The sequence below is a fragment of the Rhizobium sp. ERR 942 genome (assembly GCF_007828395.1).
Lineage (GTDB): Bacteria > Pseudomonadota > Alphaproteobacteria > Rhizobiales > Rhizobiaceae > Rhizobium > Rhizobium dioscoreae.
This window is the reverse complement of record NZ_VIUA01000003.1, coordinates 730,676-787,239: the sequence shown is the minus strand read 5'-3', so window position 1 is coordinate 787,239 and position 56,564 is coordinate 730,676. Positions and strand designations below refer to the sequence as shown.

56 protein-coding genes (2 of these 56 running past the window's edge) are annotated in these 56,564 nt (G+C 59.1%); 15 read left to right on the top strand and 41 right to left on the bottom strand.

The genetic code is table 11. From position 1 onward, the window contains the following. Positions 1-445, top strand: partial view of a bifunctional 2-C-methyl-D-erythritol 4-phosphate cytidylyltransferase/2-C-methyl-D-erythritol 2,4-cyclodiphosphate synthase gene (locus FBZ97_RS16500; protein WP_113333798.1) — the final stretch only. 776 nt of this gene lie to the left of the window's left edge; only the last 445 of its 1,221 coding nucleotides appear in the window; its start codon lies beyond the left edge, outside the window; the stop codon is at positions 443-445. Further along, complete coding sequence (locus FBZ97_RS16495; protein WP_113333797.1) at positions 442-939, top strand: CinA family protein; 498 nt, start codon at positions 442-444, stop codon at positions 937-939. The genes FBZ97_RS16500 and FBZ97_RS16495 overlap by 4 nt, the downstream gene beginning before the upstream one ends. Positions 940-951: 12 nt before the next feature. Here the strand turns inward: FBZ97_RS16495 and FBZ97_RS16490 are convergent, their stop codons facing one another. From FBZ97_RS16490 to FBZ97_RS16420, 15 genes are all read right to left on the bottom strand, one after another. Next, a complete protein-coding gene (locus FBZ97_RS16490) occupies positions 952-1,398 on the bottom strand; it encodes a type II toxin-antitoxin system RatA family toxin (RefSeq protein ID WP_113333733.1) in 447 nt (148 codons plus the stop codon). 9 nt (positions 1,399-1,407) lie between these two features. Beyond that, positions 1,408-2,001 carry an AAA family ATPase gene (locus tag FBZ97_RS16485; RefSeq protein ID WP_113333732.1) on the bottom strand — a complete coding sequence of 198 codons (594 nt, stop codon included), beginning with the start codon at positions 1,999-2,001 and terminating at the stop codon, positions 1,408-1,410. After that, positions 2,001-2,606: an AAA family ATPase gene (locus tag FBZ97_RS16480; protein WP_145320149.1), complete on the bottom strand. Its 606-nt coding sequence runs from the start codon at positions 2,604-2,606 to the stop codon at positions 2,001-2,003. Before FBZ97_RS16480 ends, FBZ97_RS16485 begins: the two co-directional genes overlap by 1 nt. A 156-nt stretch (positions 2,607-2,762) precedes the next feature. Next, entirely contained in the window at positions 2,763-3,734 is a 972-nt protein-coding gene (gene lipA / locus FBZ97_RS16475; RefSeq protein WP_113333730.1) for a lipoyl synthase, read from the bottom strand. A gap of 36 nt (positions 3,735-3,770) precedes the next feature. Then, entirely contained in the window at positions 3,771-4,019 is a 249-nt protein-coding gene (locus FBZ97_RS16470; protein ID WP_145320151.1) for a GlsB/YeaQ/YmgE family stress response membrane protein, read from the bottom strand. 68 nt (positions 4,020-4,087) lie between these two features. Further along, entirely contained in the window at positions 4,088-4,342 is a 255-nt protein-coding gene (locus FBZ97_RS16465; protein WP_145320153.1) for a GlsB/YeaQ/YmgE family stress response membrane protein, read from the bottom strand. A 55-nt stretch (positions 4,343-4,397) separates the two neighbouring features. Beyond that, positions 4,398-5,843, bottom strand: coding sequence for a dihydrolipoyl dehydrogenase (gene lpdA, locus FBZ97_RS16460; RefSeq protein WP_113333727.1), 1,446 nt, complete (start codon positions 5,841-5,843; stop codon positions 4,398-4,400). Positions 5,844-5,895: 52 nt separating this feature from the next. Further along, positions 5,896-6,537, bottom strand: a complete 642-nt coding sequence (locus tag FBZ97_RS16455) for an SGNH/GDSL hydrolase family protein (protein ID WP_069612108.1) — start codon at positions 6,535-6,537, stop codon at positions 5,896-5,898. Positions 6,538-6,560: 23 nt separating this feature from the next. Continuing rightward, entirely contained in the window at positions 6,561-7,922 is a 1,362-nt protein-coding gene (locus FBZ97_RS16450) for a pyruvate dehydrogenase complex dihydrolipoamide acetyltransferase (protein ID WP_145320155.1), read from the bottom strand. 15 nt (positions 7,923-7,937) lie between these two features. After that, positions 7,938-9,323, bottom strand: a complete 1,386-nt coding sequence (locus FBZ97_RS16445; RefSeq protein ID WP_145320157.1) for a pyruvate dehydrogenase complex E1 component subunit beta — start codon at positions 9,321-9,323, stop codon at positions 7,938-7,940. 16 nt (positions 9,324-9,339) lie between these two features. Beyond that, positions 9,340-10,383 carry a pyruvate dehydrogenase (acetyl-transferring) E1 component subunit alpha gene (gene pdhA, locus FBZ97_RS16440; protein ID WP_113333724.1) on the bottom strand — a complete coding sequence of 348 codons (1,044 nt, stop codon included), beginning with the start codon at positions 10,381-10,383 and terminating at the stop codon, positions 9,340-9,342. 157 nt (positions 10,384-10,540) lie between these two features. Continuing rightward, positions 10,541-10,852: a septum formation initiator family protein gene (locus FBZ97_RS16435; RefSeq protein ID WP_113333723.1), complete on the bottom strand. Its 312-nt coding sequence runs from the start codon at positions 10,850-10,852 to the stop codon at positions 10,541-10,543. Positions 10,853-11,069: 217 nt separating this feature from the next. Next, positions 11,070-12,344 (bottom strand): phosphopyruvate hydratase, encoded by a 1,275-nt coding sequence (eno, locus tag FBZ97_RS16430; protein ID WP_095434816.1) that lies wholly within the window; start codon positions 12,342-12,344, stop codon positions 11,070-11,072. Positions 12,345-12,492: 148 nt separating this feature from the next. Further along, positions 12,493-13,332 carry a 3-deoxy-8-phosphooctulonate synthase gene (gene kdsA, locus FBZ97_RS16425; protein ID WP_145320159.1) on the bottom strand — a complete coding sequence of 280 codons (840 nt, stop codon included), beginning with the start codon at positions 13,330-13,332 and terminating at the stop codon, positions 12,493-12,495. Then, the gene (locus tag FBZ97_RS16420; RefSeq protein ID WP_145320161.1) at positions 13,329-14,216 is read right to left on the bottom strand and encodes a VOC family protein; all 888 of its coding nucleotides are present in this window, start codon (positions 14,214-14,216) and stop codon (positions 13,329-13,331) included. Before FBZ97_RS16420 ends, kdsA begins: the two co-directional genes overlap by 4 nt. Positions 14,217-14,634: 418 nt before the next feature. On the opposite strand from FBZ97_RS16420, the gene lexA reads away from it, so the two are divergent. Then, positions 14,635-15,357: a transcriptional repressor LexA gene (gene lexA, locus FBZ97_RS16415; RefSeq protein WP_112338327.1), complete on the top strand. Its 723-nt coding sequence runs from the start codon at positions 14,635-14,637 to the stop codon at positions 15,355-15,357. Here the strand turns inward: lexA and FBZ97_RS16410 are convergent. Next, entirely contained in the window at positions 15,338-17,815 is a 2,478-nt protein-coding gene (locus FBZ97_RS16410; RefSeq protein WP_246661776.1) for a ComEC/Rec2 family competence protein, read from the bottom strand. The genes lexA and FBZ97_RS16410 overlap by 20 nt on opposite strands. Positions 17,816-18,096: 281 nt before the next feature. Between FBZ97_RS16410 and gltA the strand changes: the two genes are divergently transcribed. Further along, positions 18,097-19,386 carry a citrate synthase gene (gltA, locus tag FBZ97_RS16405; RefSeq protein ID WP_015339806.1) on the top strand — a complete coding sequence of 430 codons (1,290 nt, stop codon included), beginning with the start codon at positions 18,097-18,099 and terminating at the stop codon, positions 19,384-19,386. Between the two features lie 27 nt (positions 19,387-19,413). Here gltA and lpxB read toward each other — a convergent pair whose 3' ends face one another. The 18 genes from lpxB to FBZ97_RS16315 all read right to left on the bottom strand — a co-directional run bounded on the left by lpxB (position 19,414) and on the right by FBZ97_RS16315 (position 39,145). Further along, positions 19,414-20,595, bottom strand: coding sequence for a lipid-A-disaccharide synthase (lpxB, locus tag FBZ97_RS16400; RefSeq protein WP_145320163.1), 1,182 nt, complete (start codon positions 20,593-20,595; stop codon positions 19,414-19,416). Continuing rightward, positions 20,592-21,473 carry an LpxI family protein gene (locus tag FBZ97_RS16395; protein WP_145320165.1) on the bottom strand — a complete coding sequence of 294 codons (882 nt, stop codon included), beginning with the start codon at positions 21,471-21,473 and terminating at the stop codon, positions 20,592-20,594. Before FBZ97_RS16395 ends, lpxB begins: the two co-directional genes overlap by 4 nt. Before the next feature lie 2 nt (positions 21,474-21,475). Then, positions 21,476-22,291 carry an acyl-ACP--UDP-N-acetylglucosamine O-acyltransferase gene (gene lpxA, locus FBZ97_RS16390; RefSeq protein WP_113352589.1) on the bottom strand — a complete coding sequence of 272 codons (816 nt, stop codon included), beginning with the start codon at positions 22,289-22,291 and terminating at the stop codon, positions 21,476-21,478. Beyond that, positions 22,288-22,761: a 3-hydroxyacyl-ACP dehydratase FabZ gene (fabZ, locus tag FBZ97_RS16385; protein WP_069612095.1), complete on the bottom strand. Its 474-nt coding sequence runs from the start codon at positions 22,759-22,761 to the stop codon at positions 22,288-22,290. Before fabZ ends, lpxA begins: the two co-directional genes overlap by 4 nt. Beyond that, positions 22,754-23,821, bottom strand: a complete 1,068-nt coding sequence (lpxD, locus tag FBZ97_RS16380; protein ID WP_145320167.1) for a UDP-3-O-(3-hydroxymyristoyl)glucosamine N-acyltransferase — start codon at positions 23,819-23,821, stop codon at positions 22,754-22,756. Before lpxD ends, fabZ begins: the two co-directional genes overlap by 8 nt. A 51-nt stretch (positions 23,822-23,872) precedes the next feature. Beyond that, positions 23,873-26,206, bottom strand: a complete 2,334-nt coding sequence (gene bamA / locus FBZ97_RS16375; RefSeq protein WP_113352591.1) for an outer membrane protein assembly factor BamA — start codon at positions 26,204-26,206, stop codon at positions 23,873-23,875. 197 nt (positions 26,207-26,403) lie between these two features. Beyond that, complete coding sequence (rseP, locus tag FBZ97_RS16370; protein ID WP_145320170.1) at positions 26,404-28,077, bottom strand: RIP metalloprotease RseP; 1,674 nt, start codon at positions 28,075-28,077, stop codon at positions 26,404-26,406. A 125-nt stretch (positions 28,078-28,202) separates the two neighbouring features. Further along, on the bottom strand, positions 28,203-29,036 hold the full coding sequence (locus FBZ97_RS16365; RefSeq protein WP_145320172.1) for a phosphatidate cytidylyltransferase: 834 nt from the start codon (positions 29,034-29,036) through the stop codon (positions 28,203-28,205). Then, a complete protein-coding gene (locus FBZ97_RS16360; RefSeq protein ID WP_281406125.1) occupies positions 29,036-29,824 on the bottom strand; it encodes an isoprenyl transferase in 789 nt (262 codons plus the stop codon). The genes FBZ97_RS16365 and FBZ97_RS16360 overlap by 1 nt, the downstream gene beginning before the upstream one ends. 67 nt (positions 29,825-29,891) lie before the next feature. After that, positions 29,892-30,452, bottom strand: coding sequence for a ribosome recycling factor (frr, locus tag FBZ97_RS16355; protein WP_095434804.1), 561 nt, complete (start codon positions 30,450-30,452; stop codon positions 29,892-29,894). Positions 30,453-30,508: 56 nt separating this feature from the next. Then, complete coding sequence (gene pyrH, locus FBZ97_RS16350; RefSeq protein ID WP_069612088.1) at positions 30,509-31,228, bottom strand: UMP kinase; 720 nt, start codon at positions 31,226-31,228, stop codon at positions 30,509-30,511. A 238-nt stretch (positions 31,229-31,466) separates the two neighbouring features. Then, entirely contained in the window at positions 31,467-32,393 is a 927-nt protein-coding gene (gene tsf / locus FBZ97_RS16345; RefSeq protein ID WP_069612087.1) for a translation elongation factor Ts, read from the bottom strand. Positions 32,394-32,665: 272 nt separating this feature from the next. Then, a complete protein-coding gene (rpsB, locus tag FBZ97_RS16340) occupies positions 32,666-33,433 on the bottom strand; it encodes a 30S ribosomal protein S2 (protein WP_047633284.1) in 768 nt (255 codons plus the stop codon). A 189-nt stretch (positions 33,434-33,622) separates the two neighbouring features. Further along, the gene (locus FBZ97_RS16335) at positions 33,623-34,729 is read right to left on the bottom strand and encodes a substrate-binding domain-containing protein (RefSeq protein ID WP_145320176.1); all 1,107 of its coding nucleotides are present in this window, start codon (positions 34,727-34,729) and stop codon (positions 33,623-33,625) included. Further along, complete coding sequence (locus FBZ97_RS16330; RefSeq protein ID WP_113352596.1) at positions 34,729-35,346, bottom strand: 5-bromo-4-chloroindolyl phosphate hydrolysis family protein; 618 nt, start codon at positions 35,344-35,346, stop codon at positions 34,729-34,731. The genes FBZ97_RS16335 and FBZ97_RS16330 overlap by 1 nt, the downstream gene beginning before the upstream one ends. A gap of 109 nt (positions 35,347-35,455) precedes the next feature. Beyond that, positions 35,456-37,030: a substrate-binding domain-containing protein gene (locus FBZ97_RS16325; protein ID WP_145320178.1), complete on the bottom strand. Its 1,575-nt coding sequence runs from the start codon at positions 37,028-37,030 to the stop codon at positions 35,456-35,458. Positions 37,031-37,034: 4 nt separating this feature from the next. Further along, positions 37,035-38,114: a toxic anion resistance protein gene (locus FBZ97_RS16320; protein ID WP_113352598.1), complete on the bottom strand. Its 1,080-nt coding sequence runs from the start codon at positions 38,112-38,114 to the stop codon at positions 37,035-37,037. A 203-nt stretch (positions 38,115-38,317) separates the two neighbouring features. Then, complete coding sequence (locus FBZ97_RS16315) at positions 38,318-39,145, bottom strand: cell envelope integrity EipB family protein (RefSeq protein WP_145320180.1); 828 nt, start codon at positions 39,143-39,145, stop codon at positions 38,318-38,320. Positions 39,146-39,280: 135 nt separating this feature from the next. On the opposite strand from FBZ97_RS16315, the gene FBZ97_RS16310 reads away from it, so the two are divergent. The 4 genes from FBZ97_RS16310 to FBZ97_RS16295 all read left to right on the top strand — a co-directional run bounded on the left by FBZ97_RS16310 (position 39,281) and on the right by FBZ97_RS16295 (position 42,248). Then, on the top strand, positions 39,281-39,748 hold the full coding sequence (locus FBZ97_RS16310; protein ID WP_092715564.1) for a RidA family protein: 468 nt from the start codon (positions 39,281-39,283) through the stop codon (positions 39,746-39,748). Further along, positions 39,748-40,467, top strand: coding sequence for a glycerophosphodiester phosphodiesterase (locus tag FBZ97_RS16305; protein WP_145320182.1), 720 nt, complete (start codon positions 39,748-39,750; stop codon positions 40,465-40,467). Before FBZ97_RS16310 ends, FBZ97_RS16305 begins: the two co-directional genes overlap by 1 nt. A gap of 123 nt (positions 40,468-40,590) precedes the next feature. Further along, the gene (locus tag FBZ97_RS16300; protein ID WP_113333707.1) at positions 40,591-41,778 is read left to right on the top strand and encodes a GNAT family N-acetyltransferase; all 1,188 of its coding nucleotides are present in this window, start codon (positions 40,591-40,593) and stop codon (positions 41,776-41,778) included. A gap of 41 nt (positions 41,779-41,819) precedes the next feature. Next, positions 41,820-42,248, top strand: coding sequence for an HIT family protein (locus FBZ97_RS16295; RefSeq protein WP_113389594.1), 429 nt, complete (start codon positions 41,820-41,822; stop codon positions 42,246-42,248). A gap of 108 nt (positions 42,249-42,356) precedes the next feature. Here FBZ97_RS16295 and clpA read toward each other — a convergent pair whose 3' ends face one another. The 5 genes from clpA to cysE form a co-directional block, all read right to left on the bottom strand. Beyond that, positions 42,357-44,891 carry an ATP-dependent Clp protease ATP-binding subunit ClpA gene (gene clpA, locus FBZ97_RS16290; RefSeq protein ID WP_145320184.1) on the bottom strand — a complete coding sequence of 845 codons (2,535 nt, stop codon included), beginning with the start codon at positions 44,889-44,891 and terminating at the stop codon, positions 42,357-42,359. A 10-nt stretch (positions 44,892-44,901) separates the two neighbouring features. Further along, entirely contained in the window at positions 44,902-45,255 is a 354-nt protein-coding gene (gene clpS, locus FBZ97_RS16285) for an ATP-dependent Clp protease adapter ClpS (protein ID WP_069612294.1), read from the bottom strand. Between the two features lie 286 nt (positions 45,256-45,541). Further along, complete coding sequence (locus FBZ97_RS16280; protein ID WP_145320186.1) at positions 45,542-45,907, bottom strand: phasin family protein; 366 nt, start codon at positions 45,905-45,907, stop codon at positions 45,542-45,544. Positions 45,908-46,259: 352 nt separating this feature from the next. After that, complete coding sequence (locus FBZ97_RS16275; protein WP_015339784.1) at positions 46,260-46,463, bottom strand: DUF3126 family protein; 204 nt, start codon at positions 46,461-46,463, stop codon at positions 46,260-46,262. Positions 46,464-46,587: 124 nt separating this feature from the next. Beyond that, positions 46,588-47,451 (bottom strand): serine O-acetyltransferase, encoded by an 864-nt coding sequence (cysE, locus tag FBZ97_RS16270; RefSeq protein ID WP_113333704.1) that lies wholly within the window; start codon positions 47,449-47,451, stop codon positions 46,588-46,590. Between the two features lie 76 nt (positions 47,452-47,527). Here cysE and FBZ97_RS16265 point away from each other — a divergent pair, with 76 nt between their 5' ends. After that, positions 47,528-48,328 carry an enoyl-CoA hydratase-related protein gene (locus FBZ97_RS16265; protein ID WP_145320188.1) on the top strand — a complete coding sequence of 267 codons (801 nt, stop codon included), beginning with the start codon at positions 47,528-47,530 and terminating at the stop codon, positions 48,326-48,328. A 1-nt stretch (position 48,329) separates the two neighbouring features. On the opposite strand, the gene FBZ97_RS16260 is transcribed toward FBZ97_RS16265, so the two are convergent. Continuing rightward, positions 48,330-49,115 (bottom strand): alpha/beta hydrolase, encoded by a 786-nt coding sequence (locus FBZ97_RS16260; protein WP_113352603.1) that lies wholly within the window; start codon positions 49,113-49,115, stop codon positions 48,330-48,332. Positions 49,116-49,316: 201 nt separating this feature from the next. Between FBZ97_RS16260 and FBZ97_RS16255 the strand changes: the two genes are divergently transcribed. Both FBZ97_RS16255 and FBZ97_RS16250 read left to right on the top strand, forming a co-directional pair. Next, positions 49,317-49,562, top strand: coding sequence for a zinc-finger domain-containing protein (locus FBZ97_RS16255; RefSeq protein ID WP_047454665.1), 246 nt, complete (start codon positions 49,317-49,319; stop codon positions 49,560-49,562). 29 nt (positions 49,563-49,591) lie between these two features. Next, complete coding sequence (locus FBZ97_RS16250) at positions 49,592-50,755, top strand: FAD-dependent monooxygenase (protein ID WP_145320190.1); 1,164 nt, start codon at positions 49,592-49,594, stop codon at positions 50,753-50,755. Here the strand turns inward: FBZ97_RS16250 and FBZ97_RS16245 are convergent, their stop codons facing one another. Next, entirely contained in the window at positions 50,756-51,946 is a 1,191-nt protein-coding gene (locus FBZ97_RS16245) for a cystathionine beta-lyase (protein ID WP_145320192.1), read from the bottom strand. Positions 51,947-52,318: 372 nt separating this feature from the next. Here FBZ97_RS16245 and FBZ97_RS16240 point away from each other — a divergent pair, with 372 nt between their 5' ends. The 4 genes from FBZ97_RS16240 to FBZ97_RS16225 all read left to right on the top strand — a co-directional run. Beyond that, on the top strand, positions 52,319-53,344 hold the full coding sequence (locus FBZ97_RS16240) for an amino acid ABC transporter substrate-binding protein (RefSeq protein WP_113389589.1): 1,026 nt from the start codon (positions 52,319-52,321) through the stop codon (positions 53,342-53,344). Between the two features lie 94 nt (positions 53,345-53,438). Further along, positions 53,439-54,632 carry an amino acid ABC transporter permease gene (locus tag FBZ97_RS16235; protein WP_069612068.1) on the top strand — a complete coding sequence of 398 codons (1,194 nt, stop codon included), beginning with the start codon at positions 53,439-53,441 and terminating at the stop codon, positions 54,630-54,632. 1 nt (position 54,633) lies between these two features. Next, positions 54,634-55,788, top strand: a complete 1,155-nt coding sequence (locus FBZ97_RS16230) for an amino acid ABC transporter permease (RefSeq protein WP_113333698.1) — start codon at positions 54,634-54,636, stop codon at positions 55,786-55,788. Between the two features lie 19 nt (positions 55,789-55,807). Further along, on the top strand, positions 55,808-56,564 hold the 5' portion of the coding sequence (locus tag FBZ97_RS16225; protein WP_095434785.1) for an amino acid ABC transporter ATP-binding protein. Its footprint extends 17 nt past the window's final position; 757 of the gene's 774 nt are visible here — the first part of the coding sequence; it begins with the start codon at positions 55,808-55,810; its stop codon lies beyond the right edge, outside the window.

The following is a 56,564-nucleotide window of genomic DNA, read 5'->3' as shown; positions in this document are numbered from 1 at the left end:
CGGCGATGGCGTTACCCTCTGTGGCGTGTTCATTCCGCATGACCAGAAGCTGAAGGGGCATTCGGACGCTGATGTTGCCCTGCACGCGCTGACGGACGCGCTTCTTGCCACCTGCGGCGCCGGCGATATTGGCGATCATTTTCCGCCCTCCGATCCGCAATGGAAGGGTGCACCGTCGCGCATCTTCATCGAGCACGCGGCAAAGATCGTGCGCGAACGCGGCGGCACTATCATGAATGCGGATGTCTCGCTGATCGCCGAGGCGCCGAAGGTCGGGCCGCATCGTGACGTCATGCGCGCCAAGCTTTCCGAATTCCTCGGCATCAGCATCGATCGGTGTTCGGTCAAGGCAACGACAAACGAGAAGATCGGCTTCGTCGGCCGCCGCGAAGGCATCGCCGCCATTGCGACAGCCACCGTCGTCTATCGCGGAGGCAAGGCATAATGCACTTTCCCGATGAGATTATCGCGCTTGCGCAAAAGATCGTGGCTGACTTCACCGCAAAAGGCTGGATGGTCGCAACGGCAGAATCCTGCACCGGCGGGTTAATTGCTGGCGCTCTCACCGAGATTCCAGGTTCGTCCGCCGTGGTCGATCGCGGCTTCGTCACATACACCAATACCGCCAAGGTGGAGATGCTCGGCGTTCAGGAGCAGACGCTGGCGCAATTCGGTGCGGTGTCGAAGGAAACGGCGCTGCAGATGGTGCATGGCGCCCTCTTCCGCTCTCGAGCCGATTTTGCCGTGGCGGTCACGGGTATCGCCGGTCCCGGCGGCGGCTCCGCGGAAAAGCCCGTCGGGCTCGTTCATCTGGCCGCCAAGGGGCGAAGCGGCAGGATCATCCATCGTGAAATGCGCTACAGCGACATCGGCCGCGACAAGGTTCGGCTCGCCACGTTACGGACGGCATTGGAGATGCTTGTCACGCTCGCTCAATGAGCGGGAGCGGCTTCAAGCATAGATTTTGTTCGCGCGCGTCTCAAAGGCATCCGTGAACATGCGGAAGGCCCGATCGAACATCGATCCCATCAAAGCACCGAGAATACGGCTCTTGAACTCGTAGTCGATGAAGAAGTCGATGACGCTGCCGCCATTCTCCGCCGGCTGAAAGCGCCAGCGATTGTCGAGATACTTGAACGGTCCATCGATGTATTTCACGTCGATCGCGCGATCCGCTTTGTTCAGCAGCACCTGTGTGGTGAACGTCTCGCGGATGGCCTTATACCCGACCGTCATATCGGCAACGAGCAAGGTCTTACCGTCCCGTTCCTTGCGGCTGCGAACCGTGAGCGCGTCACAAAGCGGCAGGAATTCCGGATAACGCTCCACATCGGCGACGAGGTCGAACATCTGGTCGGGCGAATGCGGAACGGGGCGATGGGTTTCGAACTGAGGCATGAGCCGCAATTAAGCAGGACGACAGAGAAGATCAAGAAGCTGACGCATTTCACCACGGGATTTCAGCTGTAAAACCGGCACATTGGGGCCGTGCTCGGCAAGCCCGGCAAGGACTCTAGGCGTGAATTTTTCCTCAAATGTCCAAATAAAGCGCAGAAACTCCCAATCGACTTTCTCGATGCAGCCCGGTGCCATTTCCGGGCGCGTGCGGCCCATCCACTTGATCCAGCGAGAAATAGCACCCCAGATGCATAGTAAGCGAGGCATCCGCACCCATATGACCAAATCAGTACGCGGCAGGCGTATGTCGAATGTCGACGGATTGGTCCCGTCCATGATCCATCGTTCGCCCTGCACCTTGGCGACGATGATGGCGCGCTGCTCTTCCCTGTCGCGCTGAACCCAGCCCGGTAGCCACAAAACGTCGCGATCGATCGACACATAAGTAAGACCGAATCGAGTGGCTATCTGCTGCGAGAGGGTCGACTTTCCGCCGCCGGAGCAGCCCATAACAAGGATTCGGTTCGCCCTGCGGATATGATCGGCTGCTTCAGTGAGATCGTACACTTCGCTATGCAACGCAGGATTCATCACTTGATCCATCACACAGCCTCACAGATCTTGCTTCGAAAGCGTGACAGCAATTCCTCACCGTCGCTGTAGGATTTCAACGTCACAACAGGCACATGGCTGCCGCACCGTGCCAGCATCTCCTGAAACTGCGGTGCTTCTTCTCGCTCGAACGTCCAGATATAACGAAGGAATTTCCAATCCAGCCGCTCGGGGCATCCGGGCGCCATCTCGGGCCGCGACCGGCCGCGGTAGCGCAGCCAGCGCGAAATGACTCCGCGGAGTGCCATGTATCGCGGTGGGCGTCGCCATATGACGAGGTCGGTGCGCGGCAGCCGCAAGGGCAAGGTTCCGGGGCTGTTGCCGTCCATGATCCAGCGCGGTCCGGCAACCGCCTGTTCGATCAGCGCGATGGCTTCCGGGCGCGGGCGCGATTTCCAGCCGGGCAGCCAGAAGATATCGCGATCCATCGAAACATAGGTCAACCCACGCAGCGACGCGATGGCCTGCGCGAGCGTGCTCTTGCCTGTGCCGGAACAGCCAATGATGAGAATACGATCTGCTTTTTCGACGATGCGTGCCGCCTCATCGATATCGACGGCACGGACGAGCGCATGCGGCGCGACGATCTGCTCCACGGTCCAGCTCCATAATCGAATCGAAAGCGCCGATACCGGTGACAAACGGCGGCGTGTTCCCTAGGCCGCGTCAATGACAAAGAGATGACAGCGCGAACAAAAACCGCAGCACAATCGCCGCGGTTCTTTCGAATGCCAAAATGAATCTTGTTCGGTTTATTCGGCGGCCAGCAGCAGCTTCTTTTCGCGAGCAGCGCGCAGCCGCTCGAAATCGTCACCAGCATGATGGGACGAGCGCGTCAGCGGGCTGGAAGCGACCATCAGGAAGCCCTTGCTGTAGGCCACTGTCTCATAGGACTTGAACTCTTCCGGCGTGACGAAGCTCATGACCTGATGATGCTTGCGCGTCGGCTGCAGATACTGGCCGATGGTCAGGAAGTCAACGTCAGCGGTGCGCAGATCGTCCATCAGCTGCAGCACTTCATTCCGCTCCTCGCCGAGACCGACCATGATGCCGGACTTGGTGAACATGGTGGGGTCTAGTTCCTTGACCCGCTGCAGGAGGCGGACGGAGTGGAAGTAGCGCGCGCCGGGGCGAACCGTCAGGTAATTGCCGGGCACAGTTTCCAGATTGTGGTTGAAGACGTCCGGCTTGGCGGCGACGACGCGCTCCAAAGCGCCCGGCTTCTTCAAAAAGTCCGGCGTCAGGATCTCGATCGTCGTCGACGGCGAAGCCGCACGGATCGCCCAGATGACTTTCTCGAAATGCTCGGCGCCGCCATCTTCCAGATCGTCGCGGTCGACCGAGGTGATGACGACGTGGCTGAGGCCCATCTGCTTGACAGCCTTGGCGACGTTTTCCGGCTCGGCCATATCGAGCGCGTTCGGCTTGCCGGTCGCGACATTGCAGAAGGCGCAGGCGCGCGTGCAGATCTCACCCATGATCATGAAGGTGGCGTGCTTCTTGTCCCAGCACTCGCCGATATTCGGGCAACCGGCCTCCTCGCAGACCGTGACGAGCTTGTGCTCCTTCACGATCGAACGGGTTTCGGCATAGCCCTTCGATGTCGGCGCCTTCACGCGGATCCAGTCCGGCTTGCGCATGACTTCCGTATCCGGCCGATGCGCCTTTTCCGGGTGTCGCACGCGCTTTGCGTCCGGGTTGATCGTATCGAGAATCGTGACCATGGAACGTCTACTTTCCGCCGCTTGAAATGCGGCCCTTCATCGCCGAGCGAATTTGGCGAGGAATATCAGAATGCATGCACCGATGAAACCGGTGATGAAAAAGCCGAGCCGGCCGCCGGGAACGCCGACATGCAGGGCCACCATCAGCGCCGCAGCCACGACCGAACCGGCAATGCCGAGAATGATGTTCAGGATGATGCCATAACGCGCATCCATCAGCTTGCCCGCGAGCCAGCCCGCAAGACCGCCGATGATGATCAGACCCAGCCAACCCATGCTTTCCATCAAACCCTCGTTTCAAGTGCCCTTCAGGACAATCCCGCTGAACACCTCGTGCCTCTCACTGAGATGCCCTAGACGATCAATCTCGCCAACAGCACCACGATGATCGCGCCGACCGTGGCATGGATGATCTCCACCACAAGCGCATTTTCAATGCCGAGCGATATCCCGAAATAATGGAACAGGAAACCGCCCACGAAAGCGCCGATCACGCCGCTCACCAGACAACTGATGAGCCCGCCTCCTCCAACGATCAGGCTCGCGAGGAAACCCGCGACCAGCCCGATGAGAAGAAAGACGATCCAACCTTCCGCCGTGATAGACATGTTGATTTCCTTTCCTGTTTTCCACCCCCTGGATAAAGGGCATGGCAGGAAATTATCAAGCGTTCAGCACCCGGCCATAGGCATCCAGCACGGCTTCCTTCATCGTTTCCGAAACGGTCGGATGCGGGAAGATCGTGTGCATCAGCTCTTCTTCCGTCGTCTCGAGGTTCATGGCGACCACGAAGCCCTGAATGAGTTCGGTCACTTCTGCACCGACCATATGCGCACCAAGCAGTTCGCCGGTCTTCTTGTCGAAGATGACCTTGCAGAGGCCCTGATCTTCGCCGAGAGCGATCGCCTTGCCGTTGGCAACGAAGGAGAAGCGGCCGACGCGGATATCGCGGCCAAGTTCCTTGGCCTTGGCTTCGGTCAGGCCGACGGAAGCAACCTGCGGCTGGCAATAGGTGCAGCCCGGCACCTTGCTCTTGTCGGTCGGGTGAACATTCGGCAAGCCGGCGATCTTCTCAATGCAGACGACGCCCTCGTGCTCGGCCTTGTGGGCGAGCATCGGCGGGCCGGCAACGTCGCCGATGGCATAGATGCCGGGAACGTTGGTCTGGCCGTAGCCGTCGATGACGACGCAGCCACGGTCGGTCTTCACACCGAGCGCCTCGAGGCCGAGGTTCTCGATGTTACCCTGTACGCCAACCGCGGAGATCATCCGGTCGGCAACGATCTGCTGAACCTTGCCGTCCTCGGTTTCGACATGGGCGGTAATGCTATTCGCGGCCTTCTCGACCTTCGTGACCTTCGCCTTGGTGAAGATCTTCAGGCCGCGCTTTTCCAGCTGCTTGCGGGCAATGCCGGAAATTTCCGCATCCTCGACCGGCATGATTGTCGGCATGACTTCGACGACGGTGACGTCGACGCCCATGGAGCGATAGAAGCTCGCGAATTCGATGCCGATCGCGCCCGAGCCCATGACAAGCAGCGACTTCGGCAGGAAATCCGGCTTCAACGCTTCGAAATAGGTCCAGATCAGCTTGCCATCGGGCTCGATGCCGGGCAGCGCGCGCGGACGGGCGCCGGTCGCGACGATGATGTGCTTGGCGGTGTAGGTGCCCTCGCCCTTGACGTTCTTCGGCACCGGATGCTGCGGCTCGACGACCGGCTTGGTCGACTTGCCGACGACGATTTCGCCGGGCTTGGTGATCTTGGCTTCGCCCCAGATCACATCGACCTTGTTCTTCTTCATCAGGAAGCCGACGCCGGTGTTCAAGCGGGCGGAAACGCCGCGCGACCGGGCGACGACTGCCTTCACATCCGCACTCACCTTGCCTTCGAGAACAAGGCCGTAATCTTTCAGATGGTTGGAATGATCGAGAATTTCGGCCGAACGGAGCAGCGCCTTTGTCGGAATGCAGCCCCAGTTCAAGCAGATGCCGCCCAGGTGCTCACGCTCGACGATCGCGGTCTTCAGGCCAAGCTGGCCGGCGCGCACGGCGGCGACATAACCGCCCGGACCGGAGCCGATGATAATGACGTCGTAATTCTCAGCCATGTGTTTCCTGCCTTAATCGTGGCGGCGGATCGGAGCCGGCGCCTTAAATCTATTAGAGACCGAGCATCATCCGCACGATCGGCTCGAGGCCGCGACCGAGCGCCCGGGTGTTTTCCGCATCGAGATGAACGCCATCGAGCGGCGTGGTGACGGCGACCGTATTGGCATCGAAAAAGCCGCAACCCAGTTCATCTGCCAGGTCGCTGTAGAGCGTCGGCAGCTTGCTCGATTCCTTGACCGCGCCGAGAAAGCTGGCCGCAAAGGCAGCATTGGCTGTCTCGGTGATCGCCGGCGGGGCGACGATGAGGATATCGGGCACCTCGTAGTCGAACCCCCAGGCGTGATTGCGCACCAGTTGGACCAAGCGGCTGATGCCCTGCAGAGCGGCAAAGGCCGAACCGGCGACAACCGGCTTCATGTCGTTGGTTCCGAGCATGATGATGACGAGATCGAGCGGATTGTGGGTCTGCAGGATCGTCGGCAGGATTCTCGCGCCATTGCGGTCGCAATCGGCGAGATGATCGTCGAACGCCGTCGTGCGGCCGTTCAATCCTTCCGGGATCACGCGCACCTGGTTGCCGAGCGCCTTTTGCAGCACGCTCGGCCACCGATCTTCATAGGCATGACGGCCAACCGTTTCGGCACTGTAGCCCCATGTCAGCGAGTCGCCGTAACACAGAACAGTCTTGGTCATTCATGCCTCCGTGTCATCAAGGCTCAGACGAGCATCCCCATCGGATTTTCGATGTAGCCCTTGAAGGCTGCCAGGAGCTCGGCGCCGAGCGCACCGTCGACGGCGCGGTGGTCGGTCGACAGCGTGACGGTCATCACGTTGGCAATTACCATCTCGCCCTTCTTGACGATGACGCGCTGCTCGCCCGCGCCGACGGCCAGGATGGTCGCATGCGGCGGGTTGACGACGGCGGCGAAGTTCTTGACGCCCATCATGCCCATGTTCGACACGGCAGTCGTACCACCCTGATACTCCTCAGGCTTCAGCTTGCGCTCCTTGGCTCGCTTGCCGTAGTCCTTCATCTCGTTGGAGATGGTCGAGAGCGTCTTCTGCTCGGCGCTGCGGATGATCGGCGTGATCAGGCCGCCAGGAATGGAGACGGCAACGCCGACATCGGCATGCTTGTGCTTGACCATGGCGCTATCGGTCCAGGAGACGTTGGCGTCCGGAACATCGCGCAATGCCAGCGCCAGGGCCTTGATGACCATGTCGTTGACCGAGAGCTTGTAGGCCGGAACGCCGTCCTTCGACTTCGGAGCGGAATCGTTGAGCTGCGTGCGGAGCGCCAGCAGCGCGTCGAGTTCGCAATCGACCGAGACATAGAAGTGCGGGATCGTCTGCTTGGATTCCTGCAGGCGCTTGGCGATGGTCTTGCGCATGCCGTCATGCGGCACGAGCTCGTAGGAACCCTGCTCGAACAGCTTGAGGACGGCGTCGTCGGACATGCCCTTCGGCGCTGCCGGAGCGGCTGCTGCTGCCGGCTGTGCGGCCGGTGCAGCGGCGGGAGCAGCCTTGGCGGCGCCGCCGGAAACCGCAGCTTCGATATCCTTCTTGACGACGCGGCCATGCGGGCCAGAGCCGGAAACGGCCGCTACGTCGATGCCTGCTTCCTTGGCAAGGCGGCGGGCGAGCGGCGAAGCGAAGGTGCGGTGACCGTCGTTTGCCGCCGGAGCCGATGCAGCGGGTGCCGGGGCGGGTGCGGCAGGAGCAGAAACGCTTGCCGAAGCCGGGGCCGCAGCAGGTGCTGCTTCCGCCTTCGGAGCTTCCTTCGCGGCCGGAGCAGCAGCGGCACCAGCGCCGGACGCTGCAGCAGCGACATCTTCGCCATCGGCGGCAAGCACAGCGATCAGGGCGTTTACCTTCACGCCTTCGGTGCCGGCAGGAACGACGATCTTGGCGACGGTGCCCTCATCGACAGCCTCGACTTCCATCGTTGCCTTGTCAGTCTCGATCTCGGCGATGACATCGCCGGACTTGATCTTGTCGCCTTCCATGACCAGCCACTTGGCGAGGTTGCCCTCTTCCATGGTCGGCGAGAGGGCAGGCATGGTGATGTTGATAGGCATCGATGAGCCCTCCCCTTATTTGTAGCAAACGGCCTTCACCGCATCGACCACTTCGGCGACGCTCGGAAGCGCCAGCTTTTCGAGGTTGGCGGCGTATGGCATGGGTACGTCCTTGCCAGCGATCGTCAGGATCGGCGCATCGAGATAATCGAAAGCCTGCTGCATGACGCGGGTGGCGATTTCCGTGCCGACGGAGGACTGCGGATAGCCTTCCTCGACGGTGACCAGGCGGCCGGTCTTCTTGACCGATTCGATGATCGTCGGAAGATCCATCGGGCGTATGGTGCGCAGATCGATGAGTTCGACATCGATGCCCTGGGCTTCCAGCTCGGCAACGGCCTTGGTGGCATAGGTCATGCCGATGCCGAAGGAGACGACGGTAACATCCTTGCCCGGACGGTGGATGCGGGCCTTGCCGATCGGCAGTACGAAATTATCCAGCTTCGGCACATCGAAATGCTGACCGTAGAGAATTTCGTTTTCAAGGAAGATGACCGGGTTCGGATCGCGGATGGCAGCCTTGAGCAGGCCTTTGGCGTCGGCTGCCGTGTAGGGCATGACGACCTTAAGGCCCGGAATGTGGCTATACCAAGCGGCATAATCCTGGCTGTGCTGAGCGCCGACGCGGGCAGCAGCACCGTTCGGACCGCGGAAGACGATCGGAGCGCCCATCTGGCCACCGGACATGTAGAGCGTCTTGGCGGCGGAGTTGATGATCTGGTCGATCGCCTGCATGGCGAAGTTGAAGGTCATGAACTCGACGATCGGGCGGAGGCCGGCCATCGCAGCACCGACACCGATACCGGCAAAGCCGTGCTCGGTGATCGGGGTGTCGATCACACGGCGTGCGCCGAATTCCTGAAGCAGACCCTGGGTCACCTTGTAGGCGCCCTGATATTCGGCGACTTCTTCACCCATGACGAAGACGTCCGGGTTGGCGCGCATTTCTTCGGCCATGGCATCGCGCAGCGCTTCACGCACCGTCATCGACACCATTTCGGTGCCGGCCGGAATTTCCGGGTCAGCAGGAGCAGCGGTCTTCGGCTGAGCCGGAACCGGTGCAGCAGCCGGTGCCGGCGCAGCAGCGGCAGGCGCCTCGGTCTTTGCCGGTTCGGCGGCAGGTGCAGCCTTGGCGGACGAAATGGCGTCAGCGGATTCGCCGTCCTGCAAGAGGATGGCGATCTTGGTGTTGACCTTGACGCCTTCGGTGCCGGCGTCGATCAGCAGCTTGCCGATCGTGCCTTCGTCGACGGCTTCCACTTCCATGGTGGCCTTGTCGGTTTCGATTTCGGCAATGACGTCACCGGAAACGACCTTGTCGCCTTCCTTCTTGAGCCATTTCGAAAGGGTACCCTCTTCCATCGTCGGAGAAAGGGCGGGCATGAGAATGTCGATGGGCATAGTGTCCCTCCCCGATTTAGAGCAGAATGTCGGTGTAGAGCTCGGATGCATCCGGCTCTGGATCGTTCTGGGCGAAATCGGCGCTGTCGGCGACGATGTCGCGGACATCCTTGTCGATATCCTTCAGATCGTCTTCGGTTGCCCAGCCCTTTTCGAGCAGGCGGATACGGACCTGCTCGATCGGGTCGTGCTCGGAGCGCATCTTCTGCACTTCATCCTTGGAGCGGTACTTCGCCGGGTCGGACATGGAGTGACCGCGGTAGCGGTAGGTCAACATTTCCAGAATGATCGGGCCTTTGCCGGAGCGGCAATGCGCAACGGCTTCGTCAGCCGCAGCCTTGACGGCGCGAACGTCCATGCCGTCGACCTGGATGCCGGGAATGCCAAAGGAGGCGCCGCGCTTGGAGAAATCGGCCTGCGCGGTGGCGCGAGCCGTCGAGGTGCCCATGGCGTAGCGGTTGTTTTCGATCACGAAGATCACGGGCAGCTTCCAGAGCTGCGCCATGTTGAAGCTTTCGTAGACCTGGCCCTGGTTGGCGGCGCCGTCACCGAAATAGGCGACGCTGACATTGTCATTGCCGCGGTACCAATTGGCAAAGCCGAGACCGGTGCCAAGCGAAACCTGGGCGCCGACGATGCCGTGGCCGCCGTAGAAATTCTTTTCCTTGGAGAACATGTGCATGGAGCCGCCTTTCCCTCGGGAATAGCCGCCCTGGCGTCCGGTGAGCTCGGCCATGACGCCACGGGCGCTCATGCCGGTCGCCAGCATATGGCCGTGGTCGCGATAGCCGGTGATGACCTGATCACCATCCTTCAGCGCCATCTGCATGCCGACAACGACAGCTTCCTGGCCGATGTAAAGGTGACAGAAGCCGCCGATGAAGCCCATGCCGTAAAGCTGACCGGCCTTCTCTTCAAAGCGGCGGATCAGGAGCATCTCACGATAAGCCTTGAGCTCCGCATCACGATCGAAATCTGCGATCGGGCCGCCATTGGTTTCCTTGGCAGGCCTTGATGCTGTCTTACGGCTGGAAACGGTCGCGTTTTTTCGCGGCGCCATTCAACCCTCCCTGTGTGAGTAGCCTCGTTTTATGGTGAGGCGTAACATAGGGAAGATTGCCCGCCACAGCAATGCTATAATTGCATGGCTCATATTCTTCGCAAGTCATTGATATAACTTACAAAAACGCGATTAACCGAAATTCGGTTAATTATGGCTATTTGTTGAAGATGACGATCTCGTTCGCTTTGGAATAGGTCAACTGATAGCGTGCATACTGATCGAGCATATCCTTATCCAGAGAGCCGTCACTCAACAGCGCGACCTCCTTTTCAAGGTGTTCGCGCTTGGCGACGAGATCAGCCAATTCCTTGGCGCGGTCGAGGCGGCGCTGCTCGAAAACTTCGGTCGCCTTCAGGCCGTAATCACCATGAATGCAATGATAACCGAAGTAGCTCACGAAAGCGATGGTGATGGCGGGAAGGATGAGACGGCCGAACCTTCTCTTCTTATGATACTTTGTCCACATACTCGCTCGTCACGCTCTGGCTTTACGCGATCTCCCAAAGCCAATGCGCTTCGAACAAGATCACATCAAATCAAACACCTAGAGCTAATTTAACCCGCAGAGATTAACCGTCCGTTGACTCTAACAGTCGGGACCAACAAAAAACCGCGCCCGAAGGCGCGGTTCAATCCAAGTAATAATTTTGCCGTGGATCCGGATGGATCCGACAGGTCAGATATCAGCCACGAAGGATGGAGCGGCCGGCATATTTTGCCTGTGGGCCGAGCGCTTCCTCGATGCGGATGAGCTGGTTGTACTTGGCAAGACGGTCGGAACGCGACAGCGAGCCGGTCTTGATCTGGCCGCAGTTGGTGGCAACGGCGAGATCGGCGATCGTGGAATCTTCCGTTTCGCCCGAGCGGTGCGACATGACGGCGGTGTAGTTGGCCTTGTGTGCGGTTTCGACGGCGTCGAGAGTTTCGGTCAGCGAGCCGATCTGGTTGACCTTGACGAGGATCGAGTTGGCAACGCCCATGCGGATACCGTCGCGCAGGCGAGCGGAGTTGGTGACGAACAGGTCGTCGCCGACGAGCTGGGTCTTCTTGCCGATCAGGTCAGTCAGGGTCTTCCAGCCTTCCCAGTCGTCTTCAGCCATGCCGTCTTCGATCGAAACAATCGGGTACTTGGCTGCGAGTTCTGCGAGGTATTCAGCCATGGCGCCGGATTCCAGCGTGCGGCCTTCGCCTTCGAGAACGTACTTGCCGTCCTTGAAGAATTCGGTCGAGGCGCAATCAAGGCCGAGAGCGATTTCGTCGCCCGGCTTGTAGCCGGCCTTTTCGATTGATTTCATGATGAAGTCGAGAGCTGCCGGCGCGCTGGAAAGGCCGGGTGCGAAACCGCCTTCGTCACCGACGTTGGTGTTATGGCCCTGCGATGCCAGTTCCTTCTTAAGCACATGGAAAACTTCCGAACCCATGCGGACAGCTTCGCGGATCGAGTCAGCGCCGATCGGCAGGATCATGAATTCCTGGAAGTCGATCGGGTTATCGGCATGGGCGCCGCCGTTGATGATGTTCATCATCGGAACCGGCAGCAGGCGGGCATGAGCGCCGCCGACATAGCGGTAGAGCGGCAGGTTGGCGCTCTGGGCAGCAGCCTTGGCGACGGCCAGCGAGACGCCGAGGATAGCGTTTGCACCAAGGCGCGACTTGTTCGGCGTGCCGTCAAGCTCGATCATGATGTTGTCGAGCTGGATCTGGTTTTCGGCGTCCATGCCGCCGATGGCGTCGAAGATTTCCGAATTGACGGCTTCGACGGCCTTCTCGACACCCTTGCCATGGTAGCGCTTGCCGCCGTCGCGAAGCTCGACGGCTTCATGCGCGCCGGTCGACGCGCCCGACGGAACCGCCGCGCGGCCCAAGCTGCCATCTTCGAGGTAGACATCGACCTCGACAGTCGGATTGCCACGGCTGTCGAGTATCTCGCGGGCGATAATGTCGGTGATTGCGGTCATGATAGCTTCCTGCTCGCTGGTTTATAAATCGATTTAAATCGTCTTAATCGAAGGCGCGGAAATTACAATGGCGATCCGCGCCGCGATTTGGCACTCCTGCAGGCCCGTAACGTAAATTCATGTCAGCCTGTTGAATGCCGGCTACGTTTCAAGCCTTGGCGATGGCGTCGAAGGCCAGCAGCTTCTCCAGAAGCCGTGGCATATCCTTCAAATAGACCATGTTTGGGCCGTCGGACGGTGCATTGTCGGGATCCTCATGCGTCTCCACGAAGAGACCGGCAACGCCGACGGCGACGGCCGCGCGCGCCAGCGTCTCGACGAAGCGGCGGTCGCCGCCGGTCGAACCGCCCTGCCCACCAGGCTGCTGCACGGAATGGGTCGCATCGAAGATGACGGGCGCGCCCATCGCCGCCATGATCGGCAGCGAGCGCATATCCGAGACCAGCGTGTTGTAGCCGAAGGAGGCACCGCGCTCGCAGAGAAGAATATTCGGGTTGCCGCTGTCGTTCAGCTTGGCAAGCACGTTCTTCATGTCCCACGGCGCCAAGAACTGGCCTTTCTTGACGTTGACCGCGCGGCCGGTCTTGGCGGCTGCAACCAAAAGATCGGTCTGGCGCGACAGGAAAGCAGGGATCTGCAGGATATCGACCGTCTTGGAAACGATGGCGCACTGCTCTTCCGTATGGATATCGGTCAGAACCGGAAAGCCATATTCCTTCTTCAGGTCTTCAAAGACTTCCAGCGCCTTTTCCAGGCCGATGCCACGCTTGCCCGACAGCGATGTGCGGTTCGCCTTGTCGAAGGAGGACTTGTAGACAAGGCCGATGCCCAGCTTGCCGCAGAGTTCCTTCAGGACGCCGGCAACCATGAACGCATGGTCGCGGCTTTCCATCTGGCAGGGGCCGGCAATCAGCGACAGCTTTGCAGTATTGGAAAAGAGGACCTTGGAGGCACCCTCGCCGACGGTGACTTCCGAATTCGTGCTCATATTATCTCCTCAAAGGCGAACAATGCGCCCTGACCGGGTGCCAACCTCGCCAATAGACGATTGTTCTTACGCGTATAGGTGACGCCGTTAGCAGTGAAATGCGACGATGTCACGGAAAGATCGCGCGTTTTGAAAAGGATTGCACGTGCTCTGAGCCCCGGATCATTCGTGCGAACAGGTAGATCATAGAATGCCTCCATTCCTTCCGGCGTCAAAATCTCCAGATCGGCATTGGCGGCCTTGATCGTCAGGCCAAAGGAATGCTCCATAATGCGCGGGCCACCGACAAGCTCCTCGAAGAAGCCGCGATAGGCCGCCGGCTTCGGCGCGCAAAGCGCTACCCGCGCGATACCAGTCACGCCGTTTTCGTGACGCTCGAGCACACTGCGGTCAGCCGGCAGCGGATTGATGCGCTGACAGCAGAAAGCGAGAAAATCCGGCGCGCGCAGATCGGCGGCGAAGGCAAGACGAAAACCGGCCGTGGTTTCCGTTCCATCCGGCATCTTCATGGGACGGGAGAAATCCAGCATCTGCCCCGCCGAAATCGCAGCTGCTTTGAAGCGCTCGTCATCCGCCACCGCGTCATCCGTACCGAATACCACGGCCGAAAAGCCATTTTCGCCGACCCGGAAGCGATAAGCCTGGTCACGAGCAACGAAAACGTTGCCATCCAAGATGCTCTTTTCGCACTGCTCCATCGATGCCACGCCCAGAGGCTCTAAATAGGTTTTATCGGCAAGGAAGACGCAAGCATTCTGCGTGCCAAAGGGATGGCGCGCATCTGGAGCCACTGTAAAACCGAGCTTGCCGAGGCGCTCGCGTGCCAGAGCGATATCGACGGTCGGCAGCACGAGATGATCCAGCGGATGCGGAGACGAAATCATGGCTTCTCCTGTTTGCTTGCCGAAGCAGATTTGCGCCCATCCCCCGCGCAATTCAAGATGGAAGCATGGAACACCCGGAGCACACGACATGGATCGAAGGCAATCTCGCAAACGTGATTGCTGATTCTCTGCCATGGCTGGCTCATGCAGCCGCGCGGCACGTTCATCCAAATGCTCGGCGCACGGGCTGACGACAAAGTCTCGGAAGCGAGTAGAGCGGCATTTCTCTTATTTTTCTGCAGGTTAACGGAGACACAGCGCGCCGATGTTCGGAGCCGATCCATTCGCAAATGGTAATTATTTAACTGACCTCACAAGGCTTTACCGAAATTTAAGTACTTGCGGAACACATATGGAACATATAGTGTCCGTTCTGGATTTGTTTCACAGCTTTTCTTGATTCTGGGGTTCCAAGACGATGTTGACGCGCAAGCAGCAGGAACTGCTTCTCTTCATTCACGAACGCATGAAGGAATCCGGGGTTCCGCCATCTTTCGACGAGATGAAGGATGCACTGGATCTGGCATCGAAATCCGGTATTCATCGCCTGATTACGGCACTGGAGGAGCGGGGCTTTATCCGCCGGCTGCCGAACCGGGCCAGAGCGCTCGAAGTCATCAAGCTTCCCGACGCCTATAATCCGAGCCTGCAGCAGCGCCGCGGCTTTTCTCCGAGCGTTATCGAGGGCAGCCTCGGAAAGCCGCAGCCCGTTGCCCCGCCCGCTCCGTCGAAGGTGGCAAATGACGATCACAATGGCTCGGCGTCGGTGCCCGTGATGGGCCGCATCGCTGCCGGTGTTCCGATCTCGGCCATCCAGAACAATACGCACGACATTACCGTTCCCGCCGACATGCTCGGATCCGGCGAACATTATGCGCTTGAAGTTCGAGGGGATTCGATGATCGATGCCGGAATTTTCGACGGCGATACCGTCATCATCCGCAATTCGACGACGGCCAATCCCGGCGATATCGTCGTTGCACTCGTCGACGACGAAGAAGCGACACTGAAGCGCTTCCGCCGCAAGGGTGCCTCCATCGCGCTGGAAGCCGCAAACCCGGCCTATGAAACCCGCATCTTCGGGCCGGACCGCGTCAAAGTTCAGGGCAAGCTCGTTGGCCTTATTCGTCGCTATCACTAACCGGTGAATTGTCGACGACGGGTGACGCTGGCGCAATTGGCGCGTCGAATTTGCCAGTGCGCCAATCATAGGTTCGATGCCTGGTCCATGGACGCTGCGGGTTCTCGAATGCGGCTGAGATAATGGGCCTGTCTGCGGTAAGTATCATTTCGATGGAGCCGGTTTTGCGCAATGTCGCACCGGTTATGAGCATCGCTCCGGAACGGCAGTGGTTCAGCCGCATTCGGATTGGCGTTACGACGATATTCGCCATATTGCAGGCTGAGGGTAGATAGGCTGCGTTCTCGATCGTAACCAGTATCGCGCCGTTTTCGAGGATGGCTGCGCACCATGCTCCTTTCTGGCAGGCGAAACTGCCCTGCATGGTACGGTCCAAGGCCTCCTCCATTGCGGTGCGGACCGCCCTCTGTTCTTCACTGTTCAATCGCTTATAACGATCTGCCTTGCCGATTTGTGGAAGTCGGCTGTCAGCCGAGAGCATGGTCGGAGGCTGATGTTCCGCCGCAACCAGTGCCTTTTGCCATTGTTCGAAAATGAAGGCCTGCGGTTTCTCACGATTGGTCGCGAGTATATCGTCCTGGCGCAACGCGACCAGAACGCCATCTTCGGAGATCATCAGGTCGGGTTTCGGTACGCCAGATCCGAATGCCGCCAAGCCCATGGACAAGAGCGATAATAGCAGGCCCAGATGGCGAAGCCGGGTCCGCAATATGCTCATGATCAGGAAGCCGATAATGAATGTGGGCATCAGCCAGGTCGGCTGGCGACCGAAGGTAATGTCACCTCCCCAACCAGCTACGGTTCTTGCGATCATGATAACGAGTTCCAGTCCCTCTCCGGTGACTTTCCAGAAAGGCCCGTCGAGACCGAGCGGCATGAGCAGCATCGCCGCCATGCCGAATGGCATGACGATAAAGGAGACGATGGGCATAGCAGCGAGATTGGCGGCGAGCCCATATGTCGCCAACCGGTGAAAATGCTCGATCGAGAAGATAGCCGTCGACGCGCCGCCGATGAACGAGGTCGACGTCACGCCTGCGAAGAAGCGCATGACGAACAATAGCGGACTTAATAGACGGACGCGCGGCAAAATGTTTTCGCGATGTCGCCGCCGCTTCCATAGCGAATAGCCCGACACCAGCGCCAGCGTTGCGGCATAAGACATCTGGAAGCTCGGGCCGAGCACTTGCGACGGCGACAGTACGAGAATGACAATGGCAGAAAGTGCGACGTTGCGCAGACTGATGGATGGTCGATCAAAAAGCACGGCCGCGAGCATGATCGCCATCATGATGAAGGCACGCTCGGCGGATACACCGAAGCCGGAGATGAGATAATAGGCCGTTACGGTGAGAAGCGCGCCGAGGGCTGCGAACTTCTTGGTCGGCCAGGCCTGCGCGACGCCGGGAAACAGGCTGAACAAGTAGCGTAGGCCGATGTAGAAAATGCCGGCCGACAACGCCATGTTCAGACCGGAAATTGCAATGATATGGGTCAGGCCGGCAATTCTCAGCGCTTCCGTCGTATTCTTGGAGATTGCGCGTCTCTCATCGGTGACAAGCGCCGCGGCAAAGGCGCCGGTATCTCCCGGCAAGGTTTGCCTGATCCTGTCGCCTATGCTGTTACGCAACCCGGCGAGCCAAATATCGGCCATATCCATCAGAGCACCGGCGGCGTTATCACCGGCCGGAGACAATAATTTCGGCGTTCCGTAGGCAAAGCCGTTCGCACCGATACCATTGAAATAGGAACTGAAGGCGAAATCGTTGAGGCCAAGCAAGGCCGGTCCGGCCGGCGGCGTCAACCGCGCCCTACCCTGGATGCGATCACCGAGATCGAACGGCTCCGCCTGCTTGCGCACGAAGATCGTAACCCGCTGCGGCGCGCGGCGAATGGAAGGTTTTTCCGTTGCCTCGACGCGAACGACGTAGCGCCAGCGTCCATTGTCATAGGATTCCCGTCGTTCGATCTGACCGGTCACGGTCGTGGTCACGGCCGAATCGAGCATGACGGTAGAAACCCGCCAGCTCTCGCATTGCGCCAGCGCCATGCCCAGGCAAAGGAGCATGCCTGCAAAAAGCAGATGGCGAAACAGCCTGCCTGCCTCCCGCATGAGCGCAAAGCCACAGGTAAAGACCAACAGGCCTGCAAGAACAGCCTGTGGAGGCGGATCGCTGCCAGCCTTGAACCAGAAAATTGCACCAAGGCCGATATAGATCGGCGCAAGCAGGACCGCGCGACCATGGGCCGCCTCCTCTTCGATCAATCCGAAGGTGCCAAGCCGAATGCGGCTTGATACCCGCAATAGCCGGGATGTCAGCCGCGTCTGGTCCTGCGTCCGTTCCCGTCGCTGCACTTCGGCGGGCAAGATATTCGTGGCAACAACAGGGCGAGGCTGCGAGAGCGCAGCAACGTCCCCACCCTCTTTCCGCTGCTCGGATGCCTCCAAATTAGGCACTCGCCGCCGTCCCCACGCAAAACTACAGCTTTTGCGCGATTTTTGCCGTTAGCAGGCGATGAATTCAACCAAAATCGACGCAAACAGGGCTCAATTGGGCCGGTTTCGCCGCCTAGCATAATTAGAGGCGCTTCTGCAGTGCCCAAAAGTTGATACTGCATTGCACAATTCAGCGTTAGGATAACTTGGCATTAGGCTCGGGATCATATAGCTAGTCGGTAGTCGCTTAACCTTTTGGCGCTTTTTATGGCGTCAATCCCGCCAAATCTTGGAGGATCAGCATGACGGAACAAAGCGCGAAACTAACTTGGGGTGAAAAGACGGTGGACCTGCCGGTCAAGACCGGAACCATCGGCCCGAGTGTCATTGATATTGGTGCCCTTTATAAGAACACCTCCACTTTCACTTACGATCCTGGTTTCACCTCCACCGCGTCGTGCGAGTCGAGCATTACCTACATCGATGGCGACGAAGGCGTTCTGCTGCACCGCGGCTATCCGATCGATCAGCTGGCCGAACACGGCGATTTCCTCGAAGTCTGCTACCTGCTTCTCTACGGTGAACTGCCGACGGCAGCGCAGAAGAAGGACTTCGACTATCGCGTGACCCACCATACGATGGTGCACGAGCAGATGTCGCGCTTCTTCACCGGCTTCCGCCGCGACGCGCATCCGATGGCCGTCATGTGCGGCTGTGTCGGCGCGCTTTCCGCCTTCTATCACGACTCCACCGATATCACCGATCCGCATCAGCGTATGGTCGCAAGCCTGCGCATGATCGCCAAGATGCCGACGCTCGCCGCCATGGCCTACAAGTACCATATCGGCCAGCCCTTCGTTTATCCAAAGAACGACCTCGACTACGCGTCGAACTTCCTGCGTATGTGCTTTGCGGTTCCGTGCGAAGAATACGTCGTCAATCCGGTGCTGGCCCGCGCCATGGACCGCATCTTCATTCTGCATGCCGATCACGAGCAGAATGCTTCCACATCTACGGTTCGTCTGGCAGGCTCTTCCGGCGCCAATCCGTTTGCCTGTATCGCTGCAGGCATCGCCTGCCTCTGGGGACCGGCTCACGGCGGTGCCAACGAAGCGGCCTTGAACATGCTGAACGAAATCGGCACGGTCGACCGCATTCCGGAATTCATCGCCCGCGCCAAGGACAAGAACGATCCGTTCCGCCTGATGGGTTTCGGCCACCGCGTCTACAAGAACTACGACCCACGCGCCAAGATCATGCAGAAGACGGCGCACGAGGTTCTCGGCGAGCTCGGCATCAAGGACGATCCGCTGCTCGACATCGCGATCGAACTGGAGCGTATCGCTCTGACCGATGAATATTTCATCGAAAAGAAGCTGTATCCGAACGTCGACTTCTATTCCGGCATCACGCTGAAGGCTCTCGGCTTCCCCACGACCATGTTCACCGTTCTGTTCGCTCTTGCCCGCACCGTCGGCTGGATCGCTCAGTGGAACGAAATGATCGAGGATCCGCATCAGCGCATCGGCCGTCCGCGCCAGCTCTACACCGGCGCTCCGCTGCGCGAATATGTGCCTGTTTCCAAGCGCTAAGCTTCGGTATTGAAACAAAAAAACCGGTCAGAGATGACCGGTTTTTTTATGGGCTAGAACGTCCAGAACAATCTGCGCAGCCTTGTCGCCAGGCGGCTCCTTCGTCTGCATCCGTTCCCAGACCAGATCGTAGCCAGCAAGCATCGCCGCACGCTCCGGTGTGTCGCTCGACAGGCGCTCCATATAACGAGCCAGCATGCCCGGCCGCAGAACATCGTTGATGAGCTCAGGCAGAACGGCATAGTCGGCGATGAGATTTGGCAAGGCGGCTGTCCAGATCTTGATGCGCGACAGCACGAATTTCGCCAGCCATTCCGTCTTATAGGTCGAGACTACGGGAACGCCCGCCAGCCCAAGCTCCAGGATCACCGTTCCGGAGGCTGCCATGGCGGCATCCGCCTTGGCAAAGGCACTCCATTTGGCATCTTGGCCGACGAGTATATCCGGCTTGACCTGCCAATTGGCGGTCAAAGAGCGAACCACCGCCTCCTGCCGCGGCACGGTCGGCAGCAGAAAACGAACATTATCATTTCTCCGGCTAAGTTCTTCGGTAGCCCGCTCAAAAACCGGAAGGAGTTGCCGGATCTCCGATGCACGCGATCCGGGCAAAAGCAGGATCGTCTTCGCCACATCGGCACCGGCCAGACCGCGCAAGGCGCGCTGACGTCGCGTCTCCACAAGATTGGCATCGACCGTCAGGCGGTGGCCGACATAAGTGGTTACCGGACCGCCCAGGCGCTTCATGGCAGCAGGCTCGAACGGCAAGACGGCCAGCACATGGTCGACATAGGCAAGCATCTGCTGTGCGCGATATTCTTTCCACGCCCAGACGCTGGGGCAGACGTAATCGATAACAGGCAGATCGGGTAACGCCTTGCGCACCCGCTTGGCAACGCGATGCGTGAAATCGGGGCTGTCGATGATCACGAGCACGTCCGGCTTTGCAGCAATAACCGCATCCGCCGTCTGCCGGATGCGGGCCAGCAGCTTCGGCAACCGTTTGATGACCTGAATGAAGCCCATGATCGAGAGCTCGGAATAATCGAAGAGCGAGCGCAGGCCGTGCGCCTCTAGCGCCTCGCCGCCGACACCCACCAGCTCGACCGGACCATCATGGCGTCGCTTCAGGGCCGCGACGAGATCGCCGCCCAGCAGATCGCCGGAAACTTCTCCAGCAACGACGGCAAGCTTTAAAGACGCTGAGCTCACATGAAGCCCTCCGTACTCAGTCCGCGATCGATGCCGCAGACGAAAATACCGGCCTCGTCCGCGGCGGCGATCACCGTTTGCCGGTCGAGGATCAAGGCCCTGCCGGCTTCGACTGCGACGCCGGCTAGGCCAGCCTTCTTGGCATTCGATACCGTAGAAACGCCGATCGATGGCAAATCGGCCCGAATATCCTGCTGCGGCTTGCAGAGCTTGACGAGCACGCCGCGCCGGCGTGTCGAGATGCGTCCTGCTGCGCGCAGTTCGGCAACTCGCTCGATCATCTTATCAGTACCCTCGGCGCCTTCGAGCGCAACAACGCGGCCGCCGACGCTGACCGCGCCCTGCCCGACATCCAGGAGTCCCAGTGCATCCGCCGCCTTTGCGCCTTGAGCGATATCGCGCAGATCCTCTTCCACCGGCGAGATTTTTCCAAGCGGGCCGGTCGTCGCCAAGAGATCCGGTGCGATTTCATGCGCACCCACGACGCGAACTCCGCCAGCTTCGATCAGGCGAATGACCATCTGCAGGACGGCATTGTCGCCGCCCGAAAGAAGCGTGCGAATGGTGGAGGGCAATTCCTTGATGACGCGCCAAGTGGGATGCACCTGCCGCCACGAAGGGCGTCGTGCGACACCGCCCGACATGACGACACGATCGACGCCATGTCGGCGGAACATCGCCTCGAGGCCAGCAAAATTGCCGACGCCGAGATTGGCGTGATCAAAGGCAGACCAATCGCGATCGGCCTCGTCGGTCAAAGCGATGATAACGGGATTTTCACCGGCCTGGCGGGCGGCGTCGGCGACGTAAACCGGCAAAAGCCCGCTGCCTGCGATGATCGCCAGTCTGCCCTTGCCGTTTTCGCTGGCCGAAACCACCCTCAGCTCTTGCCGCGATTCGGCGATGAAAGCGCGCGATCGCTATCGGCAGCAATGAAATCGAGAATTTCCATCACTTCCTTGCAATCGGCATATTCCTCGCGGATAGCCGCTGCATTGTCGCGGATGGAACCTTCGCCTTCGAAGATGCTCTTGTAGGCGCGGCGAACGCGGTGGATGACGGCACGATCAATCCCTGCGCGGCTCATCCCGACGACATTCAATCCTGACAACACGCCTGGATTGCCGTTCAACATGCCGTAAGGGATGACATCGTAGCTGGCGGCCGTAAGACCACCAATGAAGGCCTGGCGGCCGATACGGGTGAACTGGTGCACCGCGCAGCCGCCGCCAAGAATGGCGCGATCTTCGATGGTGACATGTCCGGCCAACATGACGTTATTCGACATGATGACATTGTTTCCGACGCGGCAGTCGTGAGCGACATGCGAGTTGGCAAGGAACAGGTTGTTGTTGCCGACAATCGTCCTGCCGCCGTAATCGGCCGTACCGGTATTGATCGTCACGCCTTCGCGGATCGTGCAGTTCTCGCCGACATCAAGCGTCGTTTCCTCGCCGTGATGATGGACGCTCTGCGGATCGCCACCGACAACAGCCATCGGAAAGATCTTCGTTCCCTTGCCGATTGTCGTACGACCGGTCACAACGGCATTATTGAGCAACTGAATATCGTCATGCAGCACAACCTTGGGACCGACATAGCAGAACGGGCCGACAACAACATTCTCGCCGATGACCGCGCCGTCTTCGACAACCGCCAGCTTATGGATGCGGGCGCTCTTTGCGATGCTGCTCATGCCTGTTCCTGATCCTTCCGTACGATCATCGCACCGATATCGGCCTCGGCGACCAGCGAACCGTCAACCTTGGCATCGCAATGGAACTTCCAGATGGTCCCACGCTGCTTCTGCTTGACGACGTGGAATTCGACACGGTCGCCCGGAACGACCGGCCTGCGGAAGCGGGCGTTGTCGATCGTCATGAAGTAAACGAGGTTACCGCCGATGCCGTCCTTGCGGGCGCAGATCGCGCCGGCTGTCTGCGCCATTCCCTCGATGAGCAACACGCCCGGCATGATTGGCGATTCCGGGAAATGTCCGGTGAATTGCGGCTCGTTCGCCGTCACGTTCTTGATGCCGATCGCGGAATTATCGCTATCGATCTCGATGATCTTGTCGACCATCAAGAAGGGGTAGCGATGCGGCAAAAGCTTCATAATTTCAATGATGTCAGCCGACGACAGCGACGTCTTGGCTTCCTCAGTCATGCTCCGCACTCCCGTCTTTCTTGTCTCTGGCTCCTGACCGCTTCGCGATCTCCGCCGATTCCCTTAGAAAATCCCATAGCGGCCGCGCAGGAAGACCCGCATAGCGCTCGCCCGCCGGGATGCTGTTCATCACGCCGCTCTTGGCACCGATCTGCACGCCGTCGCCAATGTGGATATGCCCGTTGAGGCCCGCCTGCCCGCCGATCTGCACGCCATCGCCGATCACCGTGCTGCCGGCAATGCCGACCTGGCTGACGATAGCACAGTGGCGACCGATGCGGACGTTATGTCCGATCTGGACCTGATTGTCGATCTTCGTGCCTTCGCCGATCACGGTATCGTCCATGGTGCCGCGATCGATCGTCGTATTGGCGCCGATCTCGACATTGTCCTGGATGATGACGCGGCCGATCTGCACGATCTTGACCATGCCGCGCGGTCCCGGCGCATAGCCAAAACCGTCCTGGCCGATGCGCGTGCCATTGTGGATGATGACGCCATTGCCGAGATAGGCGCAGAGCACGCTCGCTCCGCCGCCGATGCTGCAATTGCGCCCGATCTTGACACCCGGCCCGATGAGGGCATTAGGGCCGATATAGGTCCCCTCGCCGATCTCCGCACCAGGGCCGACGATCGCACCGGGCTCGATGCCGATATTGGCCTCCAGCTTAGCGGTCGCATCGATGGTCGCAGCGGAGGAAATCACGAGCGGGCTTGCCGTGAACGTAACCGGCCGCATGGCTTGCGGATGCAGCAACGCGCCGGCAATGGCGAAATCCGTATGCGGCTTCTTCGACAGAAGTACCGGGATGTGATCGGGAACGAAAGACTTCAGTGCCGGAAGGCAAATGATGGCTGAAGCCTTGCAGGTCTCCAGCTCAGCGCGATTCTTTCGGGAAAGGATATAACAAACGTCACCCTCGCCTGCCCGATAGACGGGAGCGATAGATCTGATGACGACCTCGGAAGAGGCCGTATCAGCCAGTTCCGCCCCAAGATGCTCAGCCAGTTGTTTCAAGCTGACGCCACCATGGGGCGGGAAAAAACCAGTATGTTCCATAAGCACCAGCTCCAGAACGGTGTTCAAGCCCGCAGTTCTGGACTGCCGATATCAGAACTGGTTGGCGATGCCAAACCGGAAATTCTCGGTCTTGTCGTAATCTTCCTTCAAGACCGGCACGGCGTAGTCAACACGGATGACACCGAACGGCGAAGACCAGATCAGACCGGCACCGAGCGATGCACGGATCGAGCTGTCGTTATGAAGCGTATCGCCAAAGAGATTCGCCTTGTTGCCGTAGAGCGTGCCTGCATCAGCGAAGGCTGCGATACGCAGGCCGATATCCTGGGGAACGCCCGGCATCGGCATGCTCGCTTCAGCCGAAGCGGTGAAGTAGGTCGTACCACCGAGCGGATCGCCATGCGACGAACGCGGACCGATACCAGCATTCTCGAAGCCGCGGATTTCACGGCCGCCGAGCGTGAACTGATCGAAGACGTTCAGCTTGCCATTCGTCGGCATCACGTAGCCGGCACCCACCGTCAGCGAGCCGATGATATCGGCTTCGTCGCTGATCATCTGGTAGTAACGAGCCTTACCGCTCAACTTGTAGAAGTCAGAATCGCCGCCGAGGCCCGCAAATTCATGCGTGAACTTGGCGATGATACCTTCACGCGGAAGGTTCTGATCATCAAGCGTGTTGTAGGTGAAGGTCTGCGAAACCGTCGACTGCACCCACGGGCCGTTCTCAACGAGGTTGAGATACGGAGCCGAAAGGTTGTTCTGCCAATCGTTCGTGCCGTCGTAAGTCAAGCGCTTGTAGTTGTAGCGCAGGGTCGTTGCCAGATTCTCGGTGATCGGCGCGGTGACGCGCAGCGAGAAGCCTTCTTCCGAATAGTCGTAGTAATCGTCGCTCGACGTCTGGTTCTTGAAGATATCGAAACCGGCAGCCAGACGATAACCGAGGAAATAAGGCTCGGTGAACGAGATGTTGTAGGTACGATTACCTTCCGTACCGGCACCTGCGGCGAGGCGGATATACTGACCGCGACCGAGGAAGTTCTTTTCCTCAACTGAAGCTTCCAGAAGCAGGCCGCCATTGTTGCCAACGGCGTAACCGGCGCCGATACCGAAGGAGCCCGTCGGCTGGTCTTCGACGTTGACGATGACGACGACGCGGTCCGGAGCACTGCCCTGAGCCGTCGAGATATCGACCTTAGTGAAATAGCCGAGCGCGTCGAGGCGGCGCTTCGCGCGCGTGATCATTTCCTGGTTGAAGGCATCGCCTTCGTTCAGGTCGAACTCGCGGCGGATGACGTAGTCGCGCGTGCGGGTATTGCCGCGGATTTCGATACGCTCGACATAGGCGCGCTCGCCCTGGTCGACCAGATATTCGATGCCGATGGTGTGGCCGGACAGATCGCGGTTGCCGCGCGGCGTGATGCGGGCGAACGGATAGCCGGCAGCCGCGACACGCTTGGAAATGTTCTCGATCGAGGTCTGGATATCCTTGGCGCTGTAGACATCGCCTTTGTGGGTGATGACAAGGCCTTTCAGCTCGTCGGCATTGATACCTTCGACGGTCGAGATGACGTTGATATCGCCGTAAGTATAACGCGGACCTTCGTCGACGTTGAAATTCAGCGTGTATTCGTTGCTCTGCTCGTTCAACGTCGCATCGGCACTGACGACACGGAAGTCGGCATAACCGTGGTTGTAGTAGAACTGGCGCAGCTGATCCTGGTCGGCCTGCAGACGTTCGGGGCTGTAGACGTCCTTGCGCGTCAGGAACGACAGGAAGTTGCTCTTCTTCGTGCCGATGACCGAAGCGAGGCGACCGCTGCCATAGGCCTGGTTGCCCGAGAAATTGATCTTGTCGATCTTGGTACGCTCGCCCTCGTTGATGACGAAAGCCACGTTCAGACGACCTGGCGCGACCTCGGCGGTCTGCGTCGTCACCTGCACATCGTTACGACCGATGGATGCATAGGCATCCTTGATGGTCTTGACGTCAGCCTGAATGGTCGCCTCGTTATACGGGCCGGCAGCATGTGTCTGCACGATGCCTTGAAGCTTGTCGTCCTTGATCTTGCGGTTGCCGTTGAAGACCACGGCATTGATGAGCTTGTTTTCGCTGACCGATACAACCAGCGTGCTACCCGAAACGGTAATGTGGACATCGGAGAAATATCCGGTGGCATAGAGCTGCTTCACCGAAGCATCAATGTCACTGGCGGAGAAGCTCTTGCCGGGCTTGATCGTGATATTATCCCGAACGGCTGTCTCGCCGACGCGTCCAGCACCGCGAACGTCAACCCGCTGAATAACAGCTGCTTCAGCGACAGAAGCAGAGGCAAGGGTGATCACACCAGCGCCCGACGCAACAACACCTGCAGACAGCGCTACCGCCGACACTGCGTTCAAAAATTTTGAACCAGCCTTCATTTCACTTCTTACCTTTTTTCAATCGTCCCCAGCCCCGAGCGAACCCGATTCCGGCCACGTGTGTCGTTTTACCCGCTTTTGACATACAAGCAAGGGAGCACGTTAATTTCTGTTTACTTCATTTCAAAGCGTGGCTCATTCGCCACTACGGCTTTGAAACATCGTAAATAAATCGTAATTTTCCTCTCGTCGCCCCACTAGCCTATTCTGGAACTAATATCGTTCCAGGTTGCAAACACCATGAGTGATAGCACCATCGCAAATCCAATCCGAAAAGCGATATCCTGCGCTCGTGCACCCAGAGGTTTTCCCCTTACGGCTTCAATCGCATAGAACATCAGATGGCCGCCATCAAGTACCGGGACGGGCATCAAATTTAATAACCCTATTGAAACAGAAAGTATGGCGGCGAATTGGAGCACCGCAGCAAAACCCAGAGTTGCCATTTGCCCGGAGAGTTGTGCAACCCGGATCGGCCCGCCGAGCTGATCGGCCTTCATATATCCGCCGATGACGTTGCCGAGATATTCGAAAGTGCCGGAAACGATACTGCCGGTCTGCTTCACACCTTCGGTAAGCGCCTGCAGCGGCCCATAAGCCTCGTAACGCAGCCTGATCGGCTTCTGACCATCGCTGATGCCGATCGTGGCAATCTCCGTCCGTGCGCCGAAGACATCGGTCTCCTCCGACTTTCTCGGCGTCACCGATACGTCACGGGTCTGGCCATTACGCTCGATCGACAGTGCCATGGGCTTGTCGGCATGGGCAGCCGCATAACGCTGCACTTCGCCGATAGAGCCGATCTCCCGTCCATCCACAGAAAGAATGCGATCACCAAGTTCCAAGCCCGCCGTCTGAGCCGGACTGTCAGCCCCAATCGACGCGATCAACGGATCGATCGGGGCGATGCCGATGCTGCCGACATCCTTCTTGTTTCCGGATGCGTCCGTATCCGTCAATGTTGCGGTCACGATCGGCAAATCGCGGATCACGCCATCGCGCTGGATAGTCAGCACGATGCTCTTGCCGGGGCGCTCGGCGATATAACGGCCGATATCGTAATAAGTAGCGGCATTATTGCCATCGACAGCAATCAGACGGTCTTCTGCCTGCACACCGGCCTTTGCCGCCGGTCCGGCCGGTTCCACCGCAGTCACCACCGGATCGACGAGCGCGATACCGATACGGCCCATTTCCATCTTGTTGCCGAACTGATCGGTGTCCTCGACCAGTTTCGGAACGATCCGGAAATCGCGATTCTGGCCGTCGCGGTCGACGGTCAGTACGATAGTGCGGCCCGGGCGCAGGCCGACATAGCGCTGCACTTCATCGAAAGTCGTCACCTTGTTGCCATCGACGGCGATCAGGCGGTCGCCTGGCTCGATGCCAGCCTCCGCGGCAGCACCGTCGCGCGTCACCATGGCCACGACCGGATCGGCAACCGTGCGGCCGTATACGCTGAAAAGGACTGCGAAGATCACAATGGCGAGCAGGAAATTGGCGATCGGTCCGGCCGCAACGGTTGCAGCCCGCTTCCAGAGCCTGGCTCCAGCGAAGGATTGGGCGCGCTCCTCCTCCGTCATGGCCGAGAGCTGATCCACATCGGTCTTGCTGGAGGCGTCCTCGTCGCCGAAGAATCGCACATAACCGCCGAGCGGAATGAGGGAGAGCTTCCAGCGCGTACCGTGTCTATCGGTAAATCCGGCAATCTCCGGCCCGAAGCCGATCGAAAAAGCCATGATGCGAATGCCCGACCAACGACCGACCAGATAGTGGCCCATCTCGTGCACAAAAACGAGCAACGACAGCACAAAGACAAATGTGATGACGTTGTTCGTCAAGAAACCGATGAAGCCAGCCGCGCTACCCATGCAACGATCCTGTTCGTGTTAGAGCGGTTCAGCTTTCACGGAAGCTCCGAACCGTTCCATCTTTCTGTTTTCTCGCAATTCCAGACGGAAAACCGCTGCGCACTTTTCCTGGAATTGCTCCAGTATCAGACCCCGAGCAGAACGCCGCCCAATGAAAAGGTCTCGCCGCTCATTGTCAGCGTTATTACGATAGCCAACAAAAACGCTGCAAAACAAGCAAAAATTAGTCCATCGACCCGATCCATGACGCCGCCATGTCCGGGAATCAGATGGCTCGAGTCTTTCACACCAAACTTGCGCTTGACGAACGATTCGAACAGGTCACCGATCTGGCTGCAGACGGAAAGCACCAGGGCAAGAAGAGGAATCCACAGGTCTTCGGCTGAAAAGAAGCTCCACACGATCGCCGTTCCCGCGATGACGGCCGCGATAGCACCGCCGATGGCACCCGACCAGGTCTTACCCGGCGATATGCTCGGCGCGAGCTTCGGCCCCCCGATAGCGCGGCCGACGAAATAGGCAAAGATGTCCGTCGCCCAAACCGTGGCAAAGACGAACAGCATCAGCACGAAGCCGCGAAAATCGTCATCGCGGATCTCGGCAAGGGCAATTGCCGTCAATCCAGAATAGAATATGCCGCCCGGCAGCCACCAGCTCTTTCCACGTATGGCGACCATGATCGCGGTGACAGCAACGAAGGCGGCCAGAACCTCGATGGAGTAGACGGATTCGCTTAAAGCCGTCGCACCGGCGATCAATACGAGCCCAAGCCAGCCGAGCGCGTTTCCCTGAGGATCGCGGCCATGCAGATCCGATATCGTCGACCATTCATAATAGACGAGCAGACCGATCACGGCGGCCAGCAGACGAAAGCCTGAGCCGCCATACCAGGTGGCAGCAAGAACGATGGCGGCGAGAATGATGCCGGAGATAATGCGCAGCCTGAGTTCGCGGCTCATCAGGACCCCACGGCCGCCGCCTGCTTGGCGGAAAGGCCGCCAAAACGCCGGTCGCGCGCAGCATATTTCTCCAACGCCGAGAAGAAGAGCTCGCGGCTGAAATCGGGCCAGTAGTCCGGCACGAACATGAACTCCGAATAAGCGGCCTGCCAGAGCAGAAAATTCGAGAGCCGCTCTTCGCCGCTCGTGCGAATGATGAGATCCGGATCGGGAATACCGGCCGTGTCGAGACGGGCATCGACCAGGTCCGGAGTAACGTCCTGCGGGCGCAGCCTTCCGGCTTCGACATCTTTGGCAAGACTTACGAAGGCACGCGTGATTTCGTCACGCGAGCCATAGTTGAAGGCGATGACCAGCGTCAGGGCCGTGTTGTTCCTGGTGGTCTCCTCTGCCTCGAGCAGCAAGGGCAGGATATCGCCACGCAGGCCGCTGCGATCGCCGATGACGCGGATGCGCACATTCTGGCGATGAAGCTCGGCAAGGTCCCTCCGGATGAAGGCCTTGAGGAGGCCGAGGAGATCGCTCACCTCCGCCTCGGGCCGGCGCCAGTTCTCCGAGGAGAAGGCGAACAGCGTCAGATATTTTATGCCGATATCGCCGGCAGCCCGCACCGTCTCCCGAACCGCCTCCACGCCCTTGCGGTGGCCCATGGTGCGCGGCAGACCGCGCGCATTGGCCCAGCGTCCGTTGCCATCCATAATGATGGCAACGTGTTCGGGTACGACAGAGAACGTAGGAGCTGACATATGGGTCCGGTTTCGTTCGGCGGAAAGATGCTCTGGCCTCATAATCTAGGGCGCAGCCGCCGCTTTCAATATTGCGAAAATCGAAAGCGCGACACTCCCCAGCATGCGATCAGACGTGCATGATTTCCTTTTCTTTGTCGGCTAGCAAGCGGTCGATTTCCGAAATCGTCTCATCCGTCATCTTCTGCACACGTTCAGAGAGAGAGCGGCTCTCGTCTTGACCGATTACGCCATCCTTTTCGGCCTTTTTGAGGCCATCCATGCCATCACGGCGCACGTGGCGAATCGCCACCTTCGCCTTTTCGGCATATTCATGCGCGACCTTCACCAGCGAACGGCGACGCTCTTCGTTGAGTTCCGGTAGCGGGATGCGCAGGTTCTGACCATCGACGATCGGATTGAGGCCGAGATTGGATTCGCGGATGGCGCGCTCGACAGCGCTGACCATCGACTTGTCCCACACCGACACAGTCAGCATGCGCGGCTCCGGTACGGTGATATTGGCTACCTGGTTCAGCGGCATGCGCGAGCCGTAGGCTTCGATCGTCACAGGATCGAGGATGTTGGCGGATGCGCGCCCGGTGCGCAGTGAGGCTATGTCGCTCTTAAATGCCGCAATGGCGCCATCCATGCGGCGCTTCAGTTCCTTGAGATCGCTGGCTTCACTCATGTCTATACTCCCCTGTAATGAGGCGACACCGGGGCTGACCCGGCGTCACAGGAATGTCAGTTGTCTGATACGATGGTCTTGCGGCCGCCGCCGGTCAAGATTTCCGCAAAGCCGCCCTTCTCGTGTATGGAGAAGACGACGATCGGAATGGAATTTTCGCGTGCAAGCGCCACGGCGGCGACGTCCATGACGGCCAGCCCCTTTTCGAGCACCTGACTATGGGTCAGGTGATCGAAGCGTTCAGCATCGGGGAACTTCTTCGGATCGGCGGAATAGATGCCATCGACCTGCGTTCCCTTAAAGATCGCTTCGGCGCCCATTTCGGCGGCACGCAGCGCAGCTGCAGAATCCGTCGTGAAGAACGGATTGCCGGTGCCACCGGCGAAGATGACCACGCGGCCGAGCGAGAGGTGGTAGAGCGTGGCGCGTTGCGAGAAGCTTTCGCAGATTTCCGGCATGGAGATGGCCGAGAGCACGACGGTATCGATATTGAGCTTGCGCAGCGATGTCGCCAGCGCCAGCGCATTGATGACCGTGCCGAGCATGCCCATGTGGTCGCCGGTCACGCGGTCGCCGCCCTTGGAAGCCACGGCTACCCCGCGGAAGATATTGCCGCCGCCGACCACGACGCCGACTTCGACACCCATGGCGCGCGCCTGTGCGATATCACCGGCAATCCGGTCCGCGACCGTGACATCGATACCAAAACCCTGGCTGCCCATCAGAGCTTCACCAGAGGCCTTGAGCAACACGCGCTTGTAGATCGGCTGGGACATCGTAGCTCCTTGAAGTGATCATCGGGGGAATGATTGTGAAAGCCGGATACACGAAGGGCACCGCGTTGTCACGCGATGCCCATACGTTTTCCCTGATATGGTTTCACCAAACCGGAATATGTCCCTTTTCGACCGTGCTTTTCCGCACTTCTTCAAATTGCGGAAAAGCCCTATCGTTTTGTTTCCTTACGCATTCCGAACGGAAAACCGCTACGCACTTTTCCTGGAAATGCTCAGATCAGCCCTTGGCGACAGCCGCAACTTCTGCGGCGAAATCGCTTTCTTCCTTCTCGACGCCTTCGCCGAGCAGCAGGCGGGCCATGCCGGTGATTTCGATCGGGGCACCGGCGGTCTTTTCAGCTTCCTTGAGGGCAGCACCGACCGTCAGGTCCGGATTGATGACGAAAGCCTGCGACAGAAGAGCGACTTCCTCGAAGAACTTGCGCATGCGGCCTTCGACCATCTTTTCGATGATGGCTTCCGGCTTGCCGGATTCGCGGGACTGTTCGATGAAGACGTTGCGTTCGCGCTCGGCGACGGCTGCGTCGACTTCTTCGGCGCGGATAGCCAGCGGGTTCGTAGCAGCGATGTGCATGGCGATCTGGCGGCCGATCGAGGTCAGAACGGCCTTGTCACCGACCGACTTCAAGGCGACCAGAACGCCGAGCTTGCCGATACCGTCGCCAGCAGCGTTATGGATGTAGGTCGCTACAACGCCATGCTCGACTTCCAGCTTGGCGGCACGACGGAGCGTCATGTTCTCGCCGATGGTGGCGATCGCGTCCTTGATGGCGTCGGCGACCGGCTTGCCGGATGCGGGATAGGTCGCAGCCGAAATGGCTTCAACGGTACCGTCGGTGGACAGCGCAACTTCAGCGATACCGCGAGCGAGGTCCTGGAAGGCATCGTTACGGGCAACGAAGTCGGTTTCGGAGTTGAGCTCGACAACAACGGCCTTGTGACCAGCGCCGGCAATGGCGATCAGGCCTTCAGCGGCGGTGCGGCCGGATTTCTTGTCGGCCTTGGAGATGCCCTTGGCGCGCAGCCAGTCGATCGCGGCTTCGATATCGCCGTTCGTCTCGGTCAGCGCCTTCTTGCAGTCCATCATGCCTGCGCCAGACTTTTCGCGCAGTTCTTTCACCAGTGCAGCCGTAATCTCGGTCATAAGCTTCCTCTTGTCGGTTCATACGGTGCGGCAAACGGCTTGAGCGGAAGCGGCACCGATTTGAGGGACGAAATGTACCCGTAAGTATGACAGCGTTATGAAACCGCGTCATACTGTGGAATTCTTGATTGGAACATGCCTGGATTTTCCGCCCAGGCGAGGCGTTATCAAAAACGCGATAAGGCCGCTCGAACTTCTTGAAGTCGCAAACGGCCTTATCCCGGATATCAATGCGCTTGGGCGGGCAATCTTCTGCCCGCCGCTTGGCGCGATCAGGCTTCGGTGCCGTCCGCCAGGGTCGGCTCGACCGGAGCTTCTTCGGAAGCGCCGAGGTCACGGCCCGATGCGCTCTGCTGGCGAGCGATACCGTCGATGGCAGCGCGCGAGATCAGGTCGCAGTAAAGAGCGATGGCGCGCGAAGCGTCGTCGTTGCCCGGGATCGGATAGTCGATCAGGTCCGGATCGCAGTTCGAGTCGATGATGGCGACGACCGGGATGCCGAGGCGCTTGGCTTCGTCGATCGCGATCTTTTCCTTGTTGGTGTCGATGATGAACATCAGGTCCGGCGTGCCGCCCATGTCCTTGATACCGCCGAGGGCCTTGTCGAGCTTTTCGCGCTCGCGCTCGAGGTTCAGACGCTCCTTCTTGGTGAAGCCCTGGGCTTCGCCGGAGAGGATTTCGTCGAGCTTGCGCAGGCGCTGGATCGAGTTGGAGATCGTCTTCCAGTTGGTCATCATGCCGCCGAGCCAGCGGGCGTTGACGTAGTACTGAGCCGAACGCTTCGCGCTGTCGGCGATCAGTTCGGACGCCTGGCGCTTGGTGCCGACGAACAGAACGCGGCCGCCGCGGGCAACGGTGTCGCTGACAACCTGCAGAGCGCGGCTCAGCATCGGAACCGTCTGGGCGAGGTCGATGATGTGGATGTTGTTACGATCGCCGAAAATGTACGGCTTCATCTTCGGGTTCCAGCGGTGCGTCTGGTGGCCGAAGTGAACACCTGCTTCGAGAAGCTGGCGCATAGAAAAATCGGGCAATGCCATGCCTTTGTATCCTTTTCCGGTTGAACCTCCGCAAGGCGAACAGCATCCTCTTCGAGAATGCCACCGGGCGGAAAAATCCGGATTTCTCCCGGACAATCCCATGCCTTACGTGTGGAATGCGGGTGCCCATACCTTCGATTCGCTTGGAATGCAAGGCTTTTGGATCAAAAAAACAATCTCGCCATGCCCTCAGCTGGCCAATTTATCAAGAAGCGCCAGCATGACATTGGCATCCGGCATAGGCAATACGGCATCGATCTCGGCCGGCAGCAGGCCGGCGATGGCATTGTCGGCATCGCCGGTCGCGGTGCCGAGCGGTCCGCGGAAACCGTGCCTGGTCCAGGCGAGCTCCTGCAATCGCGGGCTGACGAGAGCTTCGATCATGCGATCGACCTGTTCGTCGATCGCGATCAACGGATGCGCGGAATAGACGGTTGGATGCGGATAGAGCACGACGGGCTTGGCGCTGTTGCTCGCCTGAACCCTCTTCCAACGCTGCGGATCGGCGATGATCCATTCCACCAGCTGATTCTCGTAGCCGACGATCATCGGTTCACCGCCGATGCCGCCCGCGAGATACTGTTCGAACAGCTTGCCCGATGAAGACGACTTGAAACCCATGTTGCGGAAGATCGCCTGGGCCTTGTCCCCGAACTGCGCCAGAGCGTCCGGGCCTGCGACGTTGCCGCTCAGGAGGCTGAGCACCAGGCCGGAAAACATGAAGCCGGAATTGGAGCGATTCGGATCGGTCGACACGATTCGGGCCTGGCCATAGAGCGAGTTGACACCGAGCTTCGACCAGTTCGTGCCGGCAAGCACGGCATCCAGCAGCGCCTTGAGATCAAGCTGGTGCTGCCCCTCCGGCGTCGTGTTGACGAGCCCCGCCTTGGTCAGTCCATCGACGACCGGCTGCCAGGAATAGACGACGACGGGCGTGTTGAGGATGACGCGGTCGTTGCGGATCTTAATGCCATTCTGCCGGGCGATATCGACCATGATCGACGAGGATGGCCAGAGGAAGGCGGGATTCTGCGACAGAAGCGCCTGCTCCCGCACCATTTCCACGGAGCCTGCGACGCGGCTGTTGATCTCAAGGCCATGACTGTGCAGTGCCGATACCACGTCGGCATCGGCAAGGAATGCCTCCTTCTCGCCGCCGATGAAGCCGAAGAGCTTGCTGCTGTTGCCGAGCAGCCCCTGCAGCTCCGGCCTGTCCTTGACGGCGAAATAGCCTCCGGTCCCTGCGACACCGGCGGCAAGAAGCCCTACTCCAAAAGCGCGGCGAGAAATGGCCATCAGCGTCCTATATCCTCTTTGAGTGAGGCCTGTATGAGGCGCAGCTCCGTATCAAGCGTATCGAGCCTGTCTTCGATCAGGCTGTCGGAATAGTGTACGAAAGCATCTTCCAGTTTGGTCAGAACGAGACCGACTTCCTGAAGGCGCGCAACATCCGGCTGGCGTTTCGCCTCGATGACGGCAAAGCCCTCCGCCACCTCCGCGGCCCGGGGCAGATAGTAGCTGAGGAACCGCCTGACGGTGCCGGCGCTTTCCGGATTGGCTTCCACCTTCGCAAAGACGTCCGCGGCGATCTCCGCCAGATGCCGCACCCGTTTTGCCACATCCTTGCTGCCGATCTGGTTCGCCGATGCTTCCAGCCTTTCGGCCGCGGGAGCAGCCGTGCTCAACAGGTCGCGGGCGAACTCCAGACGCCCCCTGCCGATCGCCTTCGCATCCAGCCCCTCGAACATGCGCTTAGGTGCAAGGACGAAAATCAGGCCGACGAAGACCAAAAGACCGATGATGGCGGCAATCCATATCGGCATGCCGGCAAGAAAGCTGAGCACGGGAACGACGATCGCGGCGGCAAGCCCCGCCACGATCCAATTCCAGTCATTGCCGAACCAATTGCGCATTATCGTCCTAGAGCAATTCCACCAAAAGCGCGAAGCGGTTTTGCGTCCGGAATTGCGTGAAAACAAAGAGATAGAGCATTTCTGTGACTCCGTTCAGAACAGAAATGCTCTAGTTATAGCCGCGCACCGCCCGGAATGCGCTGACCAGATCACCACGGCCGTCGAAGACGCGCGCCGAGGTCTCCTGCGCGAGCGCATCGAGCTGCCGCTTGTCGGCATCGCCGAAGGTGATGCCGAACACTGGCACATGCGGGCTTACAGATGCCCACCGGCTCATGAAATAGCCATTCCCATCATCGGATTTTCCATCCGTCATGATGACGATCGCGGGCAAGTAGGATGACAGCTCTTGCGTCGACTTCATCCAGTCGAGCGCCTTGCTCGCACAGGCATACATATCAGTACCTCCACCCGCATGCTGACGCGAGACCCTTTCGACCAACATCTTTTGCTGATCGGGCCTCCCCGTCGCCTCGATCGTGGTGCGCACATTGGCGTCAAAGGGAATGACGATGATGCGATCGGCTGGCGTCCATTGCGCCAGGACCTTGCCTGTTTCTTCCGGGTTGAACAGGAATTGCATGGCCGCCTGAAGCTGTTCTTCGCCCTTGCCCGCCATCGAGCCCGAAAAATCGAGGCAGAGAGCCGTCAGCGAAGGCTTGCGCAGCGCCACCTGATAAAGATCAAGCGCCTGGCGGATCATGGCAGGCTCCGGCATGCGGATGGCCGTCACGATCCGGGTCGGATCGAAATTCCATGTCAGGTCCGGCTTGGCGGCAATATCGGAGAGCGGGATGCGGCGACCCGTATCGGCAATGCGTTTCTGCACTGGCGCGGAACGCAGATAGTCGACGAGCTGGTTGAAGAAGGTCTCGAGCTCCTGCCCTCGCCCATGATCGACAAAGCCGATAGGCGAATCGGCGACGACGACGCCATCGGCGGGGTAGATGGCATAGAGTGGCTCCTTGCCCATGCCGGCAAGCTTGTCATTGGTTTCCTTCAGAATCGCTTCGTAATTCCACATGGCGTCGTAAAGCACACCCTTGCCGGCGGAGTCGGTATAGAGATCTGCAAGCCAGCCCGACGAGCCCGAAGAACGCTCCACACCGCCAAGCAGCGCGCGAACCGTGCTCTGGACATCCGGCTTGTCGAGATCGCCCGGCTCTATCACCGGTTTGTTGCCGAGCGCACTCGACAGCATGGCAAGATAGGCACTGGCGCCGGAATTGGATTGCGTGGCCGATGTCATGAGAAACTTCAGCGAACCGCTTTTCACTGCCGCCAGTATGTCCTTCATATAGACCGGCTTGCCGACCCAGCCGAGCGCCTCGGCTTTGGATTTGCGCACGCCGAGAATAACAGGCATCTGCGCGACCGATGTCAGCGACTTCACGCGACGCTTGGTGTCGAACATATCGACCCAGACGCTCGACGCCGGCCAGACGGCATCCTGTTCGACGCCCTGTTCGCTCTGGAGTGCCAGACCGATATCCAGCGTACCCTCATAGCTGAAGCTGCAAGTCGCCTTCTTCTCCTTGCAGAACTCTTCGACGATCGGCTGCAGGACGGTGTTTTCAGAACCGGAAATGATCGAGAATTTCGAGACCTGCTCGCCGACATTGCAGCTGCTCAACAGGAGTGTGCCTGCCAGCGTCAGCGCGGTAGCAAAAGTGCGGATTGCCATGGGTTCACCGCGCCTCGATCATCGCCTTCTTGAGCTCAATGGTCATTTTCTGCATTCGCTGCTCGGCCTCGGCCCGCTTGGCGCGGCCATCCTCCTGCACCTTCAGGACGCCACCGATCGTGTCGATCAGATCGCGGTTGGCGGCAGCAAGCGTGTCGATGTCGACGATACCGCGCTGCGATTGCTGTTCTATGGCAATCGCCTGATCCTTCATCATTTTCGATGCCTGGCGGATCATGTCGTTGGTGGCGTCGGTGACGGTCCTCTGCAGTTCGAGCGCGGACTTCTGCTGGGTCAGGCCCAGCAGGATCACCATCTTCTGCTTCCAGGCCGGCACGGTCAGTGCCGACGTCGCCTGCAGGTTCTCGATCAGGGTTTCGTCACCGGCCTGAACGATACGGATCTGCGGCAATTGCTGAATGCCGAGTTGGCGCGCCTGCTGCAGGTAGAAGACCCGCTTTTCCAACCGGTCGAGAGCCTGGAGGCTGTCCTGATAGACCTGCGCTTCCAGCATGCCGCCGCCGGGATTGGCCGAAGCCGCATCAGCGGCACTTTTCAGCCGGGGAAGCTCCGTCGCGCGGAAGCGCTCGGCAAACGTCTTTCCAGCCTGCACATAGGCGTCGAGCTGTACGATGGATTGCTTGGTCTCCTCATGCAGGTCATCGAGGAGAGCGATATCGCGGCGCAGAATGTCTTTGTGGCGATCAAGCTCCAGTCCGATGCGGTCGATCTGGCCAGCCACGTCCTCGAACTGCTCCTTGAAACGCTCCAGCTTCGCCCTGAACGAGGAAAACATCCGCGATAGGAAGCCCTCGTCCTTCAACGAGGCAGGATCGAGCTTCTTCGACTTGACGATGATATCGGTCAGCAACTTGCCGACTTCGCCGAGATCGCGGTTGCGCACCTCGCGCAGGATACGATCGGAATAATCGGAAACGGCCTGCTGGGCACGGTCGCCATAGACGGAAATGCCGGCCCTGTCGGTCAGATCTATGCTGTCGCCGATGCGGGCGATTTCCGCCGGATCGGCCGTGACGACCGGCAGCGTATTATTGGAACTCGTGGAGATACCGGTATTGCTCATAGGTCGTGCTTTCTCGTCCATAGACTCGGGAGCCGACCGCAAAAATTGCCAATCGCCCCAAGACGATGCCCCCGCGCGCCCCACTACAATTTCAGATCGAAGCAGAGGGAATCTGCACTTACTTCTGCGTGTCGATCGTTTCACACAATAGTGAAACTTGGATCACAGTTTTATGACAGAGGTTTTGCACGTTGAACGAGAGTCTATTGGCACGCCTTCGTACCGAGAACTTCAAGCTTGGTGAGCTTGCCGGTCAGCACGAAGTCACCATAATCCATGGTGAGGTCGCGCGTGATGCCGTTCTCGTAGAGTTTAAAGGACATCCGGTAGACGGGCATGGCGTCGCCGGTGGACTTTTCGTTGAAATAAGCCACGGTCACCGGCCAAAAAGGCGCCTTGGAGAAGGCGCCAGCCTTGTCGGCATCGGGATCATCGGTCGCCGGCGTCTGTTCCTTGCCGACGACGGTGGTGGCGATCAGCGGCTTGTCCCCATCGTCGGAACCGTCGAAAACTTGCGCCTCGAAGAAATTCTTGCCGAGCTTCGCATTGTGGATAATGTCGAGCATATGCTCCGTCGGGAAACGGCTCTCGATGATCTGGACCTGCTTGTTGTGCGGCTGGGTGAGGTCGACCTTGATGCCCTTCTGGTCGTCGCTTGCGGCGCCGCGCACATCCTTGTCGAGCTGGCTGTCAGTATAGGACTTGGTCTCGAAGCGGAACAGCCGCTTGCCGAGATCCTCGAAGGTCGTCGTCTGCTGGTCGCTGACGCGCGTTGAGTCCCCCGTATCGATCTTCGTCACGAAGCGGAAATTGGTGGTGAATCCGGTGCAATCGGAGCCTTCGAACTCATAGACCATGCGGCCGACCATGCCGGAGATGCCGGAGCGATCGGAGGCATCCTTCAGTTCAAGATCATAGACGGCGCGATGCGCGATCAGCCCGCTCGGACCGGCAGCATGGGCTGCCGAGGTTCCCAGTGACAGAATGCTCAGGCCCGAAACGACGGTAGCAGCAAGACTCGAGCGGAACATTCATTATCTCCTGTTGGACTCGCACGCGATGTTATAAGAACGCTTTCGGCTGAACGAGGCTGCCGATCCTAAGTGACCGAATTTAGTCTTGATGCCGGATTTTTGAAGTTTTTACAACAAAACGGGAGATGAATAATGTCCGACGCTATCGAGGGCCGCCTGAAGGAACTCGGCATCGTTCTGCCGCAAGCTGCAGCACCGGCCGCCAACTACGTTCCCTATGTCATCAGCGGCAATCTTCTCTATCTGTCGGGACAGCTGCCGATGGAAAACGGCAAGATCGGCGTCACGGGTCATCTCGGCAAGGATGTCGATGTTGCCGGCGGACAGCGAGCGGCCGAGCTTTGTGCCATCAATATTCTCGCCCAGGCGAAAGCTGCCCTCGGCGGCGATCTCGGCCGGATCAAGCGGCTGATCAAGCTCAACGGCTTCGTCGCCTCGACGCCCGATTTCGTCGAACAACACCTTGTGATCAACGGCGCATCCAATCTTCTGGCAAACGTGCTTGGCGAAGCCGGCAAGCATGCCCGCGCCGCCGTCGGCATGGCCGCCCTGCCGCTCAATGCCGCCGTTGAAATCGATGCTATTCTGGAAATTGCATAATGAGCGAGCTTGCCTGGTTGACCGAGCGTCCGGTCGCTCACCGCGGCTATCATGACATGAACAAGGAAGTCTGGGAAAATACACTCTCCGCCTTCAGCCGTGCCATCGAGGCGGGCTTTGCCATCGAATGCGACCTACACTACGCCTCCGACGGCGTTCCGGTGGTCTTTCATGACGACGACCTCCAGCGCGTCTGCAATCTGCCGGGCGAAGTGCGCGAACGCACCTCGGCCGAGCTCGGGCTGCTGTCGGTCGGCGGTACCAGGGACAAGATCCCCACGCTGAAGCAGCTCCTGCGGCTCTGCGACGGCAAGGTGCCGCTGGTGCTGGAGCTCAAGGGACGCGAAGGCGATGACGATGGCTTTGCCGAATCCGTGCTCGAAGTGCTGGAAGGCTACAAGGGGCATGTGGCGCTGATGAGCTTCGATCATTGGCTGCTCAAGGACCTCAAGGCGCTGGAAGCGCCCTACCCTGTCGGACTGACGGCTGAAGGAAACAAGCCTGAGACGTTTTTTCAGCATGACGAAGCCATGCATCTTGGGCTAGACTTCATCTCGTACTTCTACGGCCACCTGCCGAACCCCTTTGTTACGGCGCAACGCCAGCGTGGTATTCCGGTCATCACCTGGACCGTGCGCGACGAAGCGGCCCGCAAACATACATTTGCCAATGCAGACCAGATGACCTTCGAAGGTTTTGATCCGCGCCTGGCCTCGTAAATCGGCATCGATTGAAGAAGAGGCTTTGCGCATACCCAAATTGCCGCTGCGCCGACAGTGCGCCCTTCGGGCGGATGGCGCGGCGGTGAGAGCCCCTTCTTTCCTTCCAAGCGCAAGAGTTTGATGACAGACGAATTATCCATTCGAGTCGAACGATCCTTCAAGAATATCGCCCCGGAGAGCTGGTCGAAGCTGGCCGGAGCGTCCAGAACCGGCAGCGTCCTGCCCTACAATCCCTTTGTCTCGCACGCCTTCCTCTCATCGCTTGAGGAGTCCGGTTCCGCCACCGACAAGACCGGCTGGCTCGGCAATCACCTGCTGCTGGAAACCGAAAGCGGCGAATTGCTTGGTGCCGTCGCCGGCTACCTCAAGAGCCATAGCCAGGGCGAATATGTCTTCGACCATGGCTGGGCCGATGCCTTCGAGCGTGCCGGCGGACGCTATTATCCGAAACTGCAATGCTCCATTCCCTTCACGCCCGCCACCGGGCCGCGGCTGCTGGTGGCCGAAGGGCAGGATAGGAGCGTGCTGCAGCCAGCGCTCGCCGAAAGCCTGAAGGAAGTCACGCGGCAGCTCGGCGTTTCCTCAGCGCACATCACCTTTCTGCCTGAGGAGGAAGCCTCGGTTTTCGAAGGCGACGGCTATCTGCATCGTACTGATCAGCAATTTCACTTTATCAACGAGGGCTATGCCGATCACGACGCCTTTCTGGAGACGCTGGCATCGCGTAAACGCAAGGCGCTTAAGAAGGAACGGCGCGCGGCGGTCGAGCGTGGTATCACCATCGACTGGCTGACCGGCAGCGACCTGACGGAAGGCATATGGGACCAGTTCTTTGCCTTCTACATGGATACCGGCAGCCGCAAATGGGGCCGCCCCTATCTCACCCGAAAATTCTATTCGCTGATCGGCGAGCGCATGCCCGACGACATTCTGCTCGTCATGGCGAAGCGCGAAGGACGTTATATCGCCGGCGCTATCAACTTCATTGGCGGTGAAACGCTTTACGGCCGCCATTGGGGCTGCATCGAGGATCACCCCTTCCTGCATTTCGAGGTCTGTTATCACCAGGCAATCGATTTTGCGCTGAGCAAGGGGCTGAAGCGGGTGGAAGCCGGGGCGCAGGGTGAACACAAGCTGGCACGCGGCTATCTTCCAGTGATCACGCATTCGGCGCATTACATTGGCCATCAGGGCCTGCGGCGCGCCGTTGCGGACTATCTGAAGCATGAGCGGGAACAGATAGAGGAGATGAGCGAAATTCTCACCGAGCACAGCCCCTTCCGCAAAGGCGAACGGCAAGATATCTAGCCGTATGGGATAACCATAAACGCAAGACGAGGAGATACCGGATGACCATCCCCGCCTATGACGACAACAATATCTTCGCAAAGATCCTGAAGGGCGATATTCCTTCCTATCGCGTCTACGAGGATGAGCACACGGTCGCCTTCATGGATGTGATGCCGCAGTCGCCTGGCCATACGCTTGTCGTGCCGAAGGCACCCTCGCGCAATATTTTTGATGCCGACCCGGCTGCATTGCAGCAGGCAATCACTGTGGTGCAGAAGATCGCTGTCGCCGTTCGGGAAGCCTTTGATGCCGACGGCGTCTATATCGCGCAGTTTAACGAGCCGCCTGCGGGACAAACCGTCTTCCATCTACATTTCCACGTTATCCCCCGCATCGAGGGCGTCGCGCTGAAGCCGCATTCGGGCAAGATGGAAGATGGCGCTGTATTGGCGGAAAACGCTAGAAAGATCATCGAAGCCTTGGCTTGATCCCGGCAACCTCATCTCATTTATGAGGTATTCCTTATAACCATATAAAAACGGCTGCATTGTCTCCAATGCAGCCGTTTCATTTTTCCTCAAATCACCGATCGGTGATTACTTGCGCGGAACCTTCGGAACCGTGCCTCCGCCCTTGCGCGGTGACTTGCCGTCAGACTCGCCGCTTTCGCTCGAAGTCGAGGCCTTGGCGGAGCGGCCGCTGTCGGCTGCCGTCGCAGCCCTGCCGACGCGGCTTCTGGCCTTGACGGTGACGTCGCCGTCATCCTCTTCCACCTCGGCCGGCACATCACCCACTTCGGCTTCCGGCTTCGGCCGGATCGGAGCGGTGTCGGCGATCGCCTCGAGCAAGATGCCGGTCGAGCCGTCCTCCTTCTTGCCGACTGTGACGTTGACGACGCCGCCCTTCTTCAGCTTGCCGAAGAGGATTTCGTTCGCCAGCGGCTTCTTGATGTTTTCCTGGATGACGCGCGCCAGCGGACGGGCGCCCATCTTGTCGTCGTAACCCTTCTCGGACAGCCAGGCGATGGCGTCCTCGTGCAGATCGAAGGTCACGTTCCGTTCGGAAAGCTGCGCTTCCAGCTGCATGATAAACTTCTGAACGACCTTGTGGATAACGGTCGTCGGCAACGGCGCGAAGGGAATGACCGCATCCAGACGGTTGCGGAATTCCGGCGTGAACAGGCGGTTCAACGCCTCTTCGTCCTCGCCCGTACGCTTGGACGAGCCGAAGCCGATGGCGGCCTTGGCCATTTCCGAAGCGCCCGCATTGGTCGTCATGATCAGGATGACGTTGCGGAAGTCGATCTTCTTGCCGTTATGGTCGGTCAGCGCCCCATGGTCCATGACCTGCAGCAGGATATTGAAGATATCCGGATGCGCCTTCTCGATTTCGTCGAGCAGAACCACGCTGTGCGGATGCTGATCGACGCCGTCGGTCAGCAGGCCACCCTGGTCGAAGCCGACATAGCCGGGAGGTGCACCGAGCAGACGGGAAACCGTATGACGCTCCATGTATTCCGACATGTCGAAGCGCAGCAGCTCAACGCCGAGCGACGAAGCAAGCTGCTTGGCGACTTCGGTCTTACCGACACCGGTCGGGCCGGAGAAGACATAGCAGCCGATCGGCTTGTTCGGTTCGCGCAGGCCCGCACGTGCCAACTTGATCGAGGTCGAAAGCGCTTCGATAGCCGTATCCTGGCCGTAGACCACAGAACGCAGTTCCTGCTCGAGGTTGGCGAGAACCATCTCGTCATCCTTGGACACCGTCTTCGGCGGAATGCGGGCCATGGTCGCAATCGTCGCTTCGATCTCCTTTTCGGTGATCAGCTTGCGGCGCTTGGACGGCGGCAGCAGCATCTGGGCGGCACCCGTCTCGTCGATCACGTCGATCGCCTTATCCGGCAGCTTGCGGTCGGAGATATAGCGAGCCGACAGCTCGACAGCCGTCTTGATGGCGTCGTTCGAGTAGCGCAGGTGGTGATACTCTTCGAAATAGGGCTTCAGGCCCTTCATGATTTCGATGGCATCCTCAATGCTCGGCTCGTTGACGTCGATCTTCTGGAAGCGGCGGACGAGCGCCCGGTCCTTCTCGAAGAACTGGCGGTATTCCTTGTAGGTGGTCGAACCGATGCAACGGATCGCACCCGAGGAAAGGGCCGGCTTCAGCAGGTTCGACGCATCCATCGCGCCGCCGGAGGTGGCGCCCGCACCGATGACGGTGTGGATCTCGTCGATGAACAGCACGGCGCCCGGATACTCCTCGAGCTCCTTGACGACCTGCTTCAGGCGTTCCTCGAAGTCGCCGCGATAACGGGTGCCGGCAAGCAGCGTGCCCATATCGAGCGAAAAGATCGTCGCATCGGCCAGCGCTTCGGGAACCTTGCCCTCGACGATGCGCTTGGCAAGACCTTCGGCAATCGCCGTCTTGCCCACGCCAGGGTCGCCGACATAGAGCGGATTGTTCTTCGAGCGGCGGCACAGCACCTGGATGGTGCGATTGACCTCGGAGTTACGACCGATCAACGGATCGATCTTGCCGTTCTTGGCCTTCTCATTGAGGTTGACGCAATAGGCCTTCAGGGCGTCCTGCTGCTTCTTGCCATTACCCTCCTCCTGCTCGCCGCGGGAGGTCGGCTTGCTTTCGGATTCGCTTTCCTCGGCGCCGCGCGGCGTGCGGGTCTGGGAGGAACCCGGGCGCTTGCCGATGCCGTGAGAGATATAGTTGACCGCGTCATAGCGGGTCATTTCCTGCTCCTGCAGGAAGAAGGCAGCATGGCTTTCCCGCTCCGCGAAAATCGCGACGAGAACGTTGGCGCCCGTCACTTCCTCGCGGCCGGAAGATTGCACATGGATCACGGCGCGCTGGATGACACGCTGGAAGCCGGAAGTCGGCTTCGAGTCCTCATCATAGCCCGTGACCAGGTTGGAGAGTTCATTATCGACGTATTCAGTCAGAGTCTTACGGAGCGCGTCGAGATCAACATTGCACGCGCCCATGACAGCTGCGGCATCGGCGTCGTCTACCAGCGCCAAAAGCAGATGTTCCAGCGTGGCATACTCGTGATGCCGCTCGTTCGCGTAGGTCAGTGCCTGATGCAGCGCCTTCTCAAGACTAGGCGAAAATGTTGGCACGTTCAGATCCTCACTTCTTTTCCATAACACATTGCAGCGGATGCTGGTGCTGCCGGGCAAAGTCCATCACCTGGCTCACCTTCGTTTCGGCTACTTCATATGTATATATCCCGCACTCGCCCACGCCGTGGTTGTGGACATGAAGCATGATGCGGGTGGCACTTTCGAGATCCTTTTGAAAGAAACGCTCCAGGATATGGATCACAAAGTCCATGGGCGTATAGTCATCATTCAGAAGCAGCACGCGGTATAGATTGGGTTTCTTGGTTTTGGGCTTGGTGCGCGTAATCACCGAGGTCCCGCGATTTCCGTTGTCCCCGTTCCTTTCGCTATTGTTTTGCATCCGGATCGGCTCAGCGATCATTTCATTCATTCCTCAAATCATCCGGCAGAAGCTATCGCATTCCGACTTGGCACTGGGTTGGATTCTTCACTTGGTCGGGCCGGATATCCGAACCTCTAACTTAGTTCATATTGGCGTGATTTTAAGCCCCTTGCGGGACACTGCAATCACAATTCGCTGACAAAGGGGGCTGCGGTCAAAAAAGTCGCTGCATATCGCCATGTCGGGTCCGGTGCGCCAAAACGCAAAAGACCGGCCGCGCGTCGCGCAGCCGGTCCTTCCGGAAATTTTGCCTTTCGGCGAAAGTTTAAGCGGCGGTCGCCGTTGCCGCTGCCTTACTGGCAGCCTTCGTTGCAGCCGCGACGGGCGCTTCGTAAGGCTTGTAGGCCGCCTTGGCGAGATCGGCATACATTTCGCCGAGCTTAGTGGCTTCGGCAATGAAGTTTTCATAGGAAGACTTCACATAGCTGCTCTGCAGTTCGAAGGCAGCTTCGAAGCTCTTGACGCCGGCGAGCGTTTCGAAGTGTGCAACACCATCCTGGAAAGACTTCTTGGAGTATTCAGCGGCTTCGGCAGCAATCGCCTGAAAGCCCTTGGTGACATCGGAATAGCTCTTCAGCGCCGTGTCCATGGCTTCCTTGCCCTTCTTGTTCGCTTCATCGAAATTGAACATGCTTCTCCGTCCCTTGTTGGCCGGCCGGCGGCCGGTTTACAGAGATAAAGGTTAAATGCGGCGCACAATTAGTCAAGTAGTCTTGTGCGCCGCAATATCACCTTTCGGTTGCATTTTGGATGACGGCGCGGTGTCGATAGTGATGAGTGCGTCGCATCATTCTGTTTTTCCTAATATATATCATCCCCCCTGCAACCACAGGCTTTGATTAAAATATTGGCATTTGGACAGAAAGAAGCCGAAAGAGATCAGAACGGCAGCGGAATGATCAAATTGACAAACGTCAAAGAAAAAGGCCGCATTTCAATGAAATACGGCCCAAATATTCGATCACTATACGAGATCGATATAATCAGAGATCGACGTCCAGAATAGCCATCGAGAAATTATAGGAGCGGTCGCCATCTTCGTCGTCGATATAGACGACACCCAGAAACTCTTCGCCGAGGTAGACTTCCGCAGAATCGTTCTTGCGCGGGCGGGCCTTCACCACGACCTGCGGGTTGAACGTGCGCTTGAAATAGGCGTCGAGCTTCTTGATTTCTTCGGGCTTCACAATGCTTCTCCGTGAGGATCTCTGTTGGCCGCTTCTTGCATAGGAAAAGCGGCGGTGTAAAGACCGGAACCGCGCATAGCTATCCGGCGACAGCGCAAGCCTCGGAAAATCGGACTGGAATTTCCTAGATTCCTGCACCCATGATCTGGTCAACGATCAATTGCTCGGCGAGCAGCTGATCCATCGAGCGAGAGGGCTCGGAGCACCCTGCTTCTCCGACCACCTTGGCCGGAACGCCGGCAACGGTCGTCTTGGCGGGCACCTCCTTCAGCACCACGGAGCCAGCGGCAATGCGCGAGCAATGGCCGACCTGGATATTACCGAGGATCTTGGCCCCCGCACCGATCAGAACGCCGTGGGCGATCTTCGGATGGCGGTCGCTGCCTTCCTTGCCGGTACCGCCGAGCGTTACCCCATGCAGGATTGAGACGTTGTCGCCGATGACGGCCGTCTCGCCCACGACGAGGCCGGTTGCGTGATCGAGGAATATGCCCTTGCCGATGCGCGCCGCCGGGTTGATATCGGTCTGGAAGACGCTGGAGGAGCGGCTCTGCAGATAGAGCGCGAAATCGCGGCGACCGCGATTATGCAGCCAGTGCGCCAAACGATGTGTCTGTAACGCATGGAAACCCTTGAAATAGAGGACAGGCTCCAGGAACCGCAGGCAAGCGGGATCGCGATCATAGACTGCCTGGATATCGACACGCAGAATCGATCCCCATTCCGGCCAGTCGGCGAGCATTTCCTCAAAGGTCTGCCTCAGGAGAATAGCCTGCATGTCCGGATGGTCGAGGCGCTCGCAGATGCGATAGATGACGCATTCTTCCAGCGAACGATGGTTGATGATCGTCGAATAGAGGAAAGCGGCAAGGAGAGGGTCCTTTTCGGCAGCGGCGCGTGCTTCCTCGCGCATGCTGTCCCAGATCGGGTCCATGACCTTCACCGCGCCCAAGCCTTCAACCTGGCGAATATCCGTTGCTGCGACCATTGGCGGTCTCCCGATTTTCTGTCAGGGATGCATTATATAGAATAAAAGCCAGACAAGACAAATGGGTTGATCGCGCATGAATTTCGAGCATGACTTTGCCGGCGGTCTCATTCGCGCGACATGCAGCGACGCGATCGGTACGATTTCCATCGGCAATCCTGGCAGAAAGAATGCCGTGACGGCTGCCATGTGGCGTGCCATCCCGCAAGCCGTGCGTATCCTGACCGATGAAGCCCATGCGCATGTTATCGTTCTGCACGGCGCGGGCGCGGATTTTTCAGCCGGCGCCGATATCAGCGAATTCGACAGCGTGCGCAAGAATTCCGAGACCGCGGTCGCCTATGAGGCGCTGAACAGCCAGGCTTTCGAGGCTATCCGTCACTGCCGCGTGCCGACGATCGCCGCAATCCGCGGCATCTGCTATGGCGGCGGCTTCGGCTTGGCAGCGGCCTGCGATCTTCGCATAGCCGAACGAGGCGCGCGATTCTGCGTCCCCGCCGTCCGCCTCGGCATCGCCTATCCCGCCGACGCCGTGCAGGACATCGTCAACGCGCTCGGAGCCCAGATGGCCAAGGTCACACTGTTTACCGGCGCGCCCATGTCTGGCGAGAAGATGGTCGCCGCCGGCTTTCTTCTGGAGGAAATCGACGCAGAGGCATTCGATGGCGAAGTCTCCGCCCTCGCCCATGCCATCGCCGCCAATGCGCCGATCGCGCTGCATGCCTCGAAACTTGCGATCCGCGCCGCCATCGAGCAGAACGGCGACCTGCTGCGCGAAGCGGAAGTGATCGGCGCCGAGACATTCGACAGCGCCGATTATGCCGAGGGCCGCGCTGCCTTTGCAGAGCGACGGAAACCACACTTCACCGGCAAGTGACTTAGCGCTGGCCGAGGCGCTGATAGAATTCGAGAACCGCCGCTTTGAAGATCTTGTCGCCGACGGCGAGCATGTGATCGCGGTTCGGTATGTCGATGGCCTCGGCGTTCGGCATCAATGCGGCCAGCTCCTGGCCCGAGCCGGCGATATCGTCCTTGGTGCCGACGGCGATCAGGGTCGGCGCCTCGATCCTTGCAACATCCTCCCTCGACGCCAGATCGCGTGAGCCTTGGATGCAGGCGGCCAGCGCCTGCCGATCGCTTTTCGTCTGTTCGGCAAACGCGCGGAACATGCGCCCGCGTGCATGGGTGACATCATCGAGCGATGGTGCCACCAGTGCGTCCGCAATTGGATCCCAATCGCCGACGCCCTCGACCATGCCGATGCCGAGACCGCCGAGAACCAGCGAGCGGACACGATCCGGATGAGCGATCGCCATAAAGGTCGAAACACGCGCACCCATGGAATAGCCCATGACATGCGCCTCGGGGATGCCCAGATGATCGAGAAGGGCGACGGCATCCTCTGCCATGATCCACGGATGGTAGACATCGGCATCATAGAGCTTGTCGCTCGAGCCGTGGCCACGGTTGTCGATGGCGATCACGCGATAGCCTGCCTCGCCGAGCGTCTTCAGCCAGCCCGGATTGACCCAGTTGGCAATCGCCGTTGAAGCGAAGCCATGAATCAGCAGCACCGGCGGGCCGCTCGGATCGCCGTCATCGAAAAAGGCAAGCTTCAATCCGTCTCTGATAAAATAGGACATCGGGGGAGCATTGAGATTCATGGCGTTGTCTTCACAAACTGGGTCCTGTTGGCGCCGGACCATATTTTATCGGCGATATCAAATGAACCCTATGCCTGCGAAAATCTCTGCCTCAAGCCGGACTTTCGCACTACACAATCGGGAAGAAGGATTATAAAGAGGGGCGACCAAGTCTGGCGCAACCATCATGCCGCTTAAGGCAAGACGCATTCGGAGATTATCATGGCCGGCCACAATATTCCCCATTTCCAGAACGACGGCGGACATCGCGTCATCGAAATCGGCGTGAAGGAATTCATGTGCACTGGCGCTTCGGTTCCCTATGATCATCCGCACATCTTCATCGACCTCGGCGATGAGAGCGAAAAGGTTTGCTCCTACTGCTCAACGCTCTATCGCTACAATCCGTCGCTGAAGGCGGATCAGACGAATCCGGCCGGCTGCGTCTTCCATTTCAAGGCCGCCTGACGCCATAGCGTCCGATCGGACATAAGAAAATGCCGATCAAAGCAGCCGCAATCATCGGCGCCGGAATAGCTGGATTGACAGCGGCGCTGGCGCTGGCGAGACACGGGATTGCCTCCGACATCTTCGAACAGGCAGAGGTGCTGACCGAAGTCGGTGCGGGCCTGCAGATTTCGCCGAACGCCTCCCGCATCCTCGATACGCTCGGGGTGCTCGACGCGCTCAGACCGGTTTGGCTGGAGCCCGAGGAAGTCCGGCTCGTATCCGGCTCGTCGCTGCGGCCGGTCGCCTCCATTCCCTGTGGGAAATTTGCCCGAGAGCGATGGGGTGCTCCCTATGGCGCCGCGCATCGCGCGACCCTGCAAAAGGCGCTCCTCAATGCGGTGAAGGCCAATGACTTATGCCGGCTGCACCTCGGCCGGCACATCGATATCAAGGATAAGCAGACACTGGAAGAGCGCGCCGGAAAGGGATTCGATCTCGTCATCGGCGCAGACGGCGTGTGGTCGAAAGTGCATGCGATGGTGCCCAGTACGCCCTCGCCGCTCTTCTCCGGGAATATTGCCTGGCGCTTCTCCATTCCGCAGGCGGCGGCTCCGGCCCTGCTGGACAAGGCGAACGTCACGGCATTCCTCGGTCCTTCCAGCCACCTCGTCTGCTATCCCATCCTGGAAAATGCCGCATTCAATATCGTCGCCATCGTCTCCGGCAGTAGCACCAGCCGCGATTGGGGTGCGACCGGCAGCAAGGCGCAACGCGAGCAGATGCTGCGCGGCTTTTCCGGCTGGAACGGCGCGATCCTGCAAATGCTGGAGGCACAGGAGCAGACAAGCTTCTGGCCGCTCTACGAGATGAAGGACGGTCGGTGGCATAATGGCCGCGATACGATCCTGATCGGAGACGCTGCGCATGCGATGATGCCGTTTGCGGCGCAAGGCGCAGCCATGGCGATCGAGGATGCCTTCGAGCTTGGCGGGCTGCTTTCTGCGCGCTCGCCAGCGGAAGCCTTCGAACTCTATGAAAAGCATCGGGCGCCACGAATTGCGCGCCTGAGGCAACGCGCCGCCTTCAATCAGTTCGCCTATCATGCCCGCGGCCCCATCCGGATCGCGCGCGATCTCGTTCTCTCCCTCCGTCCGCCGCAAAGCCTCGCGGCGGACATGGACTGGATTTATGGCTACCGCGCCATCGGTTGATCAAATCTCTTTGGCGGCGGCAAAGCCCTTTTCGATATCCGCCTTGAGATCCGGCACGTCTTCGAGACCAACCTGCAGGCGGATGACCGGCCCTTCCGTCGGAACCTTGGTGACGCGCCGATCGTTGAGGTTGACGTGCAGGGCCAGACTTTCGAAACCGCCCCAGGAATAGCCCAGAGCGAAAATCCGCAAGGCATCGAGGAAGGCATGCGCCTTCGCCTTGAATTTCTGGGGATCGTCGACGGCCAGAACGAAGGAGAAAATCCCGCTCGCACCCTTGAAGTCGCGCTTCCAGAGTTCGTGGCTGGGGAAGCTCGGCAAGGCCGGATGCAAGACGCGCGCGACCTCCTCTCTGCCTTCGAGCCATCGGGCCATCGCGAGCGCGCTTTCCTGATGGCGATCCAGGCGTACGCCCATGGTACGCAGGCCGCGCAGCACCTGATAGGCGTCGTCGGGCGCCCCACAAAGGCCGAGCTGACCGTGAGCGTCCAGCAACCGCTTCCAATGCGTCTCGTTGGCGGATACCGTGCCCATCAAAATGTCGGAATGGCCGGCGGGGTATTTCGTCACGGCATGGATGGAAACGTCAACGCCATGGTCGAGCGGCTTGAAATAGAGCGGCGTTGCCCAGGTATTGTCCATGGTCACGACGCAGCCGTGACGATGAGCCGCCGCCGAAATTGCGGGGATATCCTGCACTTCAAAGGTGTTGGAACCCGGCGATTCCGTATGGACCAGCTTGGTGTTCGGCTTCATCAACCGCTCGATATCGGCGCCAATCGACGGATCGTAATAATCGACCTCGACGCCGAGGCGCTTCAGCATGGTATCGCAGAAGAAGCGCGTGGGACCGTAGACCGAATCAACAATCAGTGCGTGATCACCGGCGGAGAGGTAGGCAAGAAGCGGCACGGTGACCGCAGCAAGCCCGGACGGCACGATGATTGTTCCCGCCGAACCTTCCAGCGCGTTCATTGCTTCGCATAGCGCATCCGTCGTCGGCGTGCCGCGCGTGCCGTAGGTATATTTCTGGTCATGCGTCTCCATAACGCGCGCATTGGGAAACAGCACCGTCGAGGCACGCACGACAGGTGGATTGACGAAGCCGTGATAGTCGAACGGCGAATTGCCGATATGGGACAAGCGCGTGTTGATGCCGGCGTTCGGCAGGTTTGTGTCTTTGTCTTTCATGTCAGGATATGCCTTTGGCGCTGTTGGAAGCTGGATTTGTGGCGACCAAGTCCGGTGGGGTCAACCCCGATCATTCCAACGCCACACATTATTAGAAGGCTAAAATAACAAAAATGGCGACCAAAACCGCATTTTCGCGCAGATTTTTGGCAAAATGCCGCTCATTTTGGCGCCAAATGCCCATTTTTCGTCCCCGAAAAGCAAAAATGCCGAATAAAACCGCAATAATTGGGGCGATCTCTTGACCGCTACACCATTTGCGACTGTGATAGCGCCACTCGCACCGAGAAAGGGAAGGAACACGGTTCTCCAGGAACCTGCTTCGGACGCGATACAGTTTAACTATAAAACTAATAGACAAAGGTAGGGAAAATGAAAAAGATTGCTCTCTCCGCATTCCTCGGAGTCGCAGCCTTGGCTTACACCGCGTCCAGCGCTTCGGCTTCGACGCTGAGCGACGTAAAGGCCAAGGGCTTCGTCCAGTGCGGCGTGAATACCGGCCTTCTCGGCTTTGCACAGCCGGACGCATCCGGTAACTGGGCCGGTTTTGACATCGACTTCTGCAAGGCTGTCGCTTCCGCTGTCTTCGGCGATCCGACCAAGGTGAAGTACACGCCTCTCAGCGCCAAGGACCGCTTCACCGCGCTGCAGTCCGGCGAAATCGACGTACTTTCCCGTAACACCACCTGGACCATCAACCGCGACACCGCGCTCGGCCTAAAATTCCGTCCGGTCACCTATTATGACGGCCAGGGCTTCATGGTTCGCAAGGAGCTGAACGTAAAATCGGCACTCGAACTTTCCGGCGCGGCAGTTTGCGTTCAGTCCGGCACGACGACCGAGCTGAACCTTGCCGACTACTTCAAGACCAACAACCTGCAATACAACCCGGTCGTCTTCGACAAGCTCGAAGAAGTCAATACGGCCTATGATTCCGGCCGTTGCGATGTCTACACCACCGACCAGTCGGGTCTCTACGCTCTGCGCCTGACGCTGAAGAACCCGGACGATAACGTCGTTCTGCCCGAAATCATCTCCAAGGAGCCGCTCGGCCCGGCCGTTCGCCAGGGTGACGATCAGTGGTTCAACATCGTCAGCTGGACGGCCTATGCGCTAGTGAACGCCGAAGAATTCGGTATCACCCAGAAGAACGTCGACGAGATGAAGAACTCGGCCAATCCGGACATCAAGCGCTTCCTCGGCGTAGAACAGGGCTCGACGATCGGCACCGACCTCGGCCTGACCAACGACTGGGCCTATAACATCATCAAGGGCGTCGGCAATTACGGCGAAGTCTTCGACCGCAACATCGGCGCAGGCAGCCCGCTGAAGATCGCTCGTGGTCTCAACGCTCTGTGGAGCAAGGGCGGCATTCAGTACGCACCGCCGGTGCGCTAAGCCGCAAAGAGCCTAGCTTTAAGAGAGAGGCGGCTTCGCCTCTCTCCCCTCAAGAAAACAAGCCTGAAACAGGCACATTGGGGAAAAATTCTTTATGGCAATTACTGTAAACTCGCCTGAAGGCGGGCGCTCGGCACTATCGGCGGCGCTATACGACCCCAAAGTTCGGGGCGCCTTCTATCAGGCGCTCACGATCATCATTCTCGCGGGACTTTGCTGGTTTGTCGTCACGAACACCATCGACAATCTGCGCGCATTGAACCGCTCATTCGGTTTCGGCTTTCTCGAAGGACGCGCTGGCTTTAACCTGGGGCAAGCGCTGATTCCCTACTCCAGCGATTCGACCAATGCGACTGCCCTTCTCGTCGGCGTACTGAACACACTCCTGATTTCGGTGGTCGGCATCGTCGCGGCGACCATCGTCGGCTTCCTCATTGGCATCGGCAGGCTTTCGCATAATTGGCTGATTGCGAAACTTTCCCAGGCCTATGTCGAGATCTTCCGGAACATCCCGCCTCTGCTCGTCATCTTCTTCTGGTATAGCGGCGTTCTGGTGCTGCTGCCGCAGGCGCGCGATGCCGTGCACCTGCCCTTCTTCAGCTATCTCAGCAATCGCGGCCTCGCCTTTCCGAGCCCGATCTTCGGCGCGGGCATGTGGGCTGTCGGCATCGCCTTTCTCATCGCCATAGCCGTCGTATTTTTCGTGGCGCGCTGGGCGCACAGGCGTCAGGCGGCAACCGGCCAGCAATTCCATACGATCTGGGTGTCGATCGGCATCCTGATCGGCCTGCCGTTGCTGGTCTTCCTGGTAACGGGCATGCCGCTTTCCTTCGACTATCCCATTGCCGGCAAATTCAACCTGACGGGTGGCACGGTCATAAGTCCGGAGTTCCTTGCGCTTCTGCTTGCACTATCCCTTTATACCGCATCCTACATTGCCGAGATCGTACGCGCCGGTATTCGTGGCGTGCCAAAGGGTCAATCGGAAGCAGCGGGCGCACTTGGCCTTCGGGCGTCGGCCATCAACCGGCTGATCGTCATACCGCAGGCAATGCGCATCATCATTCCGCCGCTGACGAGCCAGTATCTCAATCTGATCAAGAACTCGTCGCTTGCCATCGCCATCGGCTATGCCGATCTCGTCGCCGTCGGCGGCGTGATCCTCAATCAGTCCGGCCGAGCCGTCGAAGTCGTCATCATCTGGATGATCATCTATCTCGCCTTGAGCATCGTGACATCGCTGTTCATGAACTGGTTCAACGCCAAGATGGCTCTGGTGGAGAGATAGAATGTCCAGCGTAGATCAACACTTCGTCAGTAAGGCGCTTCTCACAGCGCAGCCGGCACCCGCCAGTGAAAGAGGCGCGTGGCACTGGTTGAAAAAGAACCTGTTTGCCACGCCCAAGGACATTGTCCTCACCGTGCTTGCCATCACCTTCCTTGCCTGGGTGATCCCGCACCTGATCAATTGGCTATTCCTAAATGCGGTCTGGAGCGGGACCGACCGCACCTTCTGCGCTACCACTGTTCAGGGCGGAACGCAGCCGGATGGCTGGAACGCCGCGTGCTGGGCCTTTGTCCGCGCAAAATTCGCCATCTTCATGTTCGGCCTTTATCCGCCGGACGAGCGCTGGCGGCCGATCCTCGTCTGCATCCTGATGATCGCCAGCTTCGTTCCGTTGCTGATACCGTCGGTTCCCCGGAAGGGATTGAACGCAATCCTGGCATTCTTCGTGCTGCCAGTGGTTTCGTTCTTCCTGCTCCACGGAGGCTTCGGCCTTGAGACGGTGGAAACGGAACGATGGGGAGGCCTGCTGGTAACGCTGGTGATCGCTTTCGTCGCCATCGCAGTCTCATTCCCGTTCGGCATCGTGCTTGCGCTGGGACGCCGGTCGAAACTGCCCATCCTTCGCATGCTGTGTGTGACTTTCATCGAAATCATCCGCGGCGTACCGTTGATCACCGTGCTGTTCATGGCGAGCTATATGCTGCCGCTGTTCATGCCGCAGGGCTGGACCGTCGATAAGCTGCTGCGTGCCGTGGTCGGTGTCGCGATCTTCACCTCGGCCTATATGGCCGAAGTCATCCGCGGCGGTCTGCAGGCGATACCGAAGGGCCAGTTCGAGGGCGCCGACTCGCTCGGCCTCGGCTACTGGCAGAAGATGCGGCTGATCATCCTGCCGCAAGCAATCAAGCTGGTCATTCCCGGCATCGTCAACACCTATATCGGCATGTTCAAGGACACGTCGCTGGTTGCGATCATCGGCATGTTCGACCTGCTCGGTATCGTTCGTCAGAACTTTTCGGATGCCTCTTGGGCGACGGCGGTGACCCCCGTAACGGGTCTTGTATTCGCTGGATTCGTTTTTTGGCTGTTCTGCTTTGGCATGTCGCGCTATTCAGGTTTCGTGGAACGCCATCTCGACACCGGCCACAAGCGATAAAATTGAGGGAAATTACAAAATGGCTGAAGCCCAATCGAAGAAAATGACCGTCTCCGAGACCGAGGTCGCGGTCGACATGATCAATATGAACAAGTGGTATGGCGATTTCCATGTGCTGCGCGATATCAACCTGAAGGTCATGCGCGGCGAGCGCATCGTCATTGCCGGCCCATCCGGCTCGGGCAAATCGACGATGATCCGCTGCATCAACCGCCTGGAAGAACACCAGAAGGGCCAGATCATCGTCGACGGGGTCGAACTCACCAACGATCTGAAGAAGATCGACGAGGTGCGCCGCGAAGTCGGCATGGTGTTCCAGCACTTCAACCTCTTCCCGCACCTGACCATTCTGGAAAACTGCACGCTGGCGCCGATCTGGGTGCGCAAGATGCCGAAGAAGCAGGCGGAAGAGATCGCCATGCACTTCCTCAAGCGCGTCAAGATCCCCGAACAGGCCAAGAAATATCCCGGCCAGCTTTCCGGCGGTCAGCAGCAGCGTGTGGCAATCGCCCGCTCGCTCTGCATGAACCCGAAGATCATGCTGTTCGACGAGCCAACCTCAGCGCTCGATCCGGAAATGATCAAGGAAGTGCTCGACACCATGGTGGGCCTTGCTGAAGAAGGCATGACCATGCTGTGCGTGACCCACGAAATGGGCTTTGCCCGTCAGGTCGCCAACCGCGTGATCTTCATGGACCAGGGCCAGATCGTCGAACAGAATTCGCCGAAGGAATTCTTCGACAATCCGCAGCATGAGCGCACGAAGCTGTTCCTCA

Bases quoted from the DNA above. Each gene is read 5' to 3' on its own strand.
- FBZ97_RS16490 (WP_113333733.1), bottom strand. From the start codon at position 1,398: ATGCCTCAGTTCGAAACCCATCGCCCCGTTCCGCATTCGCCCGACCAG.
- FBZ97_RS16485 (WP_113333732.1), bottom strand. From the start codon at position 2,001: ATGGATCAAGTGATGAATCCTGCGTTGCATAGCGAAGTGTACGATCTC.
- lipA (WP_113333730.1), bottom strand. From the start codon at position 3,734: ATGGTCACGATTCTCGATACGATCAACCCGGACGCAAAGCGCGTGCGA.
- FBZ97_RS16470 (WP_145320151.1), bottom strand. From the start codon at position 4,019: ATGGAAAGCATGGGTTGGCTGGGTCTGATCATCATCGGCGGTCTTGCG.
- FBZ97_RS16465 (WP_145320153.1), bottom strand. From the start codon at position 4,342: ATGTCTATCACGGCGGAAGGTTGGATCGTCTTTCTTCTCATCGGGCTG.
- lpdA (WP_113333727.1), bottom strand. From the start codon at position 5,843: ATGGCTGAGAATTACGACGTCATTATCATCGGCTCCGGTCCGGGCGGT.
- FBZ97_RS16455 (WP_069612108.1), bottom strand. From the start codon at position 6,537: ATGACCAAGACTGTTCTGTGTTACGGCGACTCGCTGACATGGGGCTAC.
- FBZ97_RS16450 (WP_145320155.1), bottom strand. From the start codon at position 7,922: ATGCCTATCAACATCACCATGCCTGCCCTCTCGCCGACCATGGAAGAG.
- FBZ97_RS16445 (WP_145320157.1), bottom strand. From the start codon at position 9,323: ATGCCCATCGACATTCTCATGCCCGCCCTTTCTCCGACGATGGAAGAG.
- pdhA (WP_113333724.1), bottom strand. From the start codon at position 10,383: ATGGCGCCGCGAAAAAACGCGACCGTTTCCAGCCGTAAGACAGCATCA.
- FBZ97_RS16435 (WP_113333723.1), bottom strand. From the start codon at position 10,852: ATGTGGACAAAGTATCATAAGAAGAGAAGGTTCGGCCGTCTCATCCTT.
- eno (WP_095434816.1), bottom strand. From the start codon at position 12,344: ATGACCGCAATCACCGACATTATCGCCCGCGAGATACTCGACAGCCGT.
- kdsA (WP_145320159.1), bottom strand. From the start codon at position 13,332: ATGAGCACGAATTCGGAAGTCACCGTCGGCGAGGGTGCCTCCAAGGTC.
- FBZ97_RS16420 (WP_145320161.1), bottom strand. From the start codon at position 14,216: ATGATTTCGTCTCCGCATCCGCTGGATCATCTCGTGCTGCCGACCGTC.
- lexA (WP_112338327.1), top strand. From the start codon at position 14,635: ATGTTGACGCGCAAGCAGCAGGAACTGCTTCTCTTCATTCACGAACGC.
- gltA (WP_015339806.1), top strand. From the start codon at position 18,097: ATGACGGAACAAAGCGCGAAACTAACTTGGGGTGAAAAGACGGTGGAC.
- lpxA (WP_113352589.1), bottom strand. From the start codon at position 22,291: ATGAGCAGCATCGCAAAGAGCGCCCGCATCCATAAGCTGGCGGTTGTC.
- fabZ (WP_069612095.1), bottom strand. From the start codon at position 22,761: ATGACTGAGGAAGCCAAGACGTCGCTGTCGTCGGCTGACATCATTGAA.
- lpxD (WP_145320167.1), bottom strand. From the start codon at position 23,821: ATGGAACATACTGGTTTTTTCCCGCCCCATGGTGGCGTCAGCTTGAAA.
- bamA (WP_113352591.1), bottom strand. From the start codon at position 26,206: ATGAAGGCTGGTTCAAAATTTTTGAACGCAGTGTCGGCGGTAGCGCTG.
- rseP (WP_145320170.1), bottom strand. From the start codon at position 28,077: ATGGGTAGCGCGGCTGGCTTCATCGGTTTCTTGACGAACAACGTCATC.
- FBZ97_RS16365 (WP_145320172.1), bottom strand. From the start codon at position 29,036: ATGAGCCGCGAACTCAGGCTGCGCATTATCTCCGGCATCATTCTCGCC.
- FBZ97_RS16360 (WP_281406125.1), bottom strand. From the start codon at position 29,824: ATGAGGCCAGAGCATCTTTCCGCCGAACGAAACCGGACCCATATGTCA.
- frr (WP_095434804.1), bottom strand. From the start codon at position 30,452: ATGAGTGAAGCCAGCGATCTCAAGGAACTGAAGCGCCGCATGGATGGC.
- pyrH (WP_069612088.1), bottom strand. From the start codon at position 31,228: ATGTCCCAGCCGATCTACAAGCGCGTGTTGCTCAAGGCCTCTGGTGAA.
- tsf (WP_069612087.1), bottom strand. From the start codon at position 32,393: ATGACCGAGATTACGGCTGCACTGGTGAAAGAACTGCGCGAAAAGTCT.
- rpsB (WP_047633284.1), bottom strand. From the start codon at position 33,433: ATGGCATTGCCCGATTTTTCTATGCGCCAGCTTCTCGAAGCAGGTGTT.
- FBZ97_RS16335 (WP_145320176.1), bottom strand. From the start codon at position 34,729: ATGGCCATTTCTCGCCGCGCTTTTGGAGTAGGGCTTCTTGCCGCCGGT.
- FBZ97_RS16330 (WP_113352596.1), bottom strand. From the start codon at position 35,346: ATGCGCAATTGGTTCGGCAATGACTGGAATTGGATCGTGGCGGGGCTT.
- FBZ97_RS16325 (WP_145320178.1), bottom strand. From the start codon at position 37,030: ATGGCAATCCGCACTTTTGCTACCGCGCTGACGCTGGCAGGCACACTC.
- FBZ97_RS16320 (WP_113352598.1), bottom strand. From the start codon at position 38,114: ATGAGCAATACCGGTATCTCCACGAGTTCCAATAATACGCTGCCGGTC.
- FBZ97_RS16315 (WP_145320180.1), bottom strand. From the start codon at position 39,145: ATGTTCCGCTCGAGTCTTGCTGCTACCGTCGTTTCGGGCCTGAGCATT.
- FBZ97_RS16310 (WP_092715564.1), top strand. From the start codon at position 39,281: ATGTCCGACGCTATCGAGGGCCGCCTGAAGGAACTCGGCATCGTTCTG.
- FBZ97_RS16305 (WP_145320182.1), top strand. From the start codon at position 39,748: ATGAGCGAGCTTGCCTGGTTGACCGAGCGTCCGGTCGCTCACCGCGGC.
- FBZ97_RS16300 (WP_113333707.1), top strand. From the start codon at position 40,591: ATGACAGACGAATTATCCATTCGAGTCGAACGATCCTTCAAGAATATC.
- FBZ97_RS16295 (WP_113389594.1), top strand. From the start codon at position 41,820: ATGACCATCCCCGCCTATGACGACAACAATATCTTCGCAAAGATCCTG.
- clpS (WP_069612294.1), bottom strand. From the start codon at position 45,255: ATGATCGCTGAGCCGATCCGGATGCAAAACAATAGCGAAAGGAACGGG.
- FBZ97_RS16280 (WP_145320186.1), bottom strand. From the start codon at position 45,907: ATGTTCAATTTCGATGAAGCGAACAAGAAGGGCAAGGAAGCCATGGAC.
- cysE (WP_113333704.1), bottom strand. From the start codon at position 47,451: ATGGTCGCAGCAACGGATATTCGCCAGGTTGAAGGCTTGGGCGCGGTG.
- FBZ97_RS16265 (WP_145320188.1), top strand. From the start codon at position 47,528: ATGAATTTCGAGCATGACTTTGCCGGCGGTCTCATTCGCGCGACATGC.
- FBZ97_RS16260 (WP_113352603.1), bottom strand. From the start codon at position 49,115: ATGAATCTCAATGCTCCCCCGATGTCCTATTTTATCAGAGACGGATTG.
- FBZ97_RS16255 (WP_047454665.1), top strand. From the start codon at position 49,317: ATGGCCGGCCACAATATTCCCCATTTCCAGAACGACGGCGGACATCGC.
- FBZ97_RS16250 (WP_145320190.1), top strand. From the start codon at position 49,592: ATGCCGATCAAAGCAGCCGCAATCATCGGCGCCGGAATAGCTGGATTG.
- FBZ97_RS16245 (WP_145320192.1), bottom strand. From the start codon at position 51,946: ATGAAAGACAAAGACACAAACCTGCCGAACGCCGGCATCAACACGCGC.
- FBZ97_RS16240 (WP_113389589.1), top strand. From the start codon at position 52,319: ATGAAAAAGATTGCTCTCTCCGCATTCCTCGGAGTCGCAGCCTTGGCT.
- FBZ97_RS16235 (WP_069612068.1), top strand. From the start codon at position 53,439: ATGGCAATTACTGTAAACTCGCCTGAAGGCGGGCGCTCGGCACTATCG.
- FBZ97_RS16230 (WP_113333698.1), top strand. From the start codon at position 54,634: ATGTCCAGCGTAGATCAACACTTCGTCAGTAAGGCGCTTCTCACAGCG.